The sequence below is a fragment of the Ruminiclostridium hungatei genome, from assembly GCF_002051585.1.
In the GTDB taxonomy this organism is placed as follows: Bacteria; Bacillota; Clostridia; order Acetivibrionales; family DSM-1351; genus Ruminiclostridium; species Ruminiclostridium hungatei.
This window is the reverse complement of record NZ_MZGX01000007.1, coordinates 57,672-115,342: the sequence shown is the minus strand read 5'-3', so window position 1 is coordinate 115,342 and position 57,671 is coordinate 57,672. Positions and strand designations below refer to the sequence as shown.

Here is a 57,671-nt window from a genome sequence, read left to right as displayed (position 1 = left end):
GGATATTTTAAAGGCAATGAGGACCAATAACAGGAGTGTGATAATCAAGGCCAGAGATGCCGAGTTCACCATAACACCTGACACCTTTGATCCTGCCAGGCAGGAGGAGTTTAAAAGTGCGGCGGCAGCCAGCGGAGCAAAGGACGTGTATTTGAAGGTAAATAATACCCAGAGCACGGCAGTTCAGCCCCAGATACCCGCAGGTACTTCTGCGGCTGCAAAGATGAATACTTTCTCGGCACAGGCAGTTGCCAGCAAACAGACAAGTACCACCGTAAACGCCCAGATAAAGGACAAGCTTTACAACGACACTACCGGGCTTATTGCCAAGAAGCTGGAGGTAATAAAAAATCCCAATAATACAAGTGTCAAGGGCGATGCAAAAGCGGTGGAAACTTATCTGAACGGGCTGCTGGAGGAAGTGAGAAGCGAGCTCTCCTACTATCTGGAGGATACCTTGAATGGCGCAGGCTATACTCCGGGTGTACTGGATCAGAAATACAATATTACAAGGTTCAGCGCGAACATGGGTGTAAAAATGCCATTTAAGGCAGCCGGTAAAGTAAATCCCTATGTTTTTTACGAGAACTCCGCCAGTTGGCAGAAGCTTACTCAAAACCTTAAGAGTGAAGACGGCTATTTAAGTTATGTTGTTAACAGTACCGGAAAGTATACCTTGCTTTCATCACCTGATATGGCTGCAACAGTTCCTGCGGACAATGCCGCTAAGCCATATATTACCAGGTTTTCACAAAGTTATGATTTGACAGCAGTATTCCCCGGCTCGGAGGTATCCTTCAATTCAGGTCTGAACGTGACTGTCAGAGAAGGAATCCTTCTGTATGAACTGATAGCCGAGGATAAGGTGGATGAGCAGACTGATATCAAGACCAAGGCAAAGGCCTATGGACTTGACAGGATTATCAATACAACAAATATTTACAGGAACCTGACGCGTCAGGAAGCCGCTGCGCTGGTAATCAGGCTGTACTGCCAAAAAAACGGGGCGGACTATGACAGGCTAAGGGCTTCATACACAAAGCCCATAAAGGATGACAGTTCCATTGCGGGAAGATATGCCGTTCCTGTGTATATGTGCCTGCAAATGCAGTTGATGACACTGGATTCGGATTCCAGATTCAACCCGGAAAATGCCATTAACAGAGCTGGAATGATAATGGTAATACAGAAGATGCTTGAAGCCTGATAGGACAATACAGTAAGACCCATAGACAGAAACGGAGAGATACCCATGATTCTAAAAAGGATACTTGCAGCAGTTTTGGCAGCAACAGTTACTATAACTTCATACGGACTTGCTGAAGTATGGGCGGCACCCGGCGTTCCATCACAGCCGTCGCCCAGCAAACTGGCAATATCACCATTAAATCCAAATGTTGAACCTGCTATAGGATACAGCAGTTCGGACGGAGGTGCGTCGGGGTTCTATGCGGATATTGGCTGGGCTGGAGTGGATAACCCTCAAGGGATAACCATTACCGGCAAGTATGTAAACGTATATCTGGAAGAGTCTGCAAAGGGTTACAGGCCTCAGACCGGTCCGGTTCTCAAGGAAAAGGACATGCCCGCCGGTACGTCTCCCATCAGAGTGAGAAACCTGAAGTCCGGTACTGTGTACAAGGCAAATGCAAGGGCTTATTACGAGTATGCCAACAACAATAATACAATACAGAAATCCGAGGAATCTGCAGCCTCAAATACTGTGAAATTCCTGACGGATATCAAACTCCAGTGTATAACCATGAGCACCTCCAAGATAAAAATCATTTGGGATGATGTATGGAATGAAGGAAAGAGAATAAGTTACAAGCTGTATGTTTCTGAAAACAAGGATTTCACCAATACACTGCCAATATTCATATCAGAAGAACAAATAGGAATAAACGGCCCGGTCATATTAAACCAGGCCGACGGTTCACTGGAGTATGAGCATACGGTTAAAGACCCGGGAAGAGTATATTACGTTAAAATAGTTCCTGACATTTCCGATACCGAAATAATAAGGAATGAATCCTCAAATGTCGTGCTTTCAAGCACTTACATACTTGCAAAAAGTACAAAGATGTCTACCACAGATGCAGGCACTATCTGGAGGCTTGATTGGAGTCCTGTAATCGCAGGCATATCCTCTTCGGATATAAAGGTTCAGTACCAGATAGATAAATATGTGGGAAATGTGCCCATACCCATGCTTATTGAAGACAGTACCACTACATTTATTACTGTGCCCGAAGGTGAGCAGGTCAGCTACTATATTATAAGAGCAAATGTTACAAAGGGCGGACTGCCATATTATCCTGACAGTGTTAAAATAGTATCTGACAAAATCATACTTAAAGAGGGTGAAGTGGCAGCTTCTCCGGCTATGCCTGAAATTGTGCCGGAGTTTACCGATTCATCAGGGGCCAGGATTATTGCCTACAGCGATATTCTCAATGTGGACCAGTCAATTGCCTTCAAGGGAGAGCTTGGCACAAATACCGCAACAATATTGTGGAGGGTTCCCAAAAAGGCCAATGGAAGTATTGACACAGATGTATCCTATGACATTTGGCTGATTGAAAATCCCAACGAAATAGACAATCCTCCTGCCGACAAAAAAATTGTCACAGGCTTCGTACCGGCAGATGCAAATGCCGTCAGGGATGTGGCCGACAACAATAACACCATCGGCTACAAGTACAAGCTTACCGGCTTGAAGCCCAACCACACCTATTACTATAAGATAGTTGCAAAAAAGATTTTTGCCGAAGAGGTGGATGTGGTGATTCAGAATGTGGAATACAGGTCTTACCCTGCCCTGAAGGTTGTAATTACCTTGCCGGGAGGTGCTATTGACAGGCCGATTCTGCCGTCTAACCCGCCGCTGGAGATAAGAAGCGAGAATAACAAGAAACTCATATCCGACAACAGCGTTGTCATACAGTTGAAAAACCGCTGGTATGAGAAATTTGACGATATAACCGGTAAATGGTCCTATATCAAGGCGGATAAGGAGTCGCCCAACGACACCGTATCCTATAGTGCCATTACAATGCCTCTGGACAACATAAACTACAGGAAAGTATCCTATGATAAAAATGTAACGCTTTATGTAGGTTGTGAAAAATACTATGAAGGAATCGATATTACAAAGATAGACAGCTATAAGCTGGAAAAGGTGCCTACAGTCATTACCGACGCCAACGATGACCCTTATGAAGATCCGGAGCTGAATGCTCCCGACAGTATAGATGCCAACGGGACACGGACATATTCAAAACATAATCTCATAGTGCCTGTGAACCAATTGCAGTCAAATACTACATACATCTTATGGGTCAGAGCCGTAAGAAATCTGGGAAATGGTGAGGAGCCGCTTTTTTCAGAGGCCTCCAACCCAATAATTTTTACCACCAACCCGACACCCTCCCAGATTGTTGAGAAACCGGTGGTGCCGGCCTTCAACTACTACTTTGTTGCCGACAGCTATGTTGATCTGGGTTGGAATTACAAGGACGGCAACACCTATTACATAAAATACGGCACGGTGGACGACGTAACACGGGCCGCAGGAAATGTGACCGTAACAGCGGAACAGATAAAACAGTCAGGGGTAAATTATGTGAGAATCCCCGGGTTGAAGGCCGATACACTGTATTATTTCTGGATACAGGCCGAAGCCTTCAGCGAAGACCGGACGCTGAGTGAAAAGTCCGAGTGGAGTGATTCCCTGCCGCTCCGAACCTTAAAGGATATACCTCCGGCCACTCCCAGGGGGTTTGGTGTCAAGAACACTTCCGATGCTGTAACTAAAAACAGCGTGACCTTTGAGTGGATACAGGAACCCGGTCTTGAGTACAGGCTGGAGGTGTCGGGCGGAGTGGACTATAAGGATGTGAAGCAGTACAATGCCGGAGCGGTTTCAGAATTCAAGGTTGATGGCCTGAAGTCCAATTTCAGGTATTTTGCCAGGCTGTACGCCTATGATCCTGTAAAGAAGCTCACTTCCATTCCCACTCAAAGCATAAGTGTAAGAACCTTGAGAAGCAGTGATGATTATGACTCCGATCAGGATATAGACAATGTGATTTCGGGAGAATTTATAGAAAAGGCACCAACGGTTGTTGGAGGAGTCTGGGTGGTAAAGATAACAGGAGTAAATGCCGACAGGTTTGTTGAAGCTGTAAAAACAGACAACAGGCTTGACTATACTGTTGATGTGACCAAGCCTCCCACAACTGCCGGCAGTATATCCGTGCACATATCACGGAAGGTCTTTGACCGGCTGGAGCAGCTTAAGGAAAACATAACCATAAAAACCTCGGCAGTGGACTATACCTTTAAGGCAGGGGTTTTGTCAGGCACGACTGCAGGCGGAGATACTCAAAAAGAGCAGATTTATTTGTTCAACATAACCCTGGCGCCTCAAATACCTGCATCAAAGAATAATGAGCTTATATTGAAGAAGCCTCTGGCTCAGATAGACGTCACTCTGAACAACGGTGTGAATAATATAGCTGTCGCCAGATTTGCAAAACCCCTGCTGGTGAATTTCACATATTCCAACAGAAGTGACTATGTGGAGGGGAAAACCTTCGGTTACATATATAATGCCTATACAAGCAACTGGGAAAAGCAGCCCATAATAAACAGCTTTGATTCCGACAACAATTGGGGAGCAATGGGTATACAGGTGCAAGCTCAGGGGATATATGCCATTGCAGACAGAACCGGCGGAATTTATGACGATATCTACGGATATGAATATGAAGCTTCCATCGTAAACGTAGCATTTGCCCACGAATTGAAAAGCGTAAACAGCAGGCTTTTCAGACCTGAGGACAAGGTCACTGCCGGGGAGGCGGTGAAGCTGGTGTTTGACACCATAGACAATTACACCTATGACAGCAGCTACATGGAGGCCGCTGTAAAGTCAGGGCTTATAAAGAGCGGAAAGCCTGCCGGGAATGTGCTGACAAGGCAGGAAGCTGCCAGGATGGCGGTGGTGCTCTATGAAATAAAAGCAGGTACCAAGGTAAAGGGAAGCAGTTCAGCGGTTTCAGGCTACAGTGACTATGGGAAAATCGACAAGGACATATTGGACAAGGTGGCATTTGCAGTACAAAACGGCTTTGTTCCGGGTATGACAGCCTCCAGATTGAATCCATCCGACAGCGTAACCAGAGGAGAGCTGCTGTATATGATAGAAAAGGCCCTGATACTTGCCGGTGAGATAGACTAGCCTTACCAGACGGCGGACGGGTATTAATGACCTGAGCCGCCGGCATGCCAGGAGGATATATGAAGAAATACAATACAAAATATATATTTGTTTTGATTTTATCGTTGCTCATAAGCGGTTTTTCAGTTCAGGCCGCCGATGCCAACGGGGTAAAAGTCACCAGCCGATATCTGGAGGGAAAATATCAGATAACCCTTACAAGCCAGGAAAAGAACAAGGGTATAAAGATAGTTGCCGTCAGCCCCAGGAACGGAAAGACCGTCAATGTAACATATTCATTTACAAAGGGAGGCAGTACGTCTGCTTCTGCCAGTATAGATGAATATATGGTTATAGCTCCCTTCCGGGTTATAACCACCAATACCGATAACTTAAGCTTCAGGCCATATTCCGATATAATAAATACGGAATATGACGAATATGTGAGACATCTGCACGATGCAGGAATAACAGTTGCCTTCAGCGGGACAGCCTTCAAGCCAAAGAATTCCATAACCAGAGCAGAGCTGGCGTCAATGCTTGCTGTTGCTTTGAACCTGAAGCTGGACACTGCTGCAAAGACGAAATACGGGGATGTGGAAAAGCATTGGGCCAAAAAGTACATCAATGCAGTGGTGGGCAAAGGCCTGATGAAAGCTGCAAACGATAAGGCCTTCAAACCTGATGACAAGGTGACGGTGGCAGAGGCATGTTCAATAATATCAAAATCCTTCAGCTTTAAAACAAAATCAGAGGGTGTTTATACTAAAATCAAAAAAAATCAATGGTATACGGAAAGCGTGCAAAATGTTTTTAATTTGAAAATATTAACTCCCCAGGATAGTATATATAAAACCTTTAAGGAAACAAACAGCATTTCACGGGGTGATTTCTCTATGATGCTCAGCAGAGCTCTTTCCACTTATTAAGACTGCAATAATAATGGGTTTCTTATGATTTTTTTACCGGGAAATAGAAGGCCTTGCAATGTATATGGCTTTTTTAAAAAGGCAATAATTTTATTATCAAGATAAAGAGATTTTATCTTAGTAAAATTATTGTTTTTTTATTGCCTGCAGAAGCAGCAAGCATACACGCAAGGACAAGGGATATATGCCTGCGCTGCCGGGAGTAACAGGAGGGATTATGAGAAAACTGGTTTTTGTATTAATGGTACTTATTCTTGTAGCTGGAATTTTGGGAACCACATACTACATACACAATTACAGGGATTCTGAGGGTGAGAAGATTTCCATCGGTGATGCGTTTAAATCGTCCGGTGCAAAAATGGTTATCAATGAATTGTATTTTTTTGTACGGGCCGATAATAAAGTGAAAAAGCTGGATAACCTGACCGCTATTTGCGAGGATGTGTTCAAAGCGCTTGAGGTTACAGGATATTCAACGAACTCCACCAGTACCGATACTTTGATTAAGACCGACTTGTCAGGAACCACTAAAGATGGTGTTAAAATAACTGCAATGGCAAGTATTGTAGGGAATAAATCCGGTGATGGAGACAAATATATAACTATAGATGCCACCGAAACTGTAAATGGTTCGGCATTGCTTCTGAGAGACAGGATTGAAAGCGTTTTTGGCAAGTATGGCCTTAAAGCGGTGGTCAACTCTTGTATTACAGGCACCTACGAGGGAAATTTGCAGGATTCGCAGCTTGAGAACATTTGCAGAAAGATTCTGGACGACAGTGATGCAAAAAAGGTTGACAGCATGAGGCAGGAAAACATTATCAGCGTATCGGCCTTCTCCCCCATGATTGGCGATAAGCTGAGTATCGATGGAAAGAACATAAATCTTAGTCTTGCCATCAGATACAATAAGATCGAAAACAAAACTTACCTTTGGGTGGCGACACCTGTGGTGAACACTGAATACTAAGTGGAGCAATACAAAAATTTAAAAGGAAGGGAAGAGCTCACTTGGCGAAATACGTTATTAGCGAAGGTGTACCTTTAAAAGGCAAAGTAAGAGTGGATGGTGCAAAGAATTCAGTTCTTCCGATAATGGCAGCTTCCCTGTTAGGTGAGTCCAAGAGTATTATTGAAGAAGTACCGGATTTATACGATGTCAAAATGATGTGCGAGCTGATAAAATCACTGGGGGCGGACGTGGAAACAATTCCCGGCAGCAGCTCCATCAGCTTTCATGCCAGGGATATAACCAATTCCACGGCACCCTATGAACTGGTTAATAAATTAAGGGCTTCTTTTTTAATTATGGGACCCATGCTGGCCAAAACAGGATATGTCAGAGTTGCATTACCCGGAGGCTGCGCCATCGGATCGAGGCCTGTAGATTTACATTTAAAAGGGTTTACAGCTCTCGGGGCTGAGATAACCCAGGGACATGGCTATATTGAGGCAAGACGCAGCAAGAAGCTGACAGGCAACAAAATATATCTGGATTTTCCCAGTGTAGGCGCTACAGAGAATATACTGATGGCGGCTGTGCTGGCAGAAGGGCAGACAAGCATTGAGAATGCGGCAATCGAACCTGAAATAGTCGACCTTGCAAATTACTTGAATGAAATGGGTGCATGTATTAAGGGGGCAGGAACAGACACTATCAGGATTATTGGTGTGGACAGGCTTCAGGGCTGTACCCACACAATAATTCCCGATAGGATTGAAGCAGGAACTTTTATGGTGGCCGCTGCAATTACAAATGGTGATGTGGAAATCCAAAATGTAGTACCCGATCATCTTAAGCCTATAATTGCCAAGTTAAAGGAGACAGGCCTGGAAATAAGCGAGGAACTGACCTCCATAAGAATCAAGGGCGGTGGGGACCTGAAGCCGGTGGATGTAAAAACTCTTCCATATCCCGGATTTCCCACCGATATGCAGGCGCAGATGACATCGCTGCTATGCTGCTCACAGGGTACCAGCATAGTGACGGAGACCATTTTTGAAAACAGGTTTATGCATGTCAGCGAATTAAAAAGGATGGGAGCCAGCATCAAAATTGATGGGAGGACAGCGGTAATTGAAGGAAAGCAGTGTTTGACGGGAGCAACAGTCAAAGCCACGGATTTAAGGGCGGGAGCCGCACTTGTCCTGGCCGGGCTTTCAGCAGAAGGTGCTACGGAGATAGGCGAGATACAGCATATTGACAGAGGCTACTGCAAGCTCGAACATAAACTTAAAACACTAGGTGCGAAAATTGAAAGGGTGGAAGAATAAGCAGCAAAATGGATACTAATCATAAATAGCTGCAATTATTTCTGTAATGAGATAATTGCAGCTATTTTAATGTAAATATTCAAATTCGGGAAAATTGGTCTATAATCATAAATCATAATTTTGACCCTATATTAATATAAATAAACATGTCCTGTCTGGAGGGAAGCTCAGGCAGATATGTTTGCATTAACTTGTGCCGGTACCGCCCAGGTCTGGCACAGCCGGGGGTCCACATGAAGAAAATCTGCCTGTACATAATTGCCATGATAGTAATAATAATCTTTATACCTTTCGTTCTTGTCCGGAATTTTGTTGTTATTCAGGAGGAGATAAAGGAAAATGCGGAGCATGCAGAAAAAGCAATAACCATAAATGTATACCTCACAGACCAGAAAAAGATTGTCAAGATGAATATAGAAGACTACCTTGTTGGAGTCGTAGCGGCTGAGATGCCGGCATCCTTCCAACCGGAGGCGCTTAAGGCACAGGCAATAGCAGCGAGGACTTATGCACTGGGACGGGCAGCCAAACTTTATGGCTCTTCTGAATCTGTGCACAGCGGAGCGGATGTCTGCACAAATCCTGCCCACTGTCAGGCCTGGATAAGCAAGGAAACGGCCATGAGGCGCTGGGGACTGTTCTCTTCCTTTAAGTACTGGAATAAGATATTAAAAGCGGTAAACGACACAGAAGGGCAGATTATTGAGTATAACGGAGTGATAATAAACCCTCTTTTCCACTCCAACAGCGGAGGTCATACCGAAAATGTGGAGGATGTGTGGGCAGGCACGGCAGAACCGTATTTAAGAGGAGTTGAAAGCCCGGGAGAAGATACTTTTTCAGAGTATAAATCTCAGGTGGCCATGGAGCAGGAGGAAATGGTTGAAAAGCTGAAGGCTTTCAACCCGGAATTCGAGCTGAAGGAGAAGGATATACTGTCCACTGTAGAGATAAAAAAGTATTCGTCGGGGGATAGGATAATGGAGATGAAAATTGGCAATATAACAATCAAGGGTACTGATTTCAGGAAGATATTCCAGTTGAAATCGGCTAATTTTAAACTGTCTGAGCTGTCAAACGGGAAGGTGGCCATAACTACCCTAGGCTATGGCCACGGGGTAGGAATGAGCCAGTGTGGAGCTGACTATATGGCGAAAGAGGGATATACCTGCTCTGATATTTTGAAATATTATTATAAGGGCGTTACTATAAAGAAAATTAACTAAAATGATTTTACCTTCATGTATATTGTTGGCAATAAAGGAAACAATATTTAATGGAGGTGGAATATATACTATGAAGAAACTTATTCCAGACGAAAAGAATTGGAAAGACAAGCTGTCAAGATTCTTCAGCAATAAAGGATTCTATGTGATACTGGCAGTTTGTATAATCATTGTGGCAGCCACAGCGATATTTGTAACTACTCAAAAAATGAACTCACCTGATACGGCCATCAACAGCCAGGATAAGATAATTCCCGGAGATGAAAATGCCAATCAGGCAGATCAGGAAGACCCTGCGAAAGCGGTAGCGGCCGGTACGGCTGCTAAAAATGCTCCAAATCAGGCACCTGCATCGGATTCCACAAAAGAACCTGCAAAAGAATCTTCAAAGGAACCTGCAAAGAGCTCAACACCTGCAAAGACCAAGTCGACAGCCTCAAATGCAGCAATCACATTTATCCGTCCGGTAGATGGTTCAATAATGAAGGACTATACCAGAGACGTAAATACTTTCTCAGAATCAAAGACTCTGGGAGATATAAGGGCTCATACAGGTCTGGATTTCAAAGTAGACAAGCTTACTCAGGTAAGAGCGGTTGCAGACGGAACAATATCTCTTGTGGAGGACAATACCAGCGGCATAACGGTTGAAATCACACATGGTACAAGCGGCTTGAAGACCAGGTATGCAGGCTTGTCAAAACAGGACCTGGAGGACATAAGCTGTGGCTTGAAGGTTAAGGCAAATGATATAATCGGCCTGGTAGGAGATCCGATTCAAAGCGAATGTGAAGATGGTGCCCATCTGCATTTTGAAGTGCTGAAAAATGGAAAAGCAGTGGACCCGGTACCATATTTAAAGTCATCAACATCGGCAAATACGGCGAAATAATAATATACTGAAGTAATTATTTTATAAAAAAGCGGAATCCGTCACAGGGTTCTGCTTTTTCATGACGTCCTGAGAAAAAATGTGGCTGGCGTCTGTTTTAATTTTACTTGACGGGGTATATTCTTTATAGACTTTTAACTGCTGGAACTTTTACGGCAAGAGACTCAAAATTAATTTCACAGAGGAGATAGGATTATGAGCAAAATAAAAGAGATACTGGAATATGCCATGAGAATGGAGAATGACGCCCAGGAGTTTTACAGCTTCAACATGGACAGGGTCAAGTCCGCTGAGCTGAAAAAGCTTTTTGAAGAACTGGCCGAAATGGAAAAGAACCATTACGCCGTTTTAAGCAGTATTTACGATATATTGAAGGTAACACCTCCTCCTATTGTAATGTCCTGGGTGGTGGATGATACCTCCAGAGAAAAAAATATATCCATAATAGCTGATAATTCAGAACTTATAATAACTGATGAAAACACCATTTCGGATTTGGCTGTTATCAGACTTGCATATCTTATGGAAAGTGATTTTGCGTTGTTCTATTCCAATGCTGCCGCACAGGTTGAGGACGGAGAGGCCAGAAATTTCCTCCTTGAACTGGCAGAGTGGGAAAAGAAGCATGAAACCATGTTCAAAGAGAGGTATGAAAAGCTTTTGAAGCAGAGCTGGAAGGATGTGGCGGGAATAATCTTTAAATAGCAGACAACCATGGATATACATATATAAATAAATACGGGGATTTATCCGGAAGAGCCGGAACTTATGCCTTGGTGCGTAAGCTCGGGCTCTTTTGCCATGTTGCTGGATTTTCTTGTATTCTTGGTACTTAAATAGTAAAATGTAAAATATAATTTAAATGACATAGAAGAATCCCGGAATTAATATAGTAGGGGCGGAGTCAAAATTTTGACTTACGTACATTTATGGTATGGAGGTATTTATGGCAAAGAAAAGAGTGGCTGTAATATTTGGCGGACAGTCTTCAGAACATGAAGTGTCCAGAGTCTCGGCTCAATCTGTAATCGAGAATATTGATAAATCAAAATATGATGTTATTATGATAGGAATTACAAAAGAAGGACAATGGCTTACATATGAGGGCCCCGCCCAAAAGATCGGCAGCGGCGAATGGCAGGCTTTGGCCGAAGCTGCTCTTATAGGAGGCGGAGACTCCGGCACAGTCTCCGGCGGCTCCACGGACCTGCTGGTTAAAAATACTGCAAAAAGCATAATTTCAGAAGGTTCAAAACAGCCTGTGGATGTGGTCTTCCCTGTTTTGCACGGCTGCAACGGAGAGGACGGAACCATTCAGGGACTCTTTGAACTTGCAGGCATACCATATGTGGGCTGTGGCGTTCTGGGTTCGGCTGTGGGTATGGACAAGGCCTATACAAAGATAATATTTGAAAAGGAAGGCCTTCCACAGGGGAATTACCTGGTATTCAACAGAAAACAGATAAGCTATAGAACTCAGGAGGTAGTAGAGGAAATAGAAGGCAGGCTGACGTATCCCTGCTTTGTAAAGCCTTCAAATGCGGGTTCGTCTGTGGGGGTTAACAAGGCCTCCAACAGGGAAGAATTGATAAGGGCTCTTGAAATAGCAGCAAAAAATGATAGAAGGATACTTGTTGAAGAATTTATAGACGGCAGGGAGATAGAGTGTGCCGTGCTTGGAAATGACGAACCCATAGCTTCGGCAGTGGGAGAGGTAGTTCCATGTAATGATTTTTATGATTACGAAGCAAAATATCAGGTAGGAGACGATTCCAAGGGAATCATACCTGCTGAAGGGCTGCCTGCCGAAACGGTACAAAAAATCAGGGAGTATGCTGTCAGAGCATTCAAGTGCCTGGACTGCGCCGGACTTTCCAGAGTGGATTTCTTTGTACATAAGACTACCGGTGCTGTTTATATAAACGAAATAAATACTCTTCCCGGCTTTACACAGATAAGCATGTATCCCAAACTGTGGGCTGCCAGCGGGATAGAATATTCCCAGCTTATTGACAGGTTGATTGAACTGGCCGAGGAAAGATTTGAGGACTGCAAAAGGGAATTTACAAATTCCTGATTTATCTTCAGCAGGATAAACGGCTTAACGGCGCGGCGTACCTTACAGCTTAGCAATTCTGGAGTTTTTTGTATTAATTTCATGCTGACGGTTGAAAAAATCGCATTTAATGTATATTATATCATCAGTAGGCAGCAGACCCCGCCAGGAGCGGCTGGAGCAACGTGACCGGAATTTGAGGAGGAAACTGGATGAGTAAAGACGTGATAATTAATGTAAAGGGTATTCAAACCGATCCGGAAAATGACAGAAATACTCTTGAACTTATCACAGAGGGAAAGTATTATCAAAAGGGCAATAACTACTATATTACCTATAGGGAAAGCGAAGTGACCGGCATGCTGGGTACTACCACAACCTTAAAGGTGTCTGACGGTGTCGTGACCTTAATGAGATTTGGAAAAGTAAATTCGCAGTTTGTTTTTCAGAAGGGACAGAAGCATATATCCTCATATGAAACTGAATACGGGGTTTTTACAATTGGTGTGTACGCTAATAATGTTGACATAAACATAAATGATTCCGGCGGAGAGATACGTGTTGGCTATCAAATGGAGATAGATAGCCACAACACCGGAAGAAATGATTTTTATATGCAAATAAGAGAGGTAGGAGCTGCAAATGAGAAATATAACAGAGGAAATACGCCAGCAAATTAATAGTTCTGTGCTGAAGGCAGTCAATAGGGCCATAAAAGCCGGGGAGCTGCCCGAACTTGAAATCGGCCAGATTACCATAGAGATTCCCAGAGAAAAAGGTCACGGTGACTTTTCAACAAATATTGCAATGCAGATTACCAAGGTGGCAAAAAAAGCGCCCCGGCTTATAGCTGAAACCATAATAAAGAATATGGACCTCACCGGCACTTATATAACCGAAGTTACCTGTGCAGGACCGGGATTTGTTAATTTTACCCTTGACGCCAAATACCTGTATGATGCAATCAGGATAATCAAGGAAGAAAAGGACCGGTACGGAAGGATAAATGTAGGCAATGGGAAAAAGGTAATGGTGGAGTTTGTAAGCGCAAATCCCACCGGACCGCTGCACATGGGCAATGCCCGCGGCGGAGCTCTGGGAGACTGTATTGCCAGCGTACTTGCTGCCGCAGGCTATGAAGTTACCAGGGAATTTCTTATAAACGATGCAGGAAATCAGATAGAAAAGTTTGGTGCCTCACTTGAAGCAAGGTATATTCAGCTTATAAAGGGAGCAGATGCCGTAGAATTTCCGGAGGACGGATACCACGGAGAGGATATCACCGAGCACATGAAGGATTTTGTTGCTGCTAACGGTGACAGGTATATTGATATGCCCTCTGAGGAGCGGAAAAAGGTATTTGTGGACTTTGCCCTTCCCAGAAATATTCAGAGAATAAGAGAAGGCCTGGAAAGCTACGGAATTCATTTTGACGTATGGTTCTCAGAGCAGACTCTGCACAAAAGCGGTGAGGTAATGGAAACCATAGAGCTTCTTAAGACAAACGGCTGCACGGTGGAAAATGACGGCGCACTGTGGCTTAAGGGCTCTGTAATCGGCAGTGAAAAGGACGAGGTGCTCATAAGGAATAACGGTATCCCAACCTATTTTGCAGCCGACATAGCCTACCACAGGAACAAATTTGAAACCAGGGGTTTTGAATGGGTTATCAATCTCTGGGGAGCAGACCATCACGGGCATGTTGCCAGAATGAAGGCTGCCATGGCTGCCATCGGCATCAATCCGGAAAGGCTGGATGTGGTGCTGTTCCAGTTGGTACGACTGTACAGAAACGGTGAAATAGCCAGAATGTCCAAGAGAACCGGAAAATCCATTTCATTGATGGACCTTGTTGAGGAAGTGGGCAGGGATGGTGTCAGATTTTTCTTTAATACAAAGGCCTCAGGCAGCCACCTTGACTTTGACCTTGATCTGGCTGTAAAGCAGTCAAACGAAAATCCTGTCTTTTATGTACAGTATGCCCATGCCAGAATATGCAGCATGCTTAAGCTGCTGGAAAGCGAAGGGATAAGCATACCTGATATAAATACCGCCAGGCTTGAGCTGCTGGACAAGCAGGAGGAACTTGAACTTATAAAGAAGCTTTCGGAATATCCTGATGAAGTCAGGATATCTGCGGAAACTCTTGAGCCCAGCAGGCTCACCCGCTATGTCCAGGAAGTTGCGGCTTCCTTCCACAGCTTCTATACCAACTGCAGGGTCAAGGGTGAGGAGCAGGAGCTAATGAAGGCAAGACTGGTTCTGGTTGACGTCACAAGAACTGTTATCAAAAATGTGCTGGATCTGCTGAGTATCAGCGCACCTGAAAGAATGTAAGCAAAAGTGGAAATAAAGTTGTTGAAAGAAAATACTCTGTACCGCACCGGGATGGTAAATATCCGGCCTGGTACAGGGTATTTTCTTTCAATGCCTGACGGGTGTTTCAGCGGGAAAAAAATATTGTAGATATTGAGACATAATGGTATAATTTAGTAATTAAGGGAAGAAAATATAATTTTAGGGAGGAAACATGTTTAATAAGAAAAGACTCTCAACACTTCTGCTTACCATAACTTTCAGCTTATCTTTGAACAATATATCCGCATTTTCCATACCAGCAGCAGATAAATACCCGGCTTCCGGTGTACCTGCCGTATCAGCCGCCGGCACTACCAAAACAGGTGCGGCCGACACCAAAAAGGTCACAACAAAACTGGTGCTGAACCGCAGTGAGGTGACACTGGTCGCGGGGCAGTCACTTCAATTGGCCGCAGCCTTGCAGGCCAACGGCAAACTTTTGGCAGACAAGACAAAATTTACATGGAAATCTGATAAAACCAGCTATGTAAAGGTTGACAAGCAGGGAAAGCTGACTGCTGTGAAGGCAGGTACAAAAGCAGTTATAACCGTCGTCAGCACTGACAAAAAATATACTGCAGTCTGCAAGGTAAATGTATTGACCGAGAAGGAGGCTGCCAACTGCGTGGCATTGGTGGGAAAGTTGGCAATAACAAAGCAGGAGTATACACTTTTTACAAAAGCCAACATGAATGCGCTTCTTGAAAACAGCCCCGGAGTCACCCCGGATAAGGTGGATTGGTCGGCTCAATATAACGGAGCAACCTTGCGGGAGTCCATAAAGCAGCAAACCTTTGAAGTCCTGAAGGAATTGAAGATTCACGCAGCAAAGGCGAAGGAAGCAGGCTTATCGCTTGATGCCGATACTATAAAAGAAATAGAAACACAGGATGAAGCATGGATTTCAATGTACGGAGACCGCAAGACAGCAGAAAAACAGATTATGTCATATTACGGTATAACTCTGGCGGAATATAAAGAGATTTGCAAGACTCTTGCACTTGCAAGAAAATATGTTGAGGCAGAGCATAACAAAATCAAGGTCAGTGATGCTGAAATCGAGAAATACTATAATGCAAATAAAAACAGCTATGATACTGTGACAGTAACACATATACTGATTTCCACCATTGACAGCAACGGCAGTGCCTTGAGTGAGGACAAGAAGCTTGAAGCCAAAAAGAAGGCTGAGGAGCTTCTGGCAAAGGTAGATTCAGGAGAGGATATAAAGGAGCTGGCAAAAAAATATTCCGAGGACCCGGGTGTGGTGGAAAACAGCGGACAGTACACCTTTGGTGTGGGTGAAATGGTTCCGTCCTTTGAAGATTGGGCCTTCTCGCATAAGGCAGGAGAAACCGGCATTGTGGAATCCCAGTACGGCTATCATATAATGAAAATGGACAAGAGGGATTCCAAGGCCTTTAAGGATTTAAAGGAAGAAATCAAACAGTCCCTGATAGATACAAAATTCAACGACAGCTTCACAGTGAAGATGGAGACCTTCAATAGTGATCCGGGTTTTGATATTATCGTGAATAAAAGCATCCTGGACAAACTGGATAAGACATTATTTGCAGGAGCCTTGAAATAAAAGACGTATGCTATTGCAAATCATAGAGAATTGGAAGACCGGCTGAAAGCATCAGCCGGTCTTTTTAACAGGGTTAATCTTATTACGATTTTAAAAACTTACTTCATCACCTCATCACCTCGGAAAAGTATATTAAAAGCTCTTAAATTTTAAAATCGGACATATAGGTTTTAAGTTTTTCCGAAGCCGCTTTTGTATCCTGGGAGGCTTTTACCACTTCATTGCCCTTTTCCAGTATTTCCGATGCTTTGACAGCGATGTTGGAAGTGCCTTCCGCAGCTTCGTTAGTGGAAATAGTGACTTCGTTTATGGCCTTCATCATATTGCTGATTGATACCAGGAGCTCTTCGGAGGTGGAGCTGAACTCAAATACCAGTTCATCAATACGGGCAGCATCGCTGCTGTATTGCTCGCTTGCCTCAACCTGGCTGCCATAGTCTCTGATAACCGTCGATTCAATAAAGGATAAAATGCTTTGTGAGCCTGACACAAGGTTTTCCACCGCCACAAGGACATTTTTGGTAACGCTCTGAATTTCTCCCACCGCTTTTTTAGAGTCTTCGGCCAGTTTTCTTATCTCATCGGCCACAACGGCAAAGCCGCGGCCGGCTTCACCTGCTCTTGAGGCTTCAATAGCTGCATTCAGTGCCAGCAGGTTGGTCTGGCTGGTAATCTGCATGATTGCATCGGATAAAAGCCTGATCTGTTCTATGGATTGGCTTTGCTCAATTGCTTTTTTCAGTTCTGTGTTTGTGGACTGATAGATATTGTATGCGTGATCCCTGGATTCTTTTGCTGTAGCTTTCAGCGCCAGTGACTTTGCGTTGATTTCCTTTGCTGCAAAGGAAGTTTCCTGAGCCTTTTTGGCAATATTTTCAACTGCGGACTCTATTTCTGACGAGGTTGCATTCATCTCCTCCATTGTGGCCGCGGTTTGCTGCATTCCTGCCGACAACTGCTGGGTAGTTGCGGAAACATCTTCAATATTGCCGGTAAGAGAGGAAATTTCGCTGTAGGTATGTGCCATGGCCTGATTGATTTTAGAGGATTCACCTATGACAGATTCTATGATTCCATGAACAGCTTGCTGCATTTTGTGGGCAGACTTGGATATCTCCCCAAGTTCACCGCTTAATTTAAAGCTTTTTTCATCCAGAGTGTCACTGAAATCTCCTTCTGAAAATTTGTTAAGTTGGGTGTTGATCCTGCCTATGGCCTTGCTCAATACATGGCCTATGTAGAAGGCCAGTACCGCACCCACCAGCAGGGAAACAGCAATTAGAGCAGCTATGACGGTCACGATGCCGGTTATCTGCCTGTCTATAACAGTTTTATCGACTCCTACAAACCACATGCCTATTATTTTACCGCCTGAGTCCTTAAGTGGAGTATAATATGTAAAGCAGTTATTGCCTTGAACCATTGCAGTGCCCCTGTAGGTTTTGCCTTCCTGCAGAACAGTGGTGGCAACAGCAGAGGAGGCCTTTGTTCCCACTGCTCTGTTACCGTTTTCACCGGGTACATTTGTGGACACTCTGGTGTCGTCCAGGAATATTGTAGCATAATAGCCGCTTTCCTCTTTGACCGTATCCACAAATTCAGTGGAGTCATTAATTTTTTCATCACCCTTGTAAAGTGCTCCGTCTTTGATATTCCAATCACCTGGATATCTTTCATCAAAAAAGGCTAAAGACAAGTTCGCATTTTTTTCAATATTTTCCTGGTAGTTGCCGGTAACTATTCCCGATACTTCTATATAGACAAGAAAGAATACAAAAAGGGCAAAAAGCAGCAGAACAGCAGTAAAGGAAAGGACTAACTTTGCTTTGATCTTCATATTATCATCTCCATAAATCTATTATTTTTTAAGGACCTGCACATCATTACTTTTACGAGTATAATACCACGATATTAACGTGTATAACATGCAACCCGCAAAAAAATAACAAAGCTGTGCTATTCTGTCACAATCAGTCTGCCTGACTGCATCCTTTTCTTGTATCGGAAAAACAGTCAGTAAGAGTAATGAGTATATTATGGTAAACTTAATTGGACGAGCATATGAAGGATGACTGAAAGCGGAAAACCCGCCTTTTCCGGAACATTTACATGCAGGCAAGGCCGATATTGTAATGAAACTTTAATAATAAATATCCAAAAAAAGCCGATATAATAAGCATATAGAGAAAAATTTTCTAGATACAGGGGTCAGGTAAATGAATCATTTTAAGTCTTCAAATACTAATACCATTTCCAGGAACAATTCCGGACGGCTAACCAAAATTATGGCAGCGGCGGTTGCATTTGCTGTTATGGCACAGTCAAGCCTTGTGTTTGCCGCTGTGAGTAAAGAGGCAATAGTAAATACATATACAGCCACTCCTAACGGACAGGCTGTTATAAACAATCTTAAATATACGGATATAGGCAACGCGTCTTATGATTTGAAGGATGCCATTTACCAGAATGGCGCCCTTGATTTGCTAAAGGGCTTTGGAAATACAAAGTTCAATCCGAATGGAACTGTGTCAAAGGAAACGGCACTGTATCTGGCGTATATGGCTGCCAACAGGGTACAGGACATAACTGCCCAGGGACAAGCCTTAAATGCAGCCAGATCTGCGGCCCAGAAGAAAACCAGCCTGCAGGCCATACTCTATGACGGCAGTATACAACTGGCGGCCAACGAGGGCCTTATAACCCGGCAGGAGCTGGCCGACGCCATGAATTCCGACCAAAGCGGACTTGAAGCAGGTGATTTTATCAGAGGAGCAGCAGTACAAAGGCAGGAGTTTGCCACCTGGCTGGCCAAGGCGCTCATGCTGCCGCCTGCCTACGAGGAACAGGAGCTTTTCAATAATTTTTCCGATTGGAACAGTGCCATTCCCGAAAATGTACCTTACATAGAAGCAGTTTTGCAGAATAATATTATGAGCGGTGACGGCAAGGGCAGCTTTAATCCCAAGAAAGCCGTCACCAGAGAGCAGGCGGCAAGGATACTTAAAAATGCCGAAAATGTGATATTGCCCTTAAAGAGCATGGAAAAGCGGACAGCAACCGTTGAAGACATACAGAAGACAAAGGATACATCAAAGGGCTACAGAATTGACTATACCACCCTTGTTGTAAGAAACTCGGATGGACTTTTGGATGAACTGGTGGCTGAAACCCGTTACCAGGCACCCTCAACCACTTCAAACGAACAGACGGGAAAAGTCCAGGAGGCTTACAGGACTGAAATTCCGGTTTTCAGAGACGGAACAATTTCAAATTCCCAGAGCCTGAAAAAGGGCGACAGGCTTGAATACATAGCAGGTATGGACGACAGGACAGTAAGGTATGCCCGTGTGCTTTCCAACAGCGGAGAGGTCAGCTATGTGGCAGCTATAGTGAATAGTGTGGCCAATACTGCAAGAACCATAAACTATACTCCACTTACACAGGCCGTCAAATATCCCACCCAGGATATAGCAGACCCTGTCAGACAGACTGTAAACGGAAATGTTGTCTATGAGAACAGGACCTATTCAAATAACATTTTAAATGCAATAACAAAGGGGCCTGTGAATATGACTTCCATACTGCCGGATTCGGTGGTTATCATAGGCTTGAAGCAAAATATCGTAACAGAGATTGTTCCTATTACAGTCAAGAAGGAGCGTGAACTGGGACTGGCGGCAGGTATTGTTGAAGAAAACAATCCCCAGTTGGGTTACCTTACGCTGTATAACGTGGACGGATCAGGAAAGACTCCCCTGGAGCTTTCAGCCTTGAGAACCTTCAATTATTCCGACCCCAACAGTGTCCAGGTTTATAAAAACCACCAGCCCGCGGTCTTGGAGGATATAGAGCCGGGAGATACGGTGTTTGTGAGAATAGACGAAACAGGTGCGGTTTCCTCAATAAGCAGTGTTGACAACTATACCGTCCGCTATGGAAAAGTTGTTTCCAAAAAGCTCAGTTCCATTACTGTGGAAACCGATAAGGGCATACTGCAGTACAACACTGACGGCGTTAATGTAATAAAGGACGGCAGGCTGTCTAAAATCAGCCAGTTAAAGGATGGCGACAGGGTAAAGCTTCTTATAAATGAAGCTCCCAATCTCACAAGGCTGAAGGAAATAACCATAGAAAGCGGAGACAAACTTGTAGCAAATATATATAAAGGTAAATTCAGCAGCTATAACAGCCTGTCAAATCAGATACTGTTAAGTGATCCATGGGTATTGCGAAAGGGCGTCTGGGTCAAGGATGAGGTTGAGCCCATGAAATCCCTGAGACTTGGGGATAACTTTGCCGCATATTACGGAGGTACGGCCCAGCCTGTGAAGGACATGAACAAATACTTGCCGGGAGCGGTTGTGTACCTGGTAAGCGAGAGGGACTACGGCAACAATGAAAATATAGTAATGGCCAACTTTACAAACGACCTTGAGGTCCCATACAATGACAAGGTGTATACTGCCGGCACTAACAGGTTCACGCTGCAGCAGGCGCTGACCAGCATCACCTATGACAAGGGGACCATTGTTGTAAAGGATGGCAGACTTGTTCAGGGAAGCAGTGTGGCAGCCAATGACTATGCATACGTGGTTGCAAACAGGGATTCCGCCAGCGGAACGCTGGTGGCAGGAGTGGTTTCGGTGGAGCAAAGAGCCGGGACAGACGCAGTGCAGCTATACAGAGGAAGAATTACCGCTATCGATCCATATAAGAATGTTACACTGCAATCCTATTCAAGACTGAGCGGAGTGAACTGGGAATATGCCAATACTCCCATAACCTTTACTCTCAGTGCTGATACAAGGATTACAGACACAGACGGCATTGTGGGACAGGGTGATTTTATCAGCAGCAACAGTGCGGATACTTTCAGGGACAGGACGATTTATATCTTGAGCAATGGCACAAATGCAGTTGAAATAAGCACTGCCCCCTATGGAAACGTAAATGTAACAGGTGAGCTTGCAATGGCTTCCGGGGGTACGGTGGACGAGGAAGGGAATCTGGTGTCACAGCCTACGGCCCTGGAACTGAAAAACTGCAGGTACTACAATTCGTCTTCGAATATATATGTAAGCATTGCTGACAGTAAGGTCAACCTGCTTGCAAATTCACTGGTAATCAAAAATAATGTGAGAATTAATCCTTCCGAGCTGAAAAAGGGTGACAAGCTCAGGATATTGAAGAAAGACAGTGCCACAACAGGAGATGCCTATATAGTAATAGTGGAAGAATAGATAAAACAGTCGGAGGTCAGGTATTTTGCATAATCTATTTCTAAAATCAAAAACTGAAAAGCAAAAAAAACGCCACAGGGCCGGACCAGGTGGGGAAACTGTGAGAGTACCTGCAAGGAGGACTGCCGTGAGCCTGATTCTGGCGGTAAGCTTCCTTTTGACAATCAGTCCTGCGGGTGTCCAGGCAAGACAGGGAGACAGCGGCTATGAGGGAGGGATATCCTCCGGTGAAACCCCCAGTATGACAAACCTGTCCTCTTCCAGCAAATATGAGTTTGACTACCAGGAGCCTTTTTTCCTTACGGGAGTACCGGTAATACTGAAGGGCAAACTGACCCTTACAAAAAAGCTTAAGGAAGATACAAAAACAAAATCACAGGTTTTAACCAGCACTTATGTGTATTCCCTCAAAAACGGCACTCAGGACACCCTTACAAGGTCTCTGACCTTTGTAACCACCATAACGCCCAAGGCCAACGGACAGAAGGTGGAGTCCACGCAGTTGACAAAGGCCACCGAGAATGCCAAGGTTGGAGGCGCGGTGTATATAATCTCATCCATAGCAGATTATGAGCTGACAAAGTCCATTCTTAATGATATGAAACCTGCGGTAAACTATTTTCAGGGTGAAATAATCAGCAGGAAGAAGTACAGAATGGGAACTACGGGGTCCGATTATGTCACTGTAAACTCCACTGCCAGCTATACCGGCTATGACCAGTACTGGAGCTCTGCTGAGGCTCAGCTCATAAACCAGGAGATTGTTCAGCAAAGAGCCGGGAAGGCTCCTGTCACTGTGGGAAATATAAAAATGGAGGTCTCTACCACGACTAAAAAAGAACTTAAATATTATGAGAACCTTCCGGAACAATCAAGTATTCAAGGGGGTTATGTCCAGACACAGGCGAATGAAAATGTCCTGAAATATACTGCAGTATTAAGTGAATTGGATAAAAAGAAGCTGCCTACTACCAAACTGGTGCCATATGCAGGTGATTTGAAGCTTGAAAGCTTTCCAAGTTCGACCAGACTTGTTTCACCAAACCTTAATCAAATAAGAGGTCATGCCTCTGAGGAAAATATTGCCTTGCTGTTTGGCCTTGAGGCTTTTGAAAATGCGGAGGCCTTTGATCCTCAGGAGTACATAAGCAGAGCCGAATTTGTGGACGCCTTTTTGAAGGTGGCTCCGGAAGTACCTCTTGATCCCGCATTTAAAGCAAAAACAACGCCTTCCAGAACTACAAAAAATACTGTGGTTACTTCACCCTTTGCGGATGTTTCAGTAAACCGGGGAGATTTTGAGAGTATAAGCAATGCCCTAAAAAGAGGTGTTATATCAGGCAATGGAAAAAGCAAATTCAGACCTGATGATCTTATTACGGTTTCAGAAGCGGTGGCGATGATGGTTAACACCCTGGGGCTCAACAGTCTGGCCCCGAACCCGGTTCCGGTCACAGGCTTCAAGGACAATGACAAGATACCTTCCTATGCAAGAGCGCCAATGTATGTGGCTGAAAAAATAGGACTTATATCCGGGGACGCAAAGGGATATATTTATCCCAACGACAGGATAACCAAGGCAAAATATGCAGATATGATGAAGGCATATATTGACTATATGGGCAAGGATATAAGAAAAGAGTACATGGAAAAGCTCATAAGCTATTAATTTTAATTTTAAATGTGATATATGGAAAAGTGGCTGTATAATATACTAGTACAACATTTTACCATTCAGAGAGGACCTAAGCCAATGAACAAGCTAAAGAGATTTTCTGCGGTAATTCTGTCTCTGGCCATACTCATGTCAGTCTTCAGTTTTGGCACTGTTGCCGCTGAAGGCCAGGGGAGCGGCCAAACACAGATAACCGTTCAGGAGCAATATCTGGAGAGTGCCAGAGATTTTATCAGACAGAAGTATAACGGAGAAATACCCCAGGAGGCTTTAAGCAAGGCAACCACGCTTCAAGAAATGTTTGACATACTTGATGATTATTCGGTGTTCTTTTCATCCGATGAATTTTATTCCTTTGTAGGTTCCTTGGCAGGTTCTGTTGAGGGAGTGGGTGTTCAGGTTCAACTTGAAGAAAAGTCAAAGTACATAACCATTGTAAAAGTATATAAAAATTCACCGGCATGGAAGGCAGGAGTTCTTTCGGGAGACCAGATTGCAGAGGTTGACGGGGTATCGGTAGCCGGTCAGGCTTTGGATGCCGTTGTGGCGAAGGTAAAGGGTCCGGCGGGCACGAAGGTCAGGCTGGGGCTTCTCAGACAGGGAGAGAAAGATTTAGTCAATCTTGAGATGTCCAGAGCATCGGTAAATATTCCGTCCGTGCATTACGAGGCCAGAGGTGCCATAGGTTATATACTCATAGATTCATTTTCCAGCAACACCTACAGTGGAGTAGTGGAAGCCCTTGGAAGCTTTGATGAAAAAAAGATAACAAAGGTGGTGCTGGATTTGCGGAATAATCCTGGAGGATATGTGGATCAGGCTGTTCAACTGGCTCAGTTGTTTGTGCCAAAGGGCCTTATTACAAAATTGGATTTCAAAGATGGGGCGCAAACTGACGAGACCTACTATTCCTCGCTTTCAAGCCTTAAATACAAACTGGCTGTGCTGGTAAACGAGAACTCGGCCAGTGCCTCGGAAATTTTCACCGGTGCAGTAAAGGATACAAAGGCAGGAGTTGTTGTGGGCACAAAAACTTTCGGGAAAGCAAAAGTACAGGCATTCTATCCTATTTTAAACACCGGGGCCTTTGAAAGCCTGAACAAGGATATGAAACCTAAATCCGTAAATGCTTATGATTTTACATACGAACCAGAGGACAGCCAGCTTGCAGGCTGGGCAAAACTGACTACGGGCCTGTATTATACACCTAATGGGGATTGTATAGACCTTAAGGGTATAGAACCCAATGTGAAGGTAGACGATCAAAAGCTCACTGAGGACAATGTGCCCGTAAACCTCCTTGAGGCTTTGACTGTCACGGTTAAACCAAGACTCGGAAGCAAATATACCGATGTATTTTATGCGGAGCATATTTTAAAGCTTTTGAATTATAATGTTGATGATCCTGATATGACGCTTGACAGCAAGACTGTGGACGCCATCAAAAAGTTCCAGAAGGATAACAAGGTTTACAGCTACGGCGTATTGGATTTTTGTACACAAAAGCTTTTGAACAGCCGCCTTGCTGCTCTTAAGCAGGTTAAGGACCCTGTGTATGCCAGGGCAGTGCAGTTGATAAAGTAGAATATAAATATAAAAATTAAAATATGCTGTAATCCAGGAAGAACCCCTGCAGACTCAAATATTGTGAGCCTGCAGGGGTTCTTTGCGCAAGAGCCATTTCAAAACTTTCTGTATGGAAATGTATAAAATAGAGGCAGAAGGTAAGCTGATAAATTTATGGCATATAATTACAGCGCCTACCCAAATGCAACATAGATTATTACAATATATTATTACTTTGTGTAGAAAATTTGTTTTATTGTATGGGAAATGGCGAAGGTATTAAATTTACAAAATTACGTATCGGAGTATAATTTCAAATAAATGGAATTTAACCGGATTCTTCAACAATCCTGGTATAAGGCATGCAAAAAAGGACGGAGTTTGAAATGGACTTTAAAACGAAAGAGAAATGGTACGCCTTGTTTGTGGTTACCGGTGAAGAGGATATAATCAAGGACAGGCTCAACCTCAAAATGCGGGACGGACTCAGGGCTGTTGTACCGAAGAGGAGATTGAATGAGAGAAAACATGGAAGGTGGCAGGAAAAATTAAGGATACTGTTTCCCGGATATATTCTCCTTAATGGATGTATTCAAAATGATTCCTATGATTTATTCAGAGGAATCCCGGGAGTTATAAGGCTGTTGAAAGACAATGACGGACCTCAGCAAATTTTGCAGCAGGAAATTGAGAACATATGCAGACTGACCTCTGACAGCGAGATAATCGGATATTCCAAAGTATGTATTTCAGGCGGAAAAGTTGAGGTAATAGAAGGTCCACTGTGTGGAATGGAGGGATACATTCGTTCTGTTGACAAAAGGAAAGGAAGGGCAAAGGTAATACTTAACCTCATGAGTGAGCCAAGAATAGTAGAGCTTGGTGTGACCATGGTTAAGCCGGCATAGGATCCCGGAAAGCTCTTTTCATTGTTTCGGCATGGAAGGATAATACGGGGGATATAAGTATTTAAATATAAGCGAAGCAGGTTCTTACCGGTTCGTATGGCAAAGCACTGCCATTTTTAAAAAAAGAAGGAGAGGAACTATATGGAGTTTAAAAGATTCTTTTATTCTATACGCAGAATGTTCTGGCTGGTTATATTGTTTGCCATCGTAGGCGGAGGACTGGCTACTTACATGAAATATTACAGGTATATACCCTTATATGAAGCAGAAACAACGGTATATGCCTTAAACAGGAATACGGCAGTTGATGCAGCGGGAGGTATAAGCTATCAGGATGTGCTGCTAAGCAAGCAATTGCTTCTGGACTATCAGGAAATCATAACAAGTGAAAAAATTATTTCGGCAGCCTTAAGCAGCTTAAAAAGTAAATACAGCATATCAGGGAGTGAACTTCGCAGCTTGATATATGTGAAGCAGAAGGATGAATCCAGCATACTGGGAATTTCAGCAGTGGCAGATAGCCCGAAGCTGGCGGCAGATGCCTCCAGGGCAGTGACACAGGCTTTTATAACAAGCCTGAGAGAACTGACACAAAATAATATTATTGGAGTATTGGATGAAGCAAAAGTTCCGCAGTATCCCCTTCCTGATGACAGCATAAAAAAAATCATCATAGGGATTGTAGCAGGTATTGTTGTCGCAATTGTAAATATATATATTATTGATCTTTTTGATAACAAAATCAGAGTGCCTGAAGATGTTGAGATAAACACCGGCTTAAAAATTATTGGAGCCATACCCGGATTTGGAATTAAATAAGGAGGATTGGAAATGACAAATAGAAGCTATAACTTTTATAGCCCTGAAAGTTTTGTGGCAAAAGAAGCATATGTGGCACTTGCGGCAAACATATATCCTGATCTTGAAAAAAAACGGATATATACGCTGGTTGTAACTGGAACAGAACCCAGGGTCGGTAAAACCGTTACTGCTGAAAATATTGCTATAACTCTGGCTGCATTGGGGAAAAGGACATTATTGATGGATATGGATTTAAGGAAGCCGGTGGAGAAAAATGCGGGCTATCAACAGGGGGCAGTTCAATATCTGCAAGGGAATGCTCTTATGGAAGAGGTATTATATCCTACCAACATGGAAAACCTCAATTACCTTCCCAAAGGAAGAAATACAGGAAATCCTGCAGGGCTGTTTTGCTCACGTTACCTTTTGGAGTTATTTGAGAAGGCAAGGGAGAACTATGATTGTGTAGTTATTGATACTCCTTCCCTGGATTGTGTTCCTGATGCAGCAATCCTTGCAATGAGAGCAGATGCGGCTATCCTTGTTGCAAAAATGAATAAAACTTCAATAAAGTCCATAAACCAGGCAAAGGAGAAGCTGCAGGCGGGGAATGTAAATTTATTGGGAGTTATACTGAATCAGGTCAGTAAAAATAATTATAAGAACTTTTTTAAGTCCTATGGCTATTTCAATAAATTAAATAAAAAGCTGCCAAAGCCTGCTGCAAATAAAAATGGTTTGATGACTGCCTGATTACACCAACAATACGCAACAAGAAAGAGAACACATATGAGTAGAGAAAAAACTTTGGCAAAAAATTCTGTCATATATATGACAGGTACATTGTCCTCCAAACTGTTGGTATTTCTTCTTCTCCCTATATATACGGCATATCTGTCAACCAGTGAATATGGGTATTATGATGTGATATGTACAACGGTTTTGATGATTGTTCCAATAGTATCCGTACAGATTTATGACGGTATATACAGATTTTCACTGGATTCCGGAGATGACAGGTCAGTATCGGATAAATATATAACCAATGCCTTGTTTATAATTATAATAGCTGTACTTATGACAGTGCCTTTGGCTATTGCCGCCAATTATTTTTTCAAGATAGAATTTTTCTATTTGATTTACCTTCAAATATTGGCCACCTGTATTTTTAATACCTGGCAGATGATAGCCAGAGGACTCAAAAAGAATATGTTATTTGCGGTGTCCGGAATAATAATGACCTTTTTGATGCTGCTGCTCAATATTTTGTTTATTGTAGTATTGCACTATTCTGTCAGGGCGCTGATATTATCAAATATAGTCTCAATGTCAGCGGCTTTTATATATATGGAAGTAAAATTAAGGGTTTTCAGGCAAATCAGTGTAAATTACATAAATATGAAGACGATAAAGGAATTAATAGCATATACCATTCCATTGATTCCCAATACCATAAGCTGGTGGATTCTTAATCTGAGCAACAGATACATTATTATTTACTGTCTGGGAAACGATTACAACGGAATTTTTGCAGTGGCCTCAAAATTTCCCTCCATATTAATGACAGTAAATATGATTTTTAACTACGCCTGGCAGGATACGGCCATTTATGAAAAAAACTCGTCTGATCGTGACCAGTTCTACTCAAAAATGCTCAATTACTTTCTCAGGCTGCAATTGGGTGTGTTACTGATTATATTTCCATTTGTAAAATTATTTTCCGCAATAGCTATTGGGAAAGAATTCGCCGATGCGGTCAATTATGTACCTTATTTACTGATAGGTGCATTCTTCCAGTTTTTTATGACCTTCTTTTCCTCTTTCTATTATGTATTTAAAAAGACAGGACATTTGCTGTATACAACCTTAATCGCTTCAGGTATAAACATAGTTGTAACTCTTTTATTAGTAAGCAGTCTGAAAATCTATGCCGCCTGCATGGCAAATATAGTGAGTTCCTTTATTGTAGTTGTAATAAGGTATTTCTATGTTAATGCAAAGTTTAAAATACGGATAAAAATCAGCTTGAAAAGTACAGGACTATATCTGCCTGGAATGGTTCTATACTGTTGGCTCTATTATACGGGGGGGATTGTGGTGAATATTTTTGCGCTTATGGCAGGTATTATGGTTATCGGTGTTTTGAACAAGGCTGCCATAATGAAATTCAAAAATATTCTGATGAGGCGCAGGGCAGGCTTCAAGCCAATTTAACGGAGGTAAAAGGTTGAAAGAAAACCACTTTCAACCCTTTGAATTTATGTCCGCAGAGCGGACAGGGGGGATAAAAAATGAAAATAGGGATACTGACATTTCATATGGCGGTAAATTATGGTGCCTACTGGCAGGCGTATGCCTTAAATAAGTATATTAACGATAGATATAATATAGATTGCTATTTAATAAATTATGAAAGCAGATATACTTTCAAAAAGGATATTATCATGAGAATCCTCAATCCCAACCTTCCTAAGGGACTTTATAATTTGTTGGCCGTGGCGAATTTCAGAAGAGGCTGGAAATTAATGAAAAAGACCAGATTCTCCACTAATATAAAGGCTCATAAATTTGACGGATACATTTTGGGGAGTGACGAGATATGGAATTATACAAATCCTTTTGTAGAAAAGGGAGACTGTACATATTTCGGACGCAGCTTTGAGGCAAACAAAATAATGACCTTTGCACCCAGTTTCGGATGTGCCGGGAGCAGCAATATAACCAGGGAAATTACACAAAGCATTGCAAGGCTCAATCCGGACAATATTTCTGTCAGGGATGAAAATTCACAGGAAATTGTTGAAAAGCTGACAGGGTATAAAGTGCCTGTACTGGTGGACCCGGTATTTCTCAATGAATATACTCCAAAAAGAATTAAGGGAGGGAAAAAATTTATACTTGTTTACGGCAATAATTTTGATAGGGAATTCATTGATTCCATAAAAGAAATTGCTGCAAACGAGAGAGCACTGATTTATTCCTTCGGCTTTATAAATTCATTCGCCCATAAGAATATTGTTTTTAAGTCACCCATAGAAATTCTGGATTACTTCTATTCAGCAGATTATGTTTTTACTAATATGTACCATGGAGTGGTTTTTTCACTTTGCTGCAAGAAGCAATTTTTCATGCAATATAATGAAAGCAAGCAGAACAAGGTGGATACCCTGCTGGAAAGAATAGGGCTGTCGGATAGAGTGGTATGCAGCAGGCACGAGGCATATGAGCTGTACAGGCACATCAAGCAGAATCCTTACGACTTTAACAATTACATGGAAAAGCTTCAGAGCCTTATACAACAGTCAAAGGATTTTATAGATACCAGAATCAAACATTTAAATACTCCATTGATAAATAAATCCTATAGAGGGGCCTGAAGATCGGGGTGGACTTTGTGAAAAAACTTGAGTTTGTATTTTTAATAGCCTGCAGTATTGCAATTTTGGCCATAAGTTTATTTGTCAGCCTTATAATAGGTGTAATACTATTATTTGTTCTGGCGGCTGTGTGCTATTTTTTCCATAAACCGGAGGTTTGTATGGACAGATTGATACTGGCTGCAATTTTTCTGGCACCGTGTTCAAATATTTTCATGATAAAAACCGGCTATATGGACTTGAAGGTGCTGCAGTTTCTCTGGCTGGGTATCTTTACATGTATATTGCTCACAAAGACATATAAAAAAGATATATATCCTGATAGTTCAAAAACCCACCAGTCTGTAAAAATAATATTTGCACTGTACCTTACCGGTATTCTTCTTTCCTGCCTGTTTTCAGTTAATATGAAGATATCCGTCAAGGAATTGTTCCAATATATTTATTTGTTCTTAATGATGCTGGTAATATACAAGCAGTCACAGAGACAGGATTTCTTAAACAGAATAGTAAGTGTACTTATCATATCGAATATAGTTTTGGTTGTCACCTGCCTTGCAAGCTACTATTTTGGAAAGATGCTGATACCGTCCTTCAGAATGTATCCTGATGGGCATATAGTGATTCTGGATCAGATATATAAAACACAAGCCCTGGTTGAGTCAAAAAATGTAATTAACAGGATAGATGGGGTGATGGGCCTGGATACCATAGCTATAGCGAATTGCATCCTGATTCAGTCCATGGCTGTAAACTATAAAATAAGAAAATCCATTGGAAGGACCAGGCTGTTGTACTGCATTCTGTTTATAGCCGATGTATTGACCCTTAGTCTTACATACTCAAGAGCTGCCCTGCTTATATTCTTTGTGTTGAATATTGTGACTTTATTTGGGAAAAGCCCCAGGATAAATTTCCTGATAATTGTCATTTCCATATGCTGTGTTCCTGTAATACTGTCAATTTTCCCAAATTTGCTGGAAAGGATGCTGGAGGCACTAAATACTCAGGAAGGTTCCACCAAATATCATTTTGTCTACTGGCTGATTGCATTACAGGAGGGTTACGATCACATTGTTTCCGGCATAGGATTGGGAAATGCGGCGTTTCACCACGATGCATATGCTTACCTGTTTGAGAAATTCAGGCTGTATAAGTCCGATGCGGTGGATGTCCACAATTTTGTACTGCAAGTATGGGCTGAGCAGGGCTCAATCGGACTGTCGGCAAATCTGCTCCTTGTGACATATCCCATTGTAAGGTTTGTAAAACTCAGATTTATAGACAAGATGCTAAAGGAGAAAACACTGTTTGACTTCTTGATAACAGCTTATATTGCAACATTGGCATATAATCTCACAAATAATAATTTTTATCTGGAAACTTTCTGGATAATGGCTGCAATTGTGTATGCATGTAGTGCTGCCTATCCTTCTGCAAAAACTGTTCTGAAGCCCGGAGCAACTATAGAAAAATTAGGAGGTTCTTATGAAGAAGCTGGTCTCAAAGCTGATTTCTAAATTAAAGGGAGAAAATTATGTAATTGACAATGCCTTCTCAATATGGGATATAATCCACATTGTAATTAACAGAGCGGTGCAAATAGGCAGGGGAACAGTTAAGCGTATAGGTATCCGGGAGTGCAAAGGTCTTTTCTTCTGCGGAAAGAAGGTCAGAATTAGATCCGGCAGGAATCTGTATTTGGATAGAAATGTTATCTTTGAAGATAACGTATTTATAAATGCGCTCAGTAAATACGGAGTCAGAATAGGGAAAAATGTTTCCATCGGGCGCAACAGCATCATTGAATGTACCGGAGTTATAAGAGAACTGGGAGAGAGCCTGCATATAGGTGATAATGTGGGAATATCGCCCAACGCGTTTTTTGCAGTCAGGGGAAAGGTGGAAATAGGAGATAACACAATATTCGGCCCGGGAGTCAGTCTCCATGCCGAGAACCATATTTTCGGTGACAGATTCAAGCCCATAAGAGCCCAGGGTGCCACCAGAAAGGGGATATGCATTGGAAAGGACTGCTGGATCGGATCAAAGGCAGTTATTCTTGACGGAGTGCATATCGGTGATGGGGCTATTGTAGCGGCAGGAGCAGTTGTAACCGGGAATGTTCCGGAATATGCTATTGTGGGAGGAGTACCTGCAAAAATAATTAAGTACAGAGGAGTTATAAATGAGAATATTAGTTGTTAATAAATTTTTGTATAATAAGGGCGGAAGTGAAACCTATATTTTTCAGCTTTTTAATTATTTATCGAAGCTGGGACATGAAATTGAGTATTTTGGAATGGAAAATGCAAATAACCATGTGGGAAATTCAGCCTGTGAGAGCATGAGCAGTATGGATTTCAGCGGAACCCTGTTCAATAAGCTATCCTACCCTTTTAAGGTTGTATATTCCGTTGAGGCTCGTAAAAAAATTGGGAGAGTTATAGAAAAATTCAAGCCGGATATAATTCACCTGAACAATTACAATTACCAGATTACGCCTTCAATTCTGTATGAAATAAAAAAATACGATATTCCGGTTGTCCAGACCTTGCATGATCCGCAATTGGTATGCCCCTATCACCGTCTTTATAACTACACAAAAGGAGAAAACTGTGAAAAATGCAGCCATGGGAAATTCATAAACTGCATTTTTCAGAAATGTATAGACAACTCCCTGCTGAAAAGCGTTGTAGGTGCTGCTGAAAGCTATATTTACAATAAATTGGGGGTTTATGGAAACGTTGACTATTTTATATCCCCCAGCCGATTTCTTAAAAATAAAATGTTAAGCATGAATGTAAAAATACCTAAGGATAAAATTATAATTTTACATAACTTTACCAACAATAAAACTGCGGAACATACTGATAATAAGAAGGCATATGTCTTATATTTCGGCAGGCTGTCCGGTGAAAAGGGAATTCATACTCTGATAAAGTCCTGCATTAAACTGCCAGACATCAGGTTCATATTTGCAGGAGAGGGTGAACTGGAAGAAGAAGTCCAATCTGTAAAGAATATCGAATTCATCGGCTTTAAAAAAGGCGATGAACTGAAAAGAATAATAGCTGAAGCACTTTTTTCCATTTACCCGTCCGAATGGTATGAAAACTGTCCTATGTCCGTTCTGGAATCTCAAATGTATGGTACACCTGTTATTGGATCTAATATCGGAGGAATTCCGGAATTAATAAGCGATAAAATGGACGGACTGCTTTTTGAGCCCGGGAATGTTGAGGATTTGACCGAAAAAGTTAAATACTTATATGAAAAGCCGGAAATATTGCAGAGGTTTTCCCTGGCATGCCTTGAAAAAGCCCGGGGTTTCTCCATAGAAAAATACACAGACGAGTTATTGGACATATACGCAATGGCAGGGCAAAAACACAGGGGCAGGGGTAAACTTTTGGGATAGAAGCTCGAAACCCTTAATACACAATTGATTGCCGCAAATCAAATAATTTGTATTCAGAGGGAGAGTTGGCCATATGGGATTAAACAAAAATAAAAAATCCTATTTTATTTATATTTTATGTGCTTATTTAACAGTACTGGCAGTTGGTATTTATGTGCTGAACACTCGACATGCTAAAAACCTGGAGGTTGATAGCTATAACGCTGAAGGCAAGCAGAGAGCGGGCGAAATTGGAAATGCCAATTTCTTTAACAAAGCCGACGGCAAATATTATGAGGATTCAAGGTTTACAATTGAGGCAAATGACAATACTGAGTACTTAACAAGGCTGTTCAATTCGGAAAACACGGTAAACCTTCCTGCGGGGAACTTTTTCTGCAAATCAAAAATAATTCTTAAAGGCATGAATCTGACGGTCCAGGGAGTAAAGGGCAGTACGAAGATTGTTTTTGACAGCAGAACCTTCTCGAATTATGGTCAGGGCTATTTATCCGAGTGCCTGATAATTAATTCAAACTATGCCGACGAGTTTAACGAGACCACTGCACAAAAAATGAAAATTTCCGATATAAGCTTTGAATATAAAAGATACACAAACAGGTCGCCCAAAACGATTATGATCCTAAAGAACATAAGAAGGGCGGATATCCTCAATTGTGATTTTATAGCCGACCTTTCAAACACCATGCCGGTGACAAATTTGGATTTATATAATGCCTGTAAAAATGTTACGGTAGCTGATTGCAATTTTGTCAATAATACTATGGCCCTCAGCGGAGGGTGTGTCTGGGTAAGGAATCTTACCACAAGGCTTTCAGCAGTGGCAGATAATACCACTGAGAATGTTAAAATAACCGACTGCAATTTTGAAAAGGATTCCAAGGATGAAGTTATAGCAGTTTACTCAACGGTGGGGAATGTCAGGAATGTAATAATCAACAATTGCAAAATAGTGGACAGATTTGAAAAACAGGAAATCGTACTAAGCGTATACTCCAGTGAGGATAAGTACTATGGGACTGTAGACAATATAATTATAAGCAATAATATTATTATATCAGATTATTTTAATGCCTTCATCATATGCACCGGTATTGAAAACAGGAAAAAACCCACCACAAATATTTCAATTTACAATAATGATATAAATGCTCAATCTGTTGGAACCAGCAGTAAAACCATAATATATAATCCTGCAGGTAATGAGAAGAGCAATATATATGCAATTAATAACAGGATTACGCTCACAGGAAATGGGTATTGCAATGCAATTTCCAATGTTTCCTCCGCAGAAGGCAACGTAATTTCCGGGCAGTTCAGGTATGGAATAACCGGAGGAGCTGCCATCAACAATACCATTCAGGGGGCGGAATCCGCCGTTGTTTCACCGGTGGTGGCCTTGAGAAATACCATATCCGATGTTAAGTATGGAATAAGGTCCTTTGCCAACAACTCGTATATAGGCGGCAATACCGTTGATATCAGTGAGCTTTCAGGGTTTTGTGCCATTGAACTCAACTCCCAGGCCAGAATATACTGTGCAAATAATAATATCAGGACACATGACAGCAGCCAGTATGCAATAATCGGCAAGGGAGCAAACATTATTTTAGATAATAATGACTTGGCCGGTGAAGGGAAGATGATTGCTAGCAAATAAAAAATATTTTCAGGGATGGATTTTGAAATAAAGCTCCATCCCTGAAATACCCGGCAAAAAATGGAGGGCTGAACACATGGAATATTCATTGAGAAAAATGTCATTTATAAAGCGGCAGGCTTGTTTATGCTCAGAGCATGGTTTGGTGTGGATGAACCCCATTGGCACGATGGAACAAGGCTTATATATAAACCAATTAAAATAAATATATCTTGATGCTAGTGGCGTGTAACTCTGAAATTTATCTGCCGGCAAAGCATGAATTTAGCTGTTACAGACCAGTAAAGGAGGTAATTATGTCAAAAAGGAATTTATACGGCTCTGTAATCATTACATACCGGTGCAACGCCAAATGCAATATGTGTGATTGCTTCAAGGACCCCAGCAAGCCTGAGGAAGAGCTGACGCTGGAGGTTATAAAAAAGCTCCCGGAAATGGCATTTACAAATATAACCGGGGGCGAGCCCTTTATCCGCAAAGACCTTCATGAAATTGTGAGGGAGCTTTACAAAAAAACCGACAGGATAGTTATTTCAACAAACGGCTACTTCACCGACAGGATATTGGAATTGTGCCGGGAGTTTCCGGAGGTGGGAATACGGATAAGCATCGAGGGGCTGCAGGAGGCAAATGATGCCATCCGGGGAATTCCCGACGGCTTCAACAGGGGCTATAATACTCTGAAAAAGCTTGTTGTGGCCGGACACAAGGATATAGGCTTCGGCTGTACGGTGCAGGAAATGAATTCGGAAGACCTGGTGCCACTGTACAAGCTTTCGGATGAACTGGGAATGGAATTTGCAACGGCCACCCTTCATAATTCCTTCTATTTCAGAAAGACAGACAACCGGATAGGTGACAGGCAGAAGGTTGCAAGGGCCTTCGAGCAACTGGTAAACCAACTGCTTAAATCAAGCTCGCCTAAAAAGTGGTTCAGAGCTTATTTCAATCATGGACTCATAAACTATATATATGGAAATAGACGCTATTTGCCGTGTGATATGGGCAGCAACGGGTTTTTTGTGGATCCCTATGGCCATGTGCTGCCTTGTAACGGCAGTACGGAGAGAATGTCCATGGGAGATCTGAAAGAAAATAGCTGGGAGGAAATATGGAATTCTCCAAGGGCGGAGGAAGTCAGAAGTATGGTAAAAAGCTGCGATAAAAACTGCTGGATGATAGGCAGTGTGGCACCGGCCATGAAGCAAAGAATCCGGGTTCCCCTTTGGTGGGTGGTAAGGCACAAATTAAAGGGCGGGTACAGTCTCAAAGAAAATAAATTTATTGATGGCAAGGAGTATGGCACATATGAAAATCGCAATGATAGGACAAAAGGGTATTCCGTCTAGGTCTGGAGGGATTGAGATACATGTGGACGAAATATCCAAAAGGCTTGCCTGCCTTGGCTGTCAGGTGGAGGTATACAGCAGAAGGGATTATTGCGATGTGGAATTTGAAGACGGAAACTACCTGGGAGTAAAAATCAGGTACACCCCCTATATTAATTCCAAGCATCTGGATGCCATAACCCACACGCTTACCTCGACTGTAAGGGCACTTTTGTCACACTGTGAAATATTTCATTACCATGCATTAGGACCGGCAACTCTGGCTTTCATTCCACGGATATTCGGGAAAAAGGTTATATGCACTGTACACGGGCTGGACTGGCAGCGCGGCAAGTGGGGGAGCTTTGCCTCCTCCTTCCTGAAATTCGGCGAATATGCAACTGCAAAATTCTCACACAGGACGATAAGTGTTTCGCGAAACCTGGTGGGATATTACAAAGACAAGTACAATATAGAGACGGCATACATACCAAACGGGGTTGAGAGGCCGGATATATTAAGGGCTCAATTGATAAAAGAGAAATACGGGCTTGATACTGACAGTTATATTCTGTTCCTGGCAAGGCTCGTTCCTGAAAAGGGCGTACATTATCTTATTGATGCTTTCAACAAAATCAGAACGGATAAAAAACTGGTAATAGCCGGAGGCTCAAGTCACAGCAGTGGTTATGAGCTTGATATCAAAAAAAGTGCCGAAGAAAACAGGAATATAATATTTACCGGGTTTGTCCGGGATCAGGAGTTGGCGGAGCTATACAGCAACGCTTATTTTTATGTGCTTCCATCCGATATAGAAGGTCTTCCCATAAGTCTGCTGGAGGCTATGAGCTACGGTAATTGCTGCCTTGTAAGCGATATTCCTGAAAACACAAATGTTATAGGCACTATGGGCTATTGCTTCCGGAAATCGGACACCGGTGATCTGGCCCGTAAAATGTCCATGCTGCTGGCAGACCGTGAGAAAGTACTGAAGGTTAAATATCTGTCGGGAACCTATATTCTCAATAAATACAATTGGGACCGCATAGCAGTTGAAACAAAAAACCTTTATAAAAGTTTGCTCAAACCCGAGGGTAAAAATATGTCCGGCTGGAGGTTGGGAAATGAAGGAAAAAGACATAATCTTAACTGAAATCTTAGGTGCAGCCATCAGAAATGTGGACATGGATACTGAAAAATACCGGGGCCGCCATATCGACTGGATGGAGATATATATGGAAGCGGCAGCACATCAGGTACATACTCTGATTTATCCGGAAATCAAAATTATCCACCGGAACATAGGGATGGAACGTGAGATTATGGACAAGTGGACGAAATCAGTCATGTCCTGCGGCTTTCAGATGCTTTGCGATGAGATTTGGGTCGGGGAAGTGCTGGAAATACTCAATACCTACAAAATACAGACCATCATACTTAAAGGCATGGCAATTAATAAGTGGTATCCTCACCCGGAGCTGAGGACAATGGGAGATGCGGATATACTTGTTCATGAGAAGGATATGAAGAAGGCGGCGGAAATACTTCAGGGTCTGGGATACAAGGCTGATAAGGACAAAAAAACCAAACATGTTGAATTTCACCGGCAGCAATATATATCAATTGAGCTGCACAGGCTGCTGGCGGACTACAATTTTATTGAAAACTCGGATTTGCTGAACATTGACGCCTGGAGCGCGCCGATGGAGCTGGATATTGGGAACACAAAGGCGCTGGCATTATCCTGGGAGATGCAGATACTCCATTTTTGTATTCACATGGCCTCACATATTTCCCATGGAGGCATAGGATTACGGCAGTTATGCGACATGGTTGTGGCTGTTGAAAAGGGTTATGACAAAATTGATTGGAATAAAGTTGTAGATATGTCAATAAAATATGGTATTAGTCATTTTGTTAATCCGATACTTCAGGTATGCAACAAGCTTTTTGGAATGATTTTGCCAGATATACCGGATTTTAAAACAGACATTAATAATGACAAAATTAATTTTTTAATTGAAGATATTTTATCGGGAGGAAATTTTGGCAGAAGGGATATTAACCGTATAGCCACAAATGCCCTGACCAGAAATTTATATGGTAAAGGTCTTCAATATAATAATAAAATGCTCAGCACCATCAGAATAATTTTTCCCAGCCGTGAAAAAATGGCTGAAAGATATAAATATTTCTATATCAATAAAAACCCGCTGCTGCTGCCGGTTGCCTGGGTACATAGAATAGCGTTCGGTATTGTCAGGAAGGATTACAGCTTTGATAACAAAAAAGCCCTGTTCAAGGACGATACATTAATCAATTCGGCTAGAGATAGAAATGACCTATTGGAATGGCTGGGGCTGAGATAGGTTCTAAAGCCCCATTTTAAAGCCGGGGCTAAAATAAAAAACCAGGAGGAATGTTTATGAGAAGTTATGTTAAACCAAAATTAAGAATTATCGAACTCAGGGCCGAGGAAGGAATAGCATGCTTCGGTTCAAGCCAGGGCGGAAATGAAACAAATCCCATAGCAGGTCAGCCGGCTCATCATGGGGGACCCGGTAAAAAACCTGGAAAGAAACCGGGAAGCGGTTGGGTGTGGGGCTGGGGCTGGTTCTTTCCCTGGTGATGAGATAAAACTACAACTTGTTTTTGCTGTATAGCAAGGTATAGGAGGTCAAGATGCAGGTAAAGAACGGATTTATGCTCCGGGAGATTGCAGGTCAGCCTGTAGTTGTTCCCCTGGGTGCCAGGGTTGTGGAGTTTAATGGAATAATGACATTAAGTGAGAGCGGTGCTGTCTTGTGGAGAAGGCTTGAAAAGGACGCATCCGTTGAAGATATGGTTCAGGCTTTGCTGGCTTTATACGATGTAGACAGAGAAACAGCCTTGCAAGATGTTGAGGCTTTTGTTGAAAGTATGAAAAGCAACAGGTTGATTGACTGATATTGGGTCGGATTAACAAGTTCAGAGTAACATCAAATTGAAGTCGAGGTGCCGTATGAGCCTGGATTGGAAAGAATTTCACAGAAGAATTACCGCTCTGTCCATGGAGAAGGGACTGCCTCTCTCCGGTTCATTTGAACTGACGGCCAGATGCAATTTTAAATGTAAAATGTGCTATGTATGCGGTCCTGCAAACGATAAAAACATGCTCAAGTCAGAGTTGACCACCGGTCAGTGGATACAGATGGGGCGGCAGGCCAGGGACGCCGGCCTTTTTTACCTTATTCTCACAGGCGGGGAAGTTTTTTTGAGGGAAGACTTTGAAAAAATATATGAAGCGCTTAGTGAAATGGGTCTGAATATAACCATATTCACCAACGGCAGTCTGATATCGCCAAAAAGGGCAAAATGGCTTGGAAGAATTCCTCCCCACAGGGTAAGTGTGACAGTCTACGGAGGAAGTCCCGAGACCTATGAAAGGGTTGCGGGAAACAGGGAGGGCTATTTTAAAACAATGGGTGCGCTGGAGGCACTTCGTTCGGAAGGTATTAACCTTGAAGTAAAAACAACTGTTGTTGAGGGGAATCACAGGGATTACAAGGAATTGTACAAAATAGCCCATACATATTCAAATGTGCTCGGAGTTGTAAACTATATATCACCCAGAAGGGAAGGCTGTGGGTCCGACCCTCTGGGCAACAGGCTTTCGCCCTTTGATATTGTGGAATACGAAAACAGGATGAGCCTCTATGGCCAAAAGATGTATCCTAAAAGCTCCAAGCTGGAGTTGAAAATGAATGCTGACTCCATGGAACAGGAGAGCGTTTTGTCCCTGAAAACTCAACAAATGCTGGAAGCTTCGGCATTCAGGTGTCAATCCGGGAAAACGGGCTTCTGGCTGACCTGGGACGGAAGAATGATTCCGTGCGGCCTGCTGGATACCCCCAGTGCCAGGCCGCTGGAGACAGGCTTTGAAAAAGCCTGGCAATTGCTCAAGGAAGGCTGCGGCAGAGTGCCCAAATGCAGTGACTGTGAAGCCTGTGCTATAAAAAAAGACTGCATTTCCTGCCCGGGAAGACTGATGAGCGAGACGGGAAGCTTTACCAGGCCTGCGGAGTATCTATGTGAAAGTGCCCGGTACAGAAGCCTGCTGCGGCAGGAGAGGGATACCCGGTACGGGTGATTTCTGTCTGACAAATGGGTGGAGCAGCGGCGGGGCTGCTGATAATACATAAATGATATACAGGAGGTGAACGGAACATGAAAAAATACATTGCACCAAAAATCGAGTTTGTTGATTTAAGAGTGGAGGAAAGACTTGCTCATACGGTTTGCACAGGAGCATGCACTGTAGACATCGAGTACAATGGCAAGAAGTATTACGCGGGAACCACATCCGCATAGCACATAGGCTCAATACTTATATTTTTTGCTTAATGAATTTCCTTATGGAACGAGGTGAAATAATGAAAGAATATGTAAAGCCATCAATGGATATTGTTAATCTCAGAGTTGAAGAGAGAATAGCCGGAAGCTGTGTTAATGTAGGCTCATGCCTTGATGAGCTGGGCAATCTGATAACGGCAAATGACTGATACGGCCCAATACCGGTAAATACAAGTCATCAGTGCCGGACATCTGAATATGATTTTTTAAATGGAATGCCCATAATATATTTTTGTTTATATATAAAGGCATTCCATTTGCTGATTTGTACTGTAGTTTGGGAAATTGCCGCATAGACCGGTCTTTAAGGAAATTCAAAGGAGCAGGTTCTGCTTTATAACTAAAGTGACCATCATATATGGGGAGATGGAGGTTAAAATGCTTGTATATAATGTTGCAGGTACATATATAAAAGTAAATTCCGGTAACGGTTACCTTAAGGAAAGAATGAAGGGCTTTCTCTGCAATGTCACGGAAAGCCCCCATATGTCGGTTCAGATAGATCAATGCTCACGGATTGAGCGCCCGGAAGGCAGTGTCATTATTGAAGACAACATAAACTGGCTCAGAAAGGAAGAAGAAGCCTCCGGCTATCACATTTACAGCCTGGACAGGACAAAGACAAACATTCTTTCACATATTGATACAAACCTGGAATGGACTAATGCCAATATAAGGTGTTTCAAACCCGAACTTGACGAGAATGCTCCAACGGTGCTGAAAATGTGGTCGGATCACTATTCTTTCATGCTGATGGGCATTGTCTTCAGGAATAACCTGTTGAACAATGGTGGAATTGTAATGCATGCCTCTTCAATAGCCTGGGAAGGGAGGGGCATCTTGTTCACAGCACCTTCCGGAACCGGTAAGTCGACTCATGTGGGGCTCTGGGAAAAATATATGGGAGAGGCTGTAACAGTGGTAAATGATGATACTCCCGCCATCAGATTTGAAAAAGGTATTCCCCTTCTATGCGGAACTCCCTGGAGCGGGTCCTCCGATAAATTTCAGAATACGGAAGTTCCGGTATATGCAATAGTAGTATTGGAACAGGCGCCGGAAAACAGCATAAAGTTGCTGGAAATATCCGAGGCTCTGCCCATGGTTATGCCCCGGTGCTTTTTGCCGTATTTTGACGAGGTGCTGATGAAGAAGGCATATGACGTACTTGGCAAACTGCTCAACAGCGTAAAGGTATATCACCTTAAGTGCAGGCCCGACAGGGAAGCTATGGAGCTGGTGCGGCAATGGGTGAAGTGAAATTGATAAAGTCCGCCCACATATTTCCCGCAATCAGAGAGCTGCTTCAGGAAGGAACCCAGGTCTGGCTTACCGTAACCGGAATGAGCATGTACCCCTTCCTCAGAGAGGATAAGGATAGCGTAAAGCTGGTACCGGCCTGTTTTGACACTATAACTAAGGGAGATATAGTACTGATCCAGAGAGTAAGCGGGGAGTACATACTGCACAGGGTTCTTAATAAAGATAACAATTGCTTCTTTATGGCAGGAGATGCACAGAAGTGGATAGAAGGCCCCCTTGAACCTGACCGGCTGATAGCGGTAGTTGCAGAAATCAGAAGAAACGGCCGCACAATCTCCTGCCGCAATATATTGTGGAACTTATTGACGGCTTTCTGGATGAAGGCAATTCCGTTGAGGAATTATCTTTTAAAAACCATAAGGATATTAGTAAAAATAAAATGTAATTTCAGATGTTACCGGCCATAGTTTGGGGAAGTGGAGATATCATGCGTATTACAAAAGAGTATGGCAAACTTTTAAGGGATTTCAGATGGATAGCGGTCAATGCCAGGACAGTTTCCAAGAGCTTGCTGTCCATTATTTTGCTGGATGCTTTTACGTCTGTAACCGGTGTAATAACGGCGGTGTTTTCCAAAAACCTCATAGACAGTGCAGTTGACGGCACTTTGAACAGGGCCGCTCTTTATGCAGCACTGTTTGGCGCATTGATAATTATAAATCTTGGCATAAAAGGAGCATCCTCAATTATAACTGTCAGAACAACCGAAGTTTTGTCAAACAATATGAGGAAAAGAGTTTTTTCCCGCATAACAAGAACCGAATGGATGGCAGTAAACCGGTACCACAGCGGAGATATCCTCACAAGGCTCACAAGCGACGTAGGAGCGGTGACAACCGGAGTGGTGGATACCCTGCCAGGCATGATATCCCTGGGAGTGCAGTTGGCTGCGGCATTTGCAACCCTTCTTTACTATGAACCCACGCTGGCTTTACTGGCGTTTGTTTTAGGCCCCTTTACTGTATTGTTCAGCAGGATATGGGGGAGAAAGATAAAAAGGTATCAGATAAAGGTTCAGGAATCGGAAAGTGTTTACAGGTCATTTCTCCAGGAAGCTGTTGAGAACATGCTGATTGTCAAGGCGTTCAGCCTGGAGGAAAAGAATATTGCCAGCATTGCAAGCCTTCACAGTATCCGCCTTGGCTGGGTCAAGAAAAGGAATGTCACAAGCGTTCTGGCCAGCACCATATTGGGACTGGGCTACTGGGCAGGATATTTTCTGGCCTTCTGCTGGGGTGCGCTGAAACTTGGCAGGGGAGCTACTACCTTCGGGACACTGACTGCATTTTTGCAGTTGGTTTCCCAGGTACAGGGCCCCTTTGTGGGTTTGGCCAGAATGATACCCCAGGTGATAGCTGCCGTGGCATCTGCAGGAAGGTTAATGGAAATAGAAGACCTCCCCTCGGAAGAGAGTGAAAACAAGCTTCCGGCAGCTTATGAAGCCGGGATTAAGTTTCAGGGAGTCACTTTCTGGTACAGCGATGGAAAACCTATTTTGGAAAGATTGAATGTGACCATCAGACCGGGGGAAATTGTAGGCCTCATAGGCCCCTCCGGAGAAGGGAAAACAACCCTGATAAGAATGCTGCTGGCACTGCTGAAGCCCGAAAAAGGAAGTGTACTGCTGACCACCAGGGATAACAGGGAGTATTTTGTCTCCGCCGGAACCAGGGATTGGATTTCATATGTACCCCAGGGAAATACGTTATTCAGCGGTACTATTGAAGAAAATCTTTTATGGGGCTTCCCGGAAGCTACCGGTGAGGAAATAGTTGCAGCAGCGGGGGCGGCCGGGGCCTTGGATTTTATTAATGAGCTGCCTGAGGGTATGCAGACAAAGATAGGAGAACATGGAATCGGACTTTCGGAGGGGCAGGCCCAAAGAATATCAATTGCCAGAGCACTGCTGAGGAAGGCCCCGATTCTGATTTTAGACGAGGCAACCTCAGCCCTGGACAGAGCTTCAGAGGTTCATGTCCTTACAAGCATAAATGGAATGAGGCCTGCAAGAACCTGTATAGTTATAACCCACAGATATACCGCCCTGTCCATATGTTCCCGGGTTTTAAGACTAAAGGAAGGAAAGTTGCTTGAACAGCGGTTGGATGACTTAAACATAAAGGATGGATTCATAGCAAGTGCATAAGTGATAAATTTCTTGGAACTGAAATAAATATATTTTGAAAGGATATGGATATTATGATCGATATTCACAGTCATATAATACATGGAGTTGATGATGGACCGGCTAATATGGCAGAATCGCTGAAAATGATCAGAGAGGCTGAAAGGCTTGGGATAAGCATGATAGTTGCTACGCCTCATTATCAGGAAGAGGTATTCGGACTGGAGCGTCTGGAGGAAAATTACAAGGAACTGTTGTATAAGGCAAAAGATTATGAGGTGGCAATCAGCCTTGGATATGAAGTATTTGCAGATCCGGACGGCAGCGCCTTGTTTAAAAATAAGAGAAGGCTCAGCCTTAACAAGTCGGGAGCCATTCTTTTTGAATTTCCGTTTAACGCTTCTCCCCAGAAATGCATTGAGCTGGTATTCAAACTCAGAATGCAGAGAATAACTCCGATAATTGCCCATATTGAAAGAAACAGACCTTTCATTAACAGATTCGAGAACTTTGTGGAACTTATCAAAGCCGGCTGCTATATTCAGATGGACACTGCAAGTATAGTGGGGGTATATGGCTCCGGGGTGAAGGAGTTCTCCAGGAGGCTGCTGAAAATGAAATTTGTTGATATGGTTGCTTCAAATGCCCACTGTGCGTCGGATTACATAGACTGGTACAGGGAAGCCTTCAAAAATGTATCCAACTGGGTGGGAAAGGAAGAGGCGGGTATTCTTTTTCACAACAGTCCGAAAAGCTTGCTGGATGGCGGGTATAGTGAAGAACTGTCCAATGCAAAAATACTGAAGTGGGAGAAGCTGGTATGAGGGATATGGAACTGAATGCAAAATATGTTGTTGATCAGAGGGCCATGTTCAACAATGTACCCGGCTATTATTGTGTGGGAAAAAGGCTTTTTGATATATGTGCTTCACTGCTGGCTATTGTTCTGCTTTCTCCGGTTTTTTTGCTGGTAGCTGTGCTGATAAAGCTTGATTCCAGAGGACCGGTTTTTTTTCATCAAAGCAGGATGGGATTGATGGGAAGGCCTTTTAACATGCACAAATTCAGGTCAATGGTTCCGGATGCAGAGCAAAGGTTTAACGAAGTGGAAGATATGAATGAAATCAGCGGATTCATGTTCAAGGTCAGGAATGATCCACGCATAACAAGAGTGGGCAGGATAATCAGAAAGACCAGTATTGACGAATTGCCTCAGTTGTTCAATGTTCTCAAAGGAGAAATGAGCATGGTAGGACCAAGGCCGCCAATTGACAGGGAGGTTCAGAAATATCATGCCTGGCATAACCTGAGATTGTCTGTGAAGCCTGGTATAACCGGCCTTTGGCAAGTCAGCGGGAGAAATGATATCGGTTTTGAGGAAATGTGCAGGCTGGACCTTAAATACATACGTGAAAGAACTCTTTGGAAGGATATAAAAATAATTATCAAGACAGTACCTGTTTTGCTGGGTGACAGCAGAGCTTCATAGAAATGAGCCTGTAAAACCTGAACAGATAAAAGGAGAAGGATGAGTTACAAAAGGATAGGCATCATAGCGGTATTCCTGCTGCTCCTCTGGGTGGGCTTTATCATATTCATGTCCTCTCAGACTGCTGAGAGCTCAGGTAATATGAGCAGGACGGTATCAAGAGCAATTATCACAATGGCGGAAAAACTTGGAGTTGCGTATCCGGGGGCAGGCAATTCAGTGCAAGCTGTTGTCAGAATCGACGAATATGTGAGGGATCTGGCCCACATAGCAATGTATTTTATGCTTGCGGCAATTTTTTCGGCAGTACTGTGGCTGTGGGGTATTAGTAACAACTGCCGGATAGCCGTAGTTTTTATATCGGGCCTGTGTATAAGCATAATTGATGAGATAAATCAGATGAACTATTATGGGAGGAACGATTCAGGGCTTCCAGGTGCCGGAGTGGCTGACGTATTCAAGGATGTATCGGGCATCTGTGCCGCTGTGGGGATTTTCATCTTCCTCAGACGGAGGTTTGACAAAAGGAGCAGTCAAAAAAAAGTCAGTGAAGGATATAAGGGTAATACTCCCCTCGAATAAAAATTAAAATTGTGATATAATAAGAAAACGTATGATTTTGTCATATGTTTTTTTATTGCCTGTGGACAGACATACGGCTAATCGGATGCGGCAGTGTATACAGGTGAAAATAACTCACGGGGAATAAGGCGGATAATGAATAACAGGATTAAAGCAGCTATTGCTTGGGCTTCGGTTTTTATATGGATGTTTCTTATTTTCAGACTTTCTTCTCAGGGTGCCTCGGAATCCAACGGCCTCAGCCTGGGGATAACCGACTGGATTTACAGTTTTTTTGCGGGATCAGCCAGCTTTGATATGGAGGCGGTAAATCATTTTGTGAGAAAGGGGGCTCATTTCAGCGCATACCTGATACTTGCCCTGCTAACCTCAAATGCATTGCGCAAAACCGGCTTTCCGGGGTGGAGGAATTTTGTCATGGCATTTGCCATATGTGCCATGTATGCAGTCAGTGATGAAATACATCAACTGTTTATTCCAGGCAGAAGCGGACAGCCCCTGGATGTTCTGATTGACAGTTCCGGAGCGGCGGCAGGCCTGGGAATATATGCGGCAATCAGGTGGCTGGCGGGAAAAAAACAGACAAAAAACCGGCCTTCAAACTGAAAAATATTTTTGAAATAATTGATAAAAAATAAATGTTGCATATATATTGACCTTTGTTATGTCAAAATATAAAATATAACGAGGGAATAGATACCCGGTATTAAACGGAACGACTTTACCTCATTGAAACACGTTTGGGAAAGAAAATTTTTACAGCCGTGAGACTTTAAATTACACCTGAACGTTAAAAAAGTTATGAACAATGAGGAATTACTTACATTCCTAAATACAATTTAATTTGCATTTCTATATATAATCGTATGAACATGTCGAGAGGAGTAAAACAATGTCAGTAAAGTATATCTTCGTAACTGGTGGTGTGGTTTCCGGATTGGGAAAGGGAATAACAGCGGCATCATTAGGAAGGCTTTTAAAAGCAAGAGGTGTACATGTAACAATTCAGAAATTTGACCCGTATATAAATGTGGACCCAGGTACAATGAGCCCGTATCAGCATGGCGAGGTTTTCGTAACTGAGGATGGAGCAGAGACGGATTTGGACTTGGGCCATTACGAGAGGTTTATAGACGAAAATCTCAGCAAAAACAGCAATGTTACCACAGGTAAGATTTACTGGTCGGTTATCAGCAAGGAAAGAAAAGGTGACTTCCTCGGAGGCACAGTTCAGGTAATCCCCCATATCACAAATGAAATAAAGGAAAGAATTTATAGAGTAGGCAAGTCGGAAAGAACAGATGTAGTTATCACCGAAATCGGAGGCACCGTAGGTGATATTGAAAGTCTTCCGTTTCTGGAAGCAATAAGACAGGTATCCACTGAGATAGGCAGAGAAAATGTGATGTACATTCATGTTACACTGGTGCCCTTCCTGGGTAAGTCGGGTGAGCTCAAAACCAAGCCGACCCAGCACAGTGTCAAGGAATTGATAAGTCTTGGAATTCAGCCTGACGTTATAGTCTGCAGAACTGAAAAGTTCCTGTCCCAGGATTTGAAGGATAAAATAGCTTTCTTCTGCAATCTTCCGGGTGGGGCAGTAGTTCAGAATCTCGATGCGGAAGTGCTGTATGAAGTGCCTTTGATGCTGGAGAAGGAAGGACTGGCAAAAACAGTCTGCAAGAGGCTTGGACTGTCCTGCAGCGAGCCTGATTTGTCGGAGTGGGAAGAAATGGTAAACAGGCAGAAGCACCCTAAGGATTCTGTCACCATTGCACTGGTAGGAAAGTATGTGGAGCTTCACGACGCATATTTAAGTGTAGCCGAATCACTCAGGCACGGCGGAATCGGGAATGATCTTGAAGTAAATATAAAGTGGGTTAACTCGGAGGATGTTGAAATCGGAGATGTAAACGATTATCTCAAAGGTGTGGACGGGATACTTGTTCCGGGAGGCTTCGGAGACAGGGGTATTGAAGGAAAAATCCTTGCCATCACCTATGCAAGGGAACACAAGGTGCCTTTCTTCGGAATATGCCTGGGAATGCAGATGGCGGTGGTGGAGTTTGCCAGAAATGTGGCTGGACTTCATGATGCCAACAGCTCGGAATTCGGGGAGACTCCATATCCTGTCATAGATTTGATGCCCGACCAGCGAGATATTGATGAATTGGGCGGAACCATGCGTCTGGGTGTATATCCGTGCAAAATTAATGATGAAACCATGATACAAAAAATATATAATGACGAACTTATATATGAAAGACACAGGCACAGATATGAGTTCAATAATGAGTACAGGGATATACTGTCAAAGGCGGGTATGGTTCTGTCGGGACTGTCCCCCAGCGGAAAGCTGGTTGAAACCATAGAGCTGCTGGAGCATCCTTGGTTTATCGGAGTACAGTTCCATCCGGAATTCAAATCCAGGCCAAACAAGCCCCATTATCTTTTTAAGGATTTCATAAGAGCGGCATATGACAAAAAGCAGAGTAGTAATTAATAAAAATTAATATCCACATGACTAAAAGCCAGAGCAGGCAGCCACCTGCTCCGGCTTTTTCAATTTCAGCCCTTCTTCCGGGCAGCCAGGGCTGTCCTGTCCCAATTTATAAATCAATCTGAAACATAGAAAATTTTCTTATTTTGTATAAAAAAACGAATATCTGACAATAATTATTTTATGAAGCTTATTACTAAATATTGATAGGTTTAAATAAAAAATGATTACCTTAAAAAAGTATATTTAATCATTTAATTGGGGAAAGGTCGTCAGCCGTATTTTTCACAAGCGGCAGCGGCAAAGGAGGGGAAAATTTATGAGTAAGGGACTTTTATACTTCAAACCGATAGCTTCGGGCCATAGGACGTCCAATATAATTAAAATATGCATGGCGGTTTTACTGCTGGTGATGCTTGGAGCATGGGTAATCACCTACAATTATGCAGAAGATGTAAATGCAGGACTTTCACAAAACCTGGTAAGACTTCATGTTGTCGCAAACAGCGATTCCAAAGCCGACCAGGCACTTAAGCTGAAGGTCCGGGATGCAATCATAGAGTTTATGAAGGACAAGCTTGCAGCTTCAAAAAATATAAGTGAGACCAGGGACATTATAAATGCCAATCTGGAAAAAATTGAGCAGGTTTCTTCAAAAATCATAAAGGAAAATAACAGCAATTATAATGTAAAGGCATCTATGGGAAACTATTCCTTTCCCACCAAGACCTATGGGGATATAGCACTTCCCGCAGGAGAATACCAGGCACTTAAGGTTGTAATAGGAGATGGTGCCGGTGCCAACTGGTGGTGTGTGCTTTTCCCGCCGCTTTGCTTCATAGATGCAACTCATGGAACCATACCGGATTCTGTAAAACAGGATTTGAAAACTTCGTTGTCCTCGGAAGAATACAAGTTGATTACCACCGCGGACAACAGTGAGGATATTCCTGTGAAAATCAGGTTCAAGGTGGTAGAGCTCTTTGAAGGCTCCAAAGTAAAGGTTACAGGTGCAGTTAACAAAATGTTCAGATAAAACGGTGCAGTCAGAATTAAATCTTCCTTAAAAAGAAAAGGAGTGTTGCGAACTACCCTTCGGATAGTTCAAAGCTCCTTTTCTTTTTTAATGTATAGTAATTTAACCCGTTGTGCTAGTTAATAAAGTCATTAAGAGGCAAGTTTAACTCACCCGAGGCCTGGATGGCCGAGTTGCTGCGACTGTTGAAAGGGCATGCTAGAGGGTATATAATATTAAATATGAATTGATAATATAGTGCAGAATGGCGGTATTTTATGTGGATATTAAATAATCTGTCAAGTTATTTCAGCAGCCAGGGCGAATTCTATCTATCTATGATATCCAGGCTTATTATAGCCTGTGTACTTGGAGGAATCATAGGCTTTGAGAGGGAGCACGTACATAGGCCTGCCGGCCTCAGAACCCATATTCTTGTATGCGTGGGTTCTGCGCTGGTCATGGTGACCTCTGAATTTATTTATTACAGGTATTCTTCTCATGTGAATGTTGACCCTGCTCGATTGGGGGCTCAGGTAATCAGCGGGATAGGCTTTCTGGGAGCCGGTACCATAATAAAAGAGGGTATCAGCGTAAAGGGCCTGACAACAGCCGCCAGCCTCTGGGCTGTGTCCTGCGTGGGTATAGCCGCCGGAATAGGTTTTTACTCCGGAGCCTTGCTTGCCACCGTAATAATTTTTCTTATACTGGTTGTAATAAAGAAAACTCAAGGCAGGATGACTTCACAGAAAAGTACAAGGCTTTTTATCCATACACAGATAAAAAGAGGCGAAGTCAATGAACTATCCAGAATAATACAGGAATTGGGTGTTAAAATAAAGAAAACAGATTTTGTCAGCAGTGAAAGAGACGGAGAAATGGTGCTGCGCTTCACTCTGGATATGTCCGCCCAGACACCCATGGCTGAGCTGATAGAAGCAGTTTTATGCCATGAACATGTCAGACGGGTTTACGAGGAATAGCTGCTGGGGCCGGGTGCCTGTCAAAGCTTCTCCTGTTCAATAATCTTGTACTATTTTGCCCTCCTCTTGAATAAAAATATTCGTAGAATACAAGAGAGGCGATTAATTGTTATGAGTGTTATTGAATCAAAGCTGAATTATGCAAATCCGGAAAGTATGCTAAACACAGGCCTTACCGACAAGGAGGCAAAACATAAGCTCCAAACCCATGGCCCGAATATTCTGGCTGAAAGAAAGAAGATATCTCCGTTAAAAATATTATTTGAGCAATTCACCGACCTGATGGTAATAATTCTGATGGTTTCTACCGTCATATCAGGATTTATGGGAGAAATGACCGAGGCAATCACTATAATAGCCATAGTTGTGATTAATGCCATAATGGGGTTTGTCCAGGAATTCAAAACCGAGAAGACAATGGAAGCCTTAAAATCACTTGCAGCTCCAAATGCCAAGGTAATCAGAAACGAGCAGCTTGTCAGCATACCCGCGGAGGAAATCGTACCAGGTGATATTCTTGTAATCGAAGCCGGAGACCGTATAGCCGCCGATGCTGCCGTTTTGGAAAGCAGCGGCCTTCAGGTGGACGAATCCCTGTTGACAGGAGAATCGGTTCCCGTTGAGAAAAGTCCGCTTAAAAGCAGCAAGGCAATCGTCGACCCTTATGATAAAAAATCCTCGGTCTATATGGGAACCGTTATAACCGGCGGCAGGGGCAAGGCCATAGTTTATGCCACCGGCATGAAGACCGAAATGGGCCACATAGCAGATATGATTCAGAACATAGAGGATGAAGAAACTCCTCTGCAAAAAAGACTTGCACATCTGGGGAGGTTTATAGCCGTAGGCTGCCTGCTCATATGCGCCATCGTCTCCGTAACCGGTGTCATCCGCGGAGAAAAACTCTTTAACATGCTGCTCTCGGGCATAAGCCTGGCAGTGGCTGCCGTTCCCGAAGGACTTCCTGCCATAGTAACAATTTCACTGGCTCTTGGCGTCCAGAGGATGCTGAAAAGAAACGCCCTTATCAGGAAGCTTCCTGCTGTTGAGACTCTGGGCTGTGCCAGCATTATCTGCTCTGACAAGACTGGTACGCTTACAGAGAACAAGATGACCGTGAGAAAAATATATGCGGCCGGATACCAGCTTTCTGTTACAGGTAACGGATACAATGTTGAAGGGAGCTTTCTTGTGGACAACAGAGCCTCCGACCCTCTCAAGGTGGATGGTATAAAGCTGGCACTGGAAATTGGCGCATTTTGCAACAATTCGGTCATAACAAGACCTGCTTCAGAAAGCTCGGCAATTGGCAGGATAAAGTCCATATTTTCAAAGCAGGAGACCTTGAAAATATCCGGAGACCCCACCGAGATAGCCCTTACCATAGCGGCAGCCAAGGCGGGGATTACTCAAAGTGACCTCAACGGTACATATCAGAGAATTGACGAGCTTCCTTTTGATTCCGACAGAAAATGCATGTCCATAGTCTGCAAGAATGACAAGGGTGAGATATACGTTTTTACCAAAGGCGCCCCCGACATGATTATAGACAAGTGCAGCAGAATAATGTCTGCCAGGGGAATTATCAAGCTGGATGAACTGACAAAAAGATCAATAACCAAAATAAATGACGGTATGGCCACAGATGCCTTGAGAGTAATAGGCCTGGCCTATAGAAAACTGGAGACGGGAAATTACAGCTCAAGGACAAAAAATGTGGAAAGCGACCTCATATTTGTGGGCCTCATGGGCTTGATAGACCCTCCAAGGAAGGAAGCCGTTGAAGCAGTGCAGAAATGCAGATTTGCAGGAATAAAGCCGGTGATGATAACCGGAGACCATAAGCTCACCGCAACTGCCATAGCCAGAGAACTGAATATTTTCTGCGACGGGGACAATGTATTGACAGGTGCCGAGATGGACAAAATGAGCGAAGCCCAGTTGGAAGCCATAGCCCCTTCAGTGTCCGTATATGCCAGAGTTTCGCCCAAGCATAAGCTGCAGATAGTGAAGGTGCTGAAAAGGCTGGGGCATATAGTTGCGATGACCGGTGACGGAGTCAACGATGCTCCGGCGGTAAAAGAGGCCGATATCGGAGTTTCCATGGGCATCACCGGAACGGATGTCACCAAGGAGGCCTCCTCAATGGTGCTGCTGGATGATAACTTTGCCACCATAGTCGCCGCCGTAGAAGAGGGAAGGGTAATATACAACAATATAAGGAAGTTCATCCGGTACATGCTGGCCTGCAATCTGGGCGAGGTGCTGACAATGTTCCTGGGAATGCTCATGTGGCTTCCCATACCGCTGCTGCCCATCCAGATACTGTGGGTAAACCTGGTTACGGACGGACTTCCGGCCATAGCTCTGGGACTTGACCCTGCCGAAAATGACATTATGATGAGAAAGCCGAGGGGCTCCAAGGACACCATATTTTCCCACGGTCTGTTAAGACTTATAGTATCCAGAGGAATCTTTATAGGGCTTAGTACCCTGGGAGTGTTTGTAAGCATACTGTATTTTGTAAATAATGTAGAACTTGCACGTACGGGAGCCTTCATGACTCTGGTAATGACCCAGCTCATCCATGTGTTCGAATGCAAATCCGAAACCAGGAATATATTTGAAATACCGCTTACAAATAATATTCCGCTTATATTGGCTGTTCTCTGCTCGCTTGCAATGATACTTGGAGTTGTATATATACCTGTATTTCAGGTGATTTTTGAAACTGTTCCCCTGGGGCTGAATGAATGGCTGCTCATACTGGGCTTCTCATTATTGGGACCGGTGCTTTCCAGCTTGCTGGGAAAGGGCAGGAGAAGGCAGTAGCATAAAGACTGCCGGAATTCGTACATAACCTGGATTGTAAGAGAAGGCACAGAAAAATAATGTTTGAGTATATGTGGTGACAGCAGTGAAAGAAGTTATCGCAGGCATATTTCAGGCATTATTTTTTTATTTGCCCTTGTTGGCAAAATACTATTAATGATTCCCCCCCCTTGAAAACCTATACAAAAAACTATATAATCTTAAAATGGCTAAACAAAAAATTCCATTTTTTTGTGGATTTTTGTTTGAATATTAAGTAGAACTTTGTTCAAAATGTTACATTTCGTTCATAGTTTATTAAAAAAAATTATGGATAATAATAAAGGAAGCGCGAAAAAAGCGTGAGCTTTCTTTGGAATGCAGAGCTTTCTTTGGAGGGGCGTGACCATTCTTTGGGGTGGGCAGGTTATTCTTTTTGAAAATAGCTTGGCCGTTCTCTTGAGTGTATTAACAAGGTTAATTACGGTAATACTCCTGAACATAAGCGGTTACGTTTCCTTGTAATTGACTTTTGTTCCTGAATGCACGAAAAAAATAGGGGGGAAAAGAATGATTGAAATTCAGAATTTGACCAAAAGCTATGGTCAGATAAAGGCTGTAGACAATATCAGCTTTACAGTTGAAAAAGGTGAAGTGCTTGGTTTCCTCGGACCTAACGGTGCCGGAAAATCAACGACCATGAATATTATAACCGGTTTCATTCCTTCTACCGAGGGTACGGTGAAGGTAAACGGGTTTGATATTATGGAAAATCCTTCGGAGGTTAAAAAAAGAATAGGCTATCTTCCTGAATTGCCGCCATTGTACATGGATATGACAGTATCCGAATACTTAGGCTTTGTTGCCGACCTGAAGGACGTAAGCAGGAAGGCCAAGAAGAGCCAGATGGCAGACATTATGGAGCTTGTCAAAATAACCGATGTAAGAGGACGACTGGTAAAGAACCTTTCAAAAGGATACAAGCAGAGAGTCGGACTGGCTCAGTCGCTTTTGGGAAACCCCGAAGTGCTTATACTTGATGAGCCTACTGTTGGTCTTGACCCGAAGCAGATAATAGAAATCCGCAAGCTTATAAAGGCTCTCGGCAAGCAGCATACAATCATATTGAGCTCGCATATACTGCCTGAGGTAAGCGCAATCTGTGAAAGGGTAGTCATAATAAACAAGGGAAAGATTGCTGCAATTGATACACCTGACAACCTTTCAAAGGGTATGAATACTGTCAGCAAGCTGTCGGCTACCATTGCAGGTCCAAAGGGCTCAATATCCAATGCCATTGAGCAGATATACGGAATCAAATATGTAGAACCCCATATTGAAAAAGAAAAAGATGTAACAGAATTTATAATTGAATCGGACAAGGAAATCGATATAAGAAGACCTCTATTCTTCGCAATGGCTAAAGCGGGATATCCCATAATAGAATTGAAATCTCTGGATCTCACTCTTGAGGATATCTTCTTACAGTTGACCACTCAGGAAAAGGAGGTTATATAAGTCATGTTTTCGATTTTTAAAAAGGAATTCAAGTCATATTTTAATTCACCTGTGGCATATGTAATGATCGGACTGTTTATATTTATTTCTTCCATGATATTTAATATTAACCTTACTCAAGGAATTGCGGAATACATCTTCAATCTGAATTATATGGCGCTTGTACTGATACTTATAGTACCCATATTGACCATGAAATTGTTGGCGGACGAGAGAAAAAGCGGAACAGAAGTGCTGCTTGTAACATCACCTGCAAGTCTTACCAGCATAGTTGTAGGTAAGTATCTTGCAGCCTTTTCGGTTTTCCTTGTGATGACGGGAATAACCTTTATCTATCCCATAATCCTGTCGGTGCTGGGGGAACCTTCCGTTCCGGAAGTCATTGGCGGTTATGTGGGCTTCATATTATTAGGAGCTGCATTTATTTCCTTTGGTGTTTTTGCATCCTCACTTACCGAAAGTCAGATTATTTCTGCAATTGTCAGTGTAGTAGGGCTTCTGATGATGTGGCTTTTACAGGGTATAGCTCCGTCTCTGGGCGGGATCTGGTCAAAAATTCTCTCCTGGTTTTCATTGTATTCCAGGACGGAAGACTTCTTCGCAGGTATACTTTCACTTGGGCCGGTTGTTTATTATCTGAGCTTCTCGGCAGTATTCGTATTCCTGACAATTAGAGTAATAGAAAAAAGACGCTGGAGCAAGGGGTGATAAAAAGTGGGAAAATTTAAATTGAATAGAAGATCTCTTAAATATGGTTCCAATTCAATAATATTGATAGTTGCCGTTTTGGCAATAGCAGTAATTGTCAACCTGCTTGTAGGCATGGGTGACATAAAGTGGGATTTAACTTCGGACAAGCTATATACCCTGGGTGATGAAAGTAAAACCATCATAAAGGATATAAAGAAGGAGGTTACAATCTACGGCCTGTTTGACGATGGCGAGGTTGGAGCAGGAAGTATAGCTAAGGATATAACAAACCTTTTGGCACAATATGAAAAGCTGGGAATAAAAGTTACCTATGTTGATCCTGACAAGGACCCTGGTACAATAGCCTCCTTTGACAAGGACAAGACCAAGGGTATAAAAAAATATGATTTCGTGGTAAAGAGCGGAAACAAGATCAAGAAGCTCAGTATGGAATCCCTATACGGCCAGGAGTCGGATTATGGCAGAATGTATACTGCGGAACCCCTGATAACAGGTGCTATAAAGTTTGTCACCTCGGATGTTACTCCTGTGGCATATTTTGTAGAAGGCCATGACGAGTATTCCGTGGACACAGACCTTACCAGGATAAAGGCCGACCTGGAAAACAACAACCTGGAAGTAAAGCCTCTTTCACTGCTTACAGGTGAAAAGATTCCCGAGGATTGCAAGCTTCTGGTTTTTGCTTCACCCAAGAGAGACCTTTCGGAAGCCGAATTGATAAAGGTAAATGCCTATCTCAAAGGCAACACGGGAAGGGTGATATTCCTGTTTGATCCTGTGGAATCAGGAAGCAAATTCCCTAATTTTGAGCAGGTACTGCAGACATACAATATTGGAATAAACTATGACAAGGTCAAAGAAATGGATGAAAGCAGGCATTTGCCGGGTGATGAATACTCATTTGTCGGCAAGGTTCAGAGCAATGATATCAACAATTCGGATACGTACGATGTTTTCCTGCCTGATTCCAGAAGCCTTTCGATTTTAAAGAATGACAAGGAGTGGCTTAAGACCTATTCAATGATAAAAACTACTGAGAAGGCCGAGGCTTTAAGCATATTGAACCAGGGCTCAACCGAGCAGGGGCCTTTTGATATTGCAATTGCCACGGAAGTGGAGGGCGGCAGTAAGGTGCTGGTATTTGGAAACGGTATATTCATTACTGACGTAGCACTTTCCAGCCAGTATTCAAATCAGTTTGCTGCGGGAGAATACTATTTCCTGAAAACAATTGTGAACTGGATGCAGGATAAGGAAGACCAGACTACGATTTCCTCCAAACTGGTAACTCCGAAAACCATTACTGTCTCACAGAGCCAGGCTAAGGGAATTTCCATAGTAATGATGGGGGTGCTTCCGGTCTTGATTATGGCATGCGGCTTGGTTGTGTGGGCAAGAAGGAGGCATTTGTAAGCTATGAAGTTATTTAGAAATGCTATCATTCTTGTAGTATTAGTAGGGCTTCTGGTTGCTGCATACCTGTATTTGGGGAGCCGGAAGACCGACAATACGGATCCGGCTGTTGATACTCCTGCGGAAGAGGAAATATCCATAATCGACTCAGCCCAGGATAAAGTCAGCTCAATGGAATTTCATAACGAAAGCGGTTCTTTCAAGCTTGTCAAAAAGGACAAAGGCTGGACTATGGAACCTGAAATGGAGTTTCTTCTTGATGAAAGTTTGGTGGATTCCGCTG

48 protein-coding genes (2 of these 48 cut by a window edge) are annotated in these 57,671 nt (G+C 43.0%); 47 read left to right on the top strand and 1 reads right to left on the bottom strand.

Annotated elements, in window-relative coordinates; all coding sequences use genetic code 11:
- The 12 genes from CLHUN_RS06880 to CLHUN_RS06825 form a co-directional block, all read left to right on the top strand.
- Window positions 1-1,207, top strand: partial view of a hypothetical protein gene (locus CLHUN_RS06880; RefSeq protein WP_080063844.1) — the final stretch only. 3,716 nt of this gene lie to the left of the window's left edge; the window shows 1,207 of its 4,923 coding nt (coding positions 3,717-4,923); its start codon lies off the left edge, out of view; it ends in the stop codon at window positions 1,205-1,207.
- 45 nt (window positions 1,208-1,252) lie between these two features.
- Complete coding sequence (locus CLHUN_RS06875; RefSeq protein WP_080063843.1) at window positions 1,253-5,245, top strand: S-layer homology domain-containing protein; 3,993 nt, start codon at window positions 1,253-1,255, stop codon at window positions 5,243-5,245.
- Window positions 5,246-5,304: 59 nt separating this feature from the next.
- Window positions 5,305-6,153, top strand: a complete 849-nt coding sequence (locus CLHUN_RS06870; RefSeq protein WP_080063842.1) for an S-layer homology domain-containing protein — start codon at window positions 5,305-5,307, stop codon at window positions 6,151-6,153.
- A gap of 217 nt (window positions 6,154-6,370) precedes the next feature.
- Complete coding sequence (locus tag CLHUN_RS06865; RefSeq protein WP_080063841.1) at window positions 6,371-7,123, top strand: YwmB family TATA-box binding protein; 753 nt, start codon at window positions 6,371-6,373, stop codon at window positions 7,121-7,123.
- A gap of 41 nt (window positions 7,124-7,164) precedes the next feature.
- Window positions 7,165-8,427, top strand: coding sequence for a UDP-N-acetylglucosamine 1-carboxyvinyltransferase (gene murA / locus CLHUN_RS06860; protein WP_080063840.1), 1,263 nt, complete (start codon window positions 7,165-7,167; stop codon window positions 8,425-8,427).
- 233 nt (window positions 8,428-8,660) lie between these two features.
- The gene (spoIID, locus tag CLHUN_RS06855; protein ID WP_080063839.1) at window positions 8,661-9,653 is read left to right on the top strand and encodes a stage II sporulation protein D; all 993 of its coding nucleotides are present in this window, start codon (window positions 8,661-8,663) and stop codon (window positions 9,651-9,653) included.
- A 70-nt stretch (window positions 9,654-9,723) separates the two neighbouring features.
- Window positions 9,724-10,545, top strand: a complete 822-nt coding sequence (locus CLHUN_RS06850; protein ID WP_080063838.1) for a M23 family metallopeptidase — start codon at window positions 9,724-9,726, stop codon at window positions 10,543-10,545.
- Window positions 10,546-10,740: 195 nt separating this feature from the next.
- A complete protein-coding gene (locus CLHUN_RS06845) occupies window positions 10,741-11,250 on the top strand; it encodes a ferritin-like domain-containing protein (RefSeq protein WP_080063837.1) in 510 nt (169 codons plus the stop codon).
- A gap of 241 nt (window positions 11,251-11,491) precedes the next feature.
- Window positions 11,492-12,622: a D-alanine--D-alanine ligase family protein gene (locus CLHUN_RS06840; protein WP_080063836.1), complete on the top strand. Its 1,131-nt coding sequence runs from the start codon at window positions 11,492-11,494 to the stop codon at window positions 12,620-12,622.
- 191 nt (window positions 12,623-12,813) lie between these two features.
- Window positions 12,814-13,281: a YwiB family protein gene (locus CLHUN_RS06835; RefSeq protein ID WP_080063835.1), complete on the top strand. Its 468-nt coding sequence runs from the start codon at window positions 12,814-12,816 to the stop codon at window positions 13,279-13,281.
- Window positions 13,244-14,938 (top strand): arginine--tRNA ligase, encoded by a 1,695-nt coding sequence (argS, locus tag CLHUN_RS06830; RefSeq protein ID WP_080063834.1) that lies wholly within the window; start codon window positions 13,244-13,246, stop codon window positions 14,936-14,938. The genes CLHUN_RS06835 and argS overlap by 38 nt, the downstream gene beginning before the upstream one ends.
- A gap of 193 nt (window positions 14,939-15,131) precedes the next feature.
- Complete coding sequence (locus CLHUN_RS06825; protein WP_080063833.1) at window positions 15,132-16,550, top strand: peptidylprolyl isomerase; 1,419 nt, start codon at window positions 15,132-15,134, stop codon at window positions 16,548-16,550.
- Between the two features lie 142 nt (window positions 16,551-16,692).
- On the opposite strand, the gene CLHUN_RS06820 is transcribed toward CLHUN_RS06825, so the two are convergent.
- Complete coding sequence (locus CLHUN_RS06820) at window positions 16,693-18,387, bottom strand: methyl-accepting chemotaxis protein (RefSeq protein WP_080063832.1); 1,695 nt, start codon at window positions 18,385-18,387, stop codon at window positions 16,693-16,695.
- Window positions 18,388-18,766: 379 nt separating this feature from the next.
- Here CLHUN_RS06820 and CLHUN_RS06815 point away from each other — a divergent pair, with 379 nt between their 5' ends.
- From CLHUN_RS06815 to CLHUN_RS06655, 35 genes are all read left to right on the top strand, one after another.
- The gene (locus CLHUN_RS06815) at window positions 18,767-21,790 is read left to right on the top strand and encodes an S-layer homology domain-containing protein (RefSeq protein WP_080063831.1); all 3,024 of its coding nucleotides are present in this window, start codon (window positions 18,767-18,769) and stop codon (window positions 21,788-21,790) included.
- Window positions 21,791-21,815: 25 nt separating this feature from the next.
- On the top strand, window positions 21,816-23,459 hold the full coding sequence (locus CLHUN_RS06810; protein ID WP_080063830.1) for an S-layer homology domain-containing protein: 1,644 nt from the start codon (window positions 21,816-21,818) through the stop codon (window positions 23,457-23,459).
- An 84-nt stretch (window positions 23,460-23,543) separates the two neighbouring features.
- A complete protein-coding gene (locus CLHUN_RS06805) occupies window positions 23,544-25,049 on the top strand; it encodes a S41 family peptidase (RefSeq protein WP_080063829.1) in 1,506 nt (501 codons plus the stop codon).
- Window positions 25,050-25,417: 368 nt separating this feature from the next.
- Complete coding sequence (gene loaP / locus CLHUN_RS06800) at window positions 25,418-25,939, top strand: antiterminator LoaP (RefSeq protein ID WP_165755687.1); 522 nt, start codon at window positions 25,418-25,420, stop codon at window positions 25,937-25,939.
- Between the two features lie 141 nt (window positions 25,940-26,080).
- Window positions 26,081-26,758, top strand: a complete 678-nt coding sequence (locus tag CLHUN_RS06795; protein ID WP_080063827.1) for a YveK family protein — start codon at window positions 26,081-26,083, stop codon at window positions 26,756-26,758.
- A 12-nt stretch (window positions 26,759-26,770) separates the two neighbouring features.
- Window positions 26,771-27,493 carry a CpsD/CapB family tyrosine-protein kinase gene (locus CLHUN_RS06790; protein ID WP_080063826.1) on the top strand — a complete coding sequence of 241 codons (723 nt, stop codon included), beginning with the start codon at window positions 26,771-26,773 and terminating at the stop codon, window positions 27,491-27,493.
- A gap of 36 nt (window positions 27,494-27,529) precedes the next feature.
- Complete coding sequence (locus CLHUN_RS06785; RefSeq protein ID WP_080063825.1) at window positions 27,530-28,954, top strand: lipopolysaccharide biosynthesis protein; 1,425 nt, start codon at window positions 27,530-27,532, stop codon at window positions 28,952-28,954.
- A 77-nt stretch (window positions 28,955-29,031) separates the two neighbouring features.
- A complete protein-coding gene (locus CLHUN_RS06780) occupies window positions 29,032-30,117 on the top strand; it encodes a polysaccharide pyruvyl transferase family protein (RefSeq protein WP_080063824.1) in 1,086 nt (361 codons plus the stop codon).
- Window positions 30,118-30,278: 161 nt separating this feature from the next.
- Window positions 30,279-31,637: an O-antigen ligase family protein gene (locus CLHUN_RS06775; protein WP_133051096.1), complete on the top strand. Its 1,359-nt coding sequence runs from the start codon at window positions 30,279-30,281 to the stop codon at window positions 31,635-31,637.
- On the top strand, window positions 31,606-32,325 hold the full coding sequence (locus CLHUN_RS06770; RefSeq protein WP_080063822.1) for an acyltransferase: 720 nt from the start codon (window positions 31,606-31,608) through the stop codon (window positions 32,323-32,325). The genes CLHUN_RS06775 and CLHUN_RS06770 overlap by 32 nt, the downstream gene beginning before the upstream one ends.
- The gene (locus CLHUN_RS06765; RefSeq protein ID WP_080063821.1) at window positions 32,306-33,538 is read left to right on the top strand and encodes a glycosyltransferase; all 1,233 of its coding nucleotides are present in this window, start codon (window positions 32,306-32,308) and stop codon (window positions 33,536-33,538) included. The genes CLHUN_RS06770 and CLHUN_RS06765 overlap by 20 nt, the downstream gene beginning before the upstream one ends.
- 73 nt (window positions 33,539-33,611) lie before the next feature.
- On the top strand, window positions 33,612-35,198 hold the full coding sequence (locus tag CLHUN_RS06760; RefSeq protein ID WP_080063820.1) for a hypothetical protein: 1,587 nt from the start codon (window positions 33,612-33,614) through the stop codon (window positions 35,196-35,198).
- Window positions 35,199-35,494: 296 nt separating this feature from the next.
- Window positions 35,495-36,547 (top strand): radical SAM protein, encoded by a 1,053-nt coding sequence (locus CLHUN_RS06755; RefSeq protein ID WP_080063819.1) that lies wholly within the window; start codon window positions 35,495-35,497, stop codon window positions 36,545-36,547.
- Window positions 36,507-37,679, top strand: coding sequence for a glycosyltransferase family 4 protein (locus CLHUN_RS06750; protein WP_080063818.1), 1,173 nt, complete (start codon window positions 36,507-36,509; stop codon window positions 37,677-37,679). The genes CLHUN_RS06755 and CLHUN_RS06750 overlap by 41 nt, the downstream gene beginning before the upstream one ends.
- The gene (locus CLHUN_RS06745) at window positions 37,651-38,895 is read left to right on the top strand and encodes a nucleotidyltransferase domain-containing protein (protein ID WP_080063817.1); all 1,245 of its coding nucleotides are present in this window, start codon (window positions 37,651-37,653) and stop codon (window positions 38,893-38,895) included. The genes CLHUN_RS06750 and CLHUN_RS06745 overlap by 29 nt, the downstream gene beginning before the upstream one ends.
- 56 nt (window positions 38,896-38,951) lie before the next feature.
- Window positions 38,952-39,155 carry a hypothetical protein gene (locus CLHUN_RS06740; RefSeq protein WP_080063816.1) on the top strand — a complete coding sequence of 68 codons (204 nt, stop codon included), beginning with the start codon at window positions 38,952-38,954 and terminating at the stop codon, window positions 39,153-39,155.
- A 53-nt stretch (window positions 39,156-39,208) separates the two neighbouring features.
- Window positions 39,209-39,472 (top strand): PqqD family protein, encoded by a 264-nt coding sequence (locus CLHUN_RS06735; RefSeq protein WP_080063815.1) that lies wholly within the window; start codon window positions 39,209-39,211, stop codon window positions 39,470-39,472.
- A 55-nt stretch (window positions 39,473-39,527) separates the two neighbouring features.
- Entirely contained in the window at window positions 39,528-40,655 is a 1,128-nt protein-coding gene (locus tag CLHUN_RS06730) for a radical SAM protein (RefSeq protein WP_080063814.1), read from the top strand.
- A 77-nt stretch (window positions 40,656-40,732) separates the two neighbouring features.
- The gene (locus tag CLHUN_RS22075; protein WP_165755686.1) at window positions 40,733-40,876 is read left to right on the top strand and encodes a hypothetical protein; all 144 of its coding nucleotides are present in this window, start codon (window positions 40,733-40,735) and stop codon (window positions 40,874-40,876) included.
- Between the two features lie 62 nt (window positions 40,877-40,938).
- Window positions 40,939-41,067 carry a hypothetical protein gene (locus tag CLHUN_RS22675; RefSeq protein WP_278247526.1) on the top strand — a complete coding sequence of 43 codons (129 nt, stop codon included), beginning with the start codon at window positions 40,939-40,941 and terminating at the stop codon, window positions 41,065-41,067.
- Window positions 41,068-41,296: 229 nt separating this feature from the next.
- Window positions 41,297-42,178 (top strand): hypothetical protein, encoded by an 882-nt coding sequence (locus CLHUN_RS06725; RefSeq protein WP_080063813.1) that lies wholly within the window; start codon window positions 41,297-41,299, stop codon window positions 42,176-42,178.
- A complete protein-coding gene (locus CLHUN_RS06720) occupies window positions 42,166-42,648 on the top strand; it encodes a S24/S26 family peptidase (RefSeq protein WP_080063812.1) in 483 nt (160 codons plus the stop codon). Before CLHUN_RS06725 ends, CLHUN_RS06720 begins: the two co-directional genes overlap by 13 nt.
- A 20-nt stretch (window positions 42,649-42,668) precedes the next feature.
- Entirely contained in the window at window positions 42,669-44,387 is a 1,719-nt protein-coding gene (locus tag CLHUN_RS06715) for an ABC transporter ATP-binding protein (RefSeq protein WP_080063811.1), read from the top strand.
- Between the two features lie 53 nt (window positions 44,388-44,440).
- Window positions 44,441-45,190 carry a tyrosine-protein phosphatase gene (locus tag CLHUN_RS06710; RefSeq protein ID WP_080063810.1) on the top strand — a complete coding sequence of 250 codons (750 nt, stop codon included), beginning with the start codon at window positions 44,441-44,443 and terminating at the stop codon, window positions 45,188-45,190.
- The gene (locus tag CLHUN_RS06705) at window positions 45,187-45,855 is read left to right on the top strand and encodes a sugar transferase (protein WP_080063809.1); all 669 of its coding nucleotides are present in this window, start codon (window positions 45,187-45,189) and stop codon (window positions 45,853-45,855) included. Before CLHUN_RS06710 ends, CLHUN_RS06705 begins: the two co-directional genes overlap by 4 nt.
- Window positions 45,856-45,894: 39 nt before the next feature.
- Window positions 45,895-46,437 carry a VanZ family protein gene (locus CLHUN_RS06700; protein ID WP_080063808.1) on the top strand — a complete coding sequence of 181 codons (543 nt, stop codon included), beginning with the start codon at window positions 45,895-45,897 and terminating at the stop codon, window positions 46,435-46,437.
- A 135-nt stretch (window positions 46,438-46,572) separates the two neighbouring features.
- Window positions 46,573-47,043 (top strand): VanZ family protein, encoded by a 471-nt coding sequence (locus CLHUN_RS06695; RefSeq protein ID WP_080063902.1) that lies wholly within the window; start codon window positions 46,573-46,575, stop codon window positions 47,041-47,043.
- 286 nt (window positions 47,044-47,329) lie between these two features.
- Complete coding sequence (locus CLHUN_RS06690) at window positions 47,330-48,940, top strand: CTP synthase (RefSeq protein WP_080063807.1); 1,611 nt, start codon at window positions 47,330-47,332, stop codon at window positions 48,938-48,940.
- Window positions 48,941-49,256: 316 nt separating this feature from the next.
- Window positions 49,257-49,973: a stage II sporulation protein R gene (gene spoIIR / locus CLHUN_RS06685; protein ID WP_080063806.1), complete on the top strand. Its 717-nt coding sequence runs from the start codon at window positions 49,257-49,259 to the stop codon at window positions 49,971-49,973.
- Window positions 49,974-50,230: 257 nt separating this feature from the next.
- The gene (locus CLHUN_RS06680) at window positions 50,231-50,935 is read left to right on the top strand and encodes an MgtC/SapB family protein (protein WP_080063805.1); all 705 of its coding nucleotides are present in this window, start codon (window positions 50,231-50,233) and stop codon (window positions 50,933-50,935) included.
- A 111-nt stretch (window positions 50,936-51,046) separates the two neighbouring features.
- Entirely contained in the window at window positions 51,047-53,767 is a 2,721-nt protein-coding gene (locus tag CLHUN_RS06675) for a calcium-translocating P-type ATPase, SERCA-type (protein ID WP_080063804.1), read from the top strand.
- 549 nt (window positions 53,768-54,316) lie between these two features.
- Window positions 54,317-55,264, top strand: a complete 948-nt coding sequence (locus CLHUN_RS06670) for an ABC transporter ATP-binding protein (RefSeq protein ID WP_080063803.1) — start codon at window positions 54,317-54,319, stop codon at window positions 55,262-55,264.
- A 3-nt stretch (window positions 55,265-55,267) separates the two neighbouring features.
- A complete protein-coding gene (locus CLHUN_RS06665; protein ID WP_080063802.1) occupies window positions 55,268-55,972 on the top strand; it encodes an ABC transporter permease in 705 nt (234 codons plus the stop codon).
- Between the two features lie 6 nt (window positions 55,973-55,978).
- Entirely contained in the window at window positions 55,979-57,388 is a 1,410-nt protein-coding gene (locus tag CLHUN_RS06660) for a GldG family protein (protein WP_242656458.1), read from the top strand.
- Between the two features lie 3 nt (window positions 57,389-57,391).
- Window positions 57,392-57,671: the start of a DUF4340 domain-containing protein gene (locus CLHUN_RS06655; protein ID WP_080063801.1), read on the top strand. The gene runs 1,136 nt beyond the window's last position; only the first 280 of its 1,416 coding nucleotides appear in the window; it begins with the start codon at window positions 57,392-57,394; the stop codon falls past the right edge of the window.

What these genes read in the sequence shown, in the direction of transcription:
- CLHUN_RS06755 (WP_080063819.1), top strand. Translation starts at nt 35,495, where the DNA reads ATGTCAAAAAGGAATTTATACGGCTCTGTAATCATTACATACCGGTGC.
- loaP (WP_165755687.1), top strand. Translation starts at nt 25,418, where the DNA reads ATGGACTTTAAAACGAAAGAGAAATGGTACGCCTTGTTTGTGGTTACC.
- CLHUN_RS06870 (WP_080063842.1), top strand. Translation starts at nt 5,305, where the DNA reads ATGAAGAAATACAATACAAAATATATATTTGTTTTGATTTTATCGTTG.
- CLHUN_RS06745 (WP_080063817.1), top strand. Translation starts at nt 37,651, where the DNA reads ATGAAGGAAAAAGACATAATCTTAACTGAAATCTTAGGTGCAGCCATC.
- CLHUN_RS06780 (WP_080063824.1), top strand. Translation starts at nt 29,032, where the DNA reads ATGAAAATAGGGATACTGACATTTCATATGGCGGTAAATTATGGTGCC.
- CLHUN_RS06730 (WP_080063814.1), top strand. Translation starts at nt 39,528, where the DNA reads ATGAGCCTGGATTGGAAAGAATTTCACAGAAGAATTACCGCTCTGTCC.
- CLHUN_RS06850 (WP_080063838.1), top strand. Translation starts at nt 9,724, where the DNA reads ATGAAGAAACTTATTCCAGACGAAAAGAATTGGAAAGACAAGCTGTCA.
- CLHUN_RS06720 (WP_080063812.1), top strand. Translation starts at nt 42,166, where the DNA reads ATGGGTGAAGTGAAATTGATAAAGTCCGCCCACATATTTCCCGCAATC.
- CLHUN_RS06675 (WP_080063804.1), top strand. Translation starts at nt 51,047, where the DNA reads ATGAGTGTTATTGAATCAAAGCTGAATTATGCAAATCCGGAAAGTATG.
- CLHUN_RS06835 (WP_080063835.1), top strand. Translation starts at nt 12,814, where the DNA reads ATGAGTAAAGACGTGATAATTAATGTAAAGGGTATTCAAACCGATCCG.
- CLHUN_RS06760 (WP_080063820.1), top strand. Translation starts at nt 33,612, where the DNA reads ATGGGATTAAACAAAAATAAAAAATCCTATTTTATTTATATTTTATGT.
- spoIID (WP_080063839.1), top strand. Translation starts at nt 8,661, where the DNA reads ATGAAGAAAATCTGCCTGTACATAATTGCCATGATAGTAATAATAATC.
- argS (WP_080063834.1), top strand. Translation starts at nt 13,244, where the DNA reads ATGAGAAATATAACAGAGGAAATACGCCAGCAAATTAATAGTTCTGTG.
- CLHUN_RS06865 (WP_080063841.1), top strand. Translation starts at nt 6,371, where the DNA reads ATGAGAAAACTGGTTTTTGTATTAATGGTACTTATTCTTGTAGCTGGA.
- CLHUN_RS06875 (WP_080063843.1), top strand. Translation starts at nt 1,253, where the DNA reads ATGATTCTAAAAAGGATACTTGCAGCAGTTTTGGCAGCAACAGTTACT.
- CLHUN_RS06795 (WP_080063827.1), top strand. Translation starts at nt 26,081, where the DNA reads ATGGAGTTTAAAAGATTCTTTTATTCTATACGCAGAATGTTCTGGCTG.
- CLHUN_RS06670 (WP_080063803.1), top strand. Translation starts at nt 54,317, where the DNA reads ATGATTGAAATTCAGAATTTGACCAAAAGCTATGGTCAGATAAAGGCT.
- CLHUN_RS06690 (WP_080063807.1), top strand. Translation starts at nt 47,330, where the DNA reads ATGTCAGTAAAGTATATCTTCGTAACTGGTGGTGTGGTTTCCGGATTG.
- CLHUN_RS06840 (WP_080063836.1), top strand. Translation starts at nt 11,492, where the DNA reads ATGGCAAAGAAAAGAGTGGCTGTAATATTTGGCGGACAGTCTTCAGAA.
- CLHUN_RS06710 (WP_080063810.1), top strand. Translation starts at nt 44,441, where the DNA reads ATGATCGATATTCACAGTCATATAATACATGGAGTTGATGATGGACCG.
- CLHUN_RS06735 (WP_080063815.1), top strand. Translation starts at nt 39,209, where the DNA reads ATGCAGGTAAAGAACGGATTTATGCTCCGGGAGATTGCAGGTCAGCCT.
- CLHUN_RS06750 (WP_080063818.1), top strand. Translation starts at nt 36,507, where the DNA reads ATGAAAATCGCAATGATAGGACAAAAGGGTATTCCGTCTAGGTCTGGA.
- CLHUN_RS06805 (WP_080063829.1), top strand. Translation starts at nt 23,544, where the DNA reads ATGAACAAGCTAAAGAGATTTTCTGCGGTAATTCTGTCTCTGGCCATA.
- CLHUN_RS06765 (WP_080063821.1), top strand. Translation starts at nt 32,306, where the DNA reads ATGAGAATATTAGTTGTTAATAAATTTTTGTATAATAAGGGCGGAAGT.
- CLHUN_RS06680 (WP_080063805.1), top strand. Translation starts at nt 50,231, where the DNA reads ATGTGGATATTAAATAATCTGTCAAGTTATTTCAGCAGCCAGGGCGAA.
- CLHUN_RS22675 (WP_278247526.1), top strand. Translation starts at nt 40,939, where the DNA reads ATGAAAGAATATGTAAAGCCATCAATGGATATTGTTAATCTCAGAGTT.
- CLHUN_RS06700 (WP_080063808.1), top strand. Translation starts at nt 45,895, where the DNA reads ATGAGTTACAAAAGGATAGGCATCATAGCGGTATTCCTGCTGCTCCTC.
- CLHUN_RS06715 (WP_080063811.1), top strand. Translation starts at nt 42,669, where the DNA reads ATGCGTATTACAAAAGAGTATGGCAAACTTTTAAGGGATTTCAGATGG.
- CLHUN_RS06785 (WP_080063825.1), top strand. Translation starts at nt 27,530, where the DNA reads ATGAGTAGAGAAAAAACTTTGGCAAAAAATTCTGTCATATATATGACA.
- CLHUN_RS06770 (WP_080063822.1), top strand. Translation starts at nt 31,606, where the DNA reads ATGAAGAAGCTGGTCTCAAAGCTGATTTCTAAATTAAAGGGAGAAAAT.
- CLHUN_RS06790 (WP_080063826.1), top strand. Translation starts at nt 26,771, where the DNA reads ATGACAAATAGAAGCTATAACTTTTATAGCCCTGAAAGTTTTGTGGCA.
- CLHUN_RS06740 (WP_080063816.1), top strand. Translation starts at nt 38,952, where the DNA reads ATGAGAAGTTATGTTAAACCAAAATTAAGAATTATCGAACTCAGGGCC.
- spoIIR (WP_080063806.1), top strand. Translation starts at nt 49,257, where the DNA reads ATGAGTAAGGGACTTTTATACTTCAAACCGATAGCTTCGGGCCATAGG.
- CLHUN_RS06820 (WP_080063832.1), bottom strand. Translation starts at nt 18,387, where the DNA reads ATGAAGATCAAAGCAAAGTTAGTCCTTTCCTTTACTGCTGTTCTGCTG.
- CLHUN_RS06695 (WP_080063902.1), top strand. Translation starts at nt 46,573, where the DNA reads ATGAATAACAGGATTAAAGCAGCTATTGCTTGGGCTTCGGTTTTTATA.
- CLHUN_RS06665 (WP_080063802.1), top strand. Translation starts at nt 55,268, where the DNA reads ATGTTTTCGATTTTTAAAAAGGAATTCAAGTCATATTTTAATTCACCT.
- CLHUN_RS06825 (WP_080063833.1), top strand. Translation starts at nt 15,132, where the DNA reads ATGTTTAATAAGAAAAGACTCTCAACACTTCTGCTTACCATAACTTTC.
- CLHUN_RS06845 (WP_080063837.1), top strand. Translation starts at nt 10,741, where the DNA reads ATGAGCAAAATAAAAGAGATACTGGAATATGCCATGAGAATGGAGAAT.
- CLHUN_RS22075 (WP_165755686.1), top strand. Translation starts at nt 40,733, where the DNA reads ATGAAAAAATACATTGCACCAAAAATCGAGTTTGTTGATTTAAGAGTG.
- CLHUN_RS06815 (WP_080063831.1), top strand. Translation starts at nt 18,767, where the DNA reads ATGAATCATTTTAAGTCTTCAAATACTAATACCATTTCCAGGAACAAT.
- CLHUN_RS06775 (WP_133051096.1), top strand. Translation starts at nt 30,279, where the DNA reads ATGGACAGATTGATACTGGCTGCAATTTTTCTGGCACCGTGTTCAAAT.
- CLHUN_RS06725 (WP_080063813.1), top strand. Translation starts at nt 41,297, where the DNA reads ATGCTTGTATATAATGTTGCAGGTACATATATAAAAGTAAATTCCGGT.
- CLHUN_RS06705 (WP_080063809.1), top strand. Translation starts at nt 45,187, where the DNA reads ATGAGGGATATGGAACTGAATGCAAAATATGTTGTTGATCAGAGGGCC.